Annotated in this window: 42 protein-coding genes and 1 pseudogene (2 of these 43 cut by a window edge); 27 read left to right on the plus strand and 16 right to left on the minus strand. The window is 44.0% G+C overall.

Going from position 1 to position 57,671, the window contains the following annotated elements:
- The 16 genes from N2K84_RS06545 to N2K84_RS06620 form a co-directional block, all read left to right on the plus strand.
- On the plus strand, positions 1 to 1,274 hold the 3' portion of the coding sequence (locus N2K84_RS06545; RefSeq protein ID WP_282590985.1) for a RagB/SusD family nutrient uptake outer membrane protein. 508 nt of this gene lie to the left of the window's left edge; only the last 1,274 of its 1,782 coding nucleotides appear in the window; the start codon falls outside the window, past its left edge; its stop codon occupies positions 1,272 to 1,274.
- Between the two features lie 82 nt (positions 1,275 to 1,356).
- Positions 1,357 to 2,973, plus strand: a complete 1,617-nt coding sequence (locus N2K84_RS06550) for a DUF4979 domain-containing protein (RefSeq protein ID WP_282590986.1) — start codon at positions 1,357 to 1,359, stop codon at positions 2,971 to 2,973.
- A 120-nt stretch (positions 2,974 to 3,093) separates the two neighbouring features.
- Entirely contained in the window at positions 3,094 to 4,365 is a 1,272-nt protein-coding gene (locus N2K84_RS06555) for an alginate lyase family protein (RefSeq protein ID WP_282590987.1), read from the plus strand.
- Positions 4,366 to 4,526: 161 nt separating this feature from the next.
- The gene (locus tag N2K84_RS06560; RefSeq protein ID WP_282590988.1) at positions 4,527 to 6,413 is read left to right on the plus strand and encodes a glycoside hydrolase family 97 protein; all 1,887 of its coding nucleotides are present in this window, start codon (positions 4,527 to 4,529) and stop codon (positions 6,411 to 6,413) included.
- Between the two features lie 282 nt (positions 6,414 to 6,695).
- Positions 6,696 to 7,760 carry a glycoside hydrolase family 88 protein gene (locus N2K84_RS06565; RefSeq protein WP_282590989.1) on the plus strand — a complete coding sequence of 355 codons (1,065 nt, stop codon included), beginning with the start codon at positions 6,696 to 6,698 and terminating at the stop codon, positions 7,758 to 7,760.
- A gap of 23 nt (positions 7,761 to 7,783) precedes the next feature.
- Positions 7,784 to 8,869, plus strand: a complete 1,086-nt coding sequence (locus N2K84_RS06570) for a serine hydrolase domain-containing protein (protein ID WP_282590990.1) — start codon at positions 7,784 to 7,786, stop codon at positions 8,867 to 8,869.
- A gap of 36 nt (positions 8,870 to 8,905) precedes the next feature.
- Entirely contained in the window at positions 8,906 to 10,318 is a 1,413-nt protein-coding gene (locus N2K84_RS06575; RefSeq protein WP_282590991.1) for an L-fucose/L-arabinose isomerase family protein, read from the plus strand.
- Between the two features lie 45 nt (positions 10,319 to 10,363).
- A complete protein-coding gene (locus N2K84_RS06580) occupies positions 10,364 to 14,335 on the plus strand; it encodes a glycosyl hydrolase (protein WP_282590992.1) in 3,972 nt (1,323 codons plus the stop codon).
- Positions 14,336 to 14,339: 4 nt separating this feature from the next.
- The gene (locus tag N2K84_RS06585; RefSeq protein WP_282590993.1) at positions 14,340 to 16,010 is read left to right on the plus strand and encodes a glycoside hydrolase family 43 protein; all 1,671 of its coding nucleotides are present in this window, start codon (positions 14,340 to 14,342) and stop codon (positions 16,008 to 16,010) included.
- Positions 16,011 to 16,074: 64 nt separating this feature from the next.
- Positions 16,075 to 18,036, plus strand: coding sequence for a glycoside hydrolase family 127 protein (locus N2K84_RS06590; RefSeq protein WP_282590994.1), 1,962 nt, complete (start codon positions 16,075 to 16,077; stop codon positions 18,034 to 18,036).
- 55 nt (positions 18,037 to 18,091) lie between these two features.
- Positions 18,092 to 19,486 carry a glycosyl hydrolase family 28 protein gene (locus N2K84_RS06595; RefSeq protein ID WP_282590995.1) on the plus strand — a complete coding sequence of 465 codons (1,395 nt, stop codon included), beginning with the start codon at positions 18,092 to 18,094 and terminating at the stop codon, positions 19,484 to 19,486.
- The gene (locus N2K84_RS06600; protein ID WP_282590996.1) at positions 19,483 to 21,102 is read left to right on the plus strand and encodes a hypothetical protein; all 1,620 of its coding nucleotides are present in this window, start codon (positions 19,483 to 19,485) and stop codon (positions 21,100 to 21,102) included. The genes N2K84_RS06595 and N2K84_RS06600 overlap by 4 nt, the downstream gene beginning before the upstream one ends.
- 15 nt (positions 21,103 to 21,117) lie before the next feature.
- A complete protein-coding gene (locus tag N2K84_RS06605; RefSeq protein ID WP_282590997.1) occupies positions 21,118 to 22,575 on the plus strand; it encodes a hypothetical protein in 1,458 nt (485 codons plus the stop codon).
- Positions 22,576 to 22,642: 67 nt separating this feature from the next.
- On the plus strand, positions 22,643 to 24,940 hold the full coding sequence (locus N2K84_RS06610) for a heparinase II/III domain-containing protein (protein ID WP_282590998.1): 2,298 nt from the start codon (positions 22,643 to 22,645) through the stop codon (positions 24,938 to 24,940).
- Positions 24,941 to 26,893, plus strand: coding sequence for a glycoside hydrolase family 97 protein (locus N2K84_RS06615; RefSeq protein ID WP_282590999.1), 1,953 nt, complete (start codon positions 24,941 to 24,943; stop codon positions 26,891 to 26,893).
- A 27-nt stretch (positions 26,894 to 26,920) separates the two neighbouring features.
- On the plus strand, positions 26,921 to 27,721 hold the full coding sequence (locus tag N2K84_RS06620; protein ID WP_282591000.1) for a gluconate 5-dehydrogenase: 801 nt from the start codon (positions 26,921 to 26,923) through the stop codon (positions 27,719 to 27,721).
- A gap of 539 nt (positions 27,722 to 28,260) precedes the next feature.
- On the opposite strand, the gene N2K84_RS06625 is transcribed toward N2K84_RS06620, so the two are convergent.
- Positions 28,261 to 29,211 (minus strand): LysR family transcriptional regulator, encoded by a 951-nt coding sequence (locus N2K84_RS06625; protein ID WP_282591001.1) that lies wholly within the window; start codon positions 29,209 to 29,211, stop codon positions 28,261 to 28,263.
- 108 nt (positions 29,212 to 29,319) lie between these two features.
- On the opposite strand from N2K84_RS06625, the gene N2K84_RS06630 reads away from it, so the two are divergent.
- Positions 29,320 to 29,784 (plus strand): Dps family protein, encoded by a 465-nt coding sequence (locus N2K84_RS06630; protein ID WP_282591002.1) that lies wholly within the window; start codon positions 29,320 to 29,322, stop codon positions 29,782 to 29,784.
- 79 nt (positions 29,785 to 29,863) lie between these two features.
- On the opposite strand, the gene lpdA is transcribed toward N2K84_RS06630, so the two are convergent.
- From lpdA to N2K84_RS06650, 4 genes are all read right to left on the minus strand, one after another.
- On the minus strand, positions 29,864 to 31,255 hold the full coding sequence (lpdA, locus tag N2K84_RS06635; protein ID WP_282591003.1) for a dihydrolipoyl dehydrogenase: 1,392 nt from the start codon (positions 31,253 to 31,255) through the stop codon (positions 29,864 to 29,866).
- Between the two features lie 161 nt (positions 31,256 to 31,416).
- Complete coding sequence (locus N2K84_RS06640) at positions 31,417 to 32,517, minus strand: TlpA disulfide reductase family protein (RefSeq protein WP_282591004.1); 1,101 nt, start codon at positions 32,515 to 32,517, stop codon at positions 31,417 to 31,419.
- The gene (gene meaB / locus N2K84_RS06645) at positions 32,514 to 33,644 is read right to left on the minus strand and encodes a methylmalonyl Co-A mutase-associated GTPase MeaB (protein ID WP_282591005.1); all 1,131 of its coding nucleotides are present in this window, start codon (positions 33,642 to 33,644) and stop codon (positions 32,514 to 32,516) included. Before meaB ends, N2K84_RS06640 begins: the two co-directional genes overlap by 4 nt.
- Before the next feature lie 98 nt (positions 33,645 to 33,742).
- The gene (locus N2K84_RS06650; protein WP_282591006.1) at positions 33,743 to 34,834 is read right to left on the minus strand and encodes a DUF1573 domain-containing protein; all 1,092 of its coding nucleotides are present in this window, start codon (positions 34,832 to 34,834) and stop codon (positions 33,743 to 33,745) included.
- Positions 34,835 to 35,129: 295 nt separating this feature from the next.
- Here N2K84_RS06650 and N2K84_RS06655 point away from each other — a divergent pair, with 295 nt between their 5' ends.
- Entirely contained in the window at positions 35,130 to 36,497 is a 1,368-nt protein-coding gene (locus tag N2K84_RS06655; RefSeq protein WP_282591007.1) for a sensor histidine kinase, read from the plus strand.
- Positions 36,498 to 36,507: 10 nt separating this feature from the next.
- Positions 36,508 to 37,218 (plus strand): response regulator transcription factor, encoded by a 711-nt coding sequence (locus N2K84_RS06660; protein WP_282591008.1) that lies wholly within the window; start codon positions 36,508 to 36,510, stop codon positions 37,216 to 37,218.
- Between the two features lie 13 nt (positions 37,219 to 37,231).
- Here the strand turns inward: N2K84_RS06660 and N2K84_RS06665 are convergent, their stop codons facing one another.
- The 9 genes and pseudogenes from N2K84_RS06665 to N2K84_RS06705 all read right to left on the minus strand — a co-directional run bounded on the left by N2K84_RS06665 (position 37,232) and on the right by N2K84_RS06705 (position 49,043).
- Complete coding sequence (locus N2K84_RS06665; RefSeq protein ID WP_282591009.1) at positions 37,232 to 39,826, minus strand: DEAD/DEAH box helicase family protein; 2,595 nt, start codon at positions 39,824 to 39,826, stop codon at positions 37,232 to 37,234.
- A 3-nt stretch (positions 39,827 to 39,829) separates the two neighbouring features.
- Positions 39,830 to 40,450, minus strand: a complete 621-nt coding sequence (locus tag N2K84_RS06670) for a hypothetical protein (RefSeq protein ID WP_282591010.1) — start codon at positions 40,448 to 40,450, stop codon at positions 39,830 to 39,832.
- The gene (locus N2K84_RS06675) at positions 40,437 to 43,433 is read right to left on the minus strand and encodes an HsdM family class I SAM-dependent methyltransferase (protein WP_282591011.1); all 2,997 of its coding nucleotides are present in this window, start codon (positions 43,431 to 43,433) and stop codon (positions 40,437 to 40,439) included. Before N2K84_RS06675 ends, N2K84_RS06670 begins: the two co-directional genes overlap by 14 nt.
- A gap of 2 nt (positions 43,434 to 43,435) precedes the next feature.
- Positions 43,436 to 45,130, minus strand: a complete 1,695-nt coding sequence (locus N2K84_RS06680) for a site-specific DNA-methyltransferase (protein ID WP_282591012.1) — start codon at positions 45,128 to 45,130, stop codon at positions 43,436 to 43,438.
- A gap of 108 nt (positions 45,131 to 45,238) precedes the next feature.
- Positions 45,239 to 45,454: pseudogene (locus N2K84_RS20525) on the minus strand (site-specific DNA-methyltransferase); the annotation flags it as partial.
- Between the two features lie 98 nt (positions 45,455 to 45,552).
- Positions 45,553 to 45,963, minus strand: coding sequence for a hypothetical protein (locus N2K84_RS06690; RefSeq protein ID WP_282591014.1), 411 nt, complete (start codon positions 45,961 to 45,963; stop codon positions 45,553 to 45,555).
- Entirely contained in the window at positions 45,960 to 46,547 is a 588-nt protein-coding gene (locus tag N2K84_RS06695; protein ID WP_282591015.1) for a hypothetical protein, read from the minus strand. The genes N2K84_RS06690 and N2K84_RS06695 overlap by 4 nt, the downstream gene beginning before the upstream one ends.
- A 258-nt stretch (positions 46,548 to 46,805) precedes the next feature.
- Entirely contained in the window at positions 46,806 to 47,549 is a 744-nt protein-coding gene (locus N2K84_RS06700) for a hypothetical protein (RefSeq protein ID WP_282591016.1), read from the minus strand.
- A gap of 456 nt (positions 47,550 to 48,005) precedes the next feature.
- A complete protein-coding gene (locus N2K84_RS06705; RefSeq protein ID WP_282591017.1) occupies positions 48,006 to 49,043 on the minus strand; it encodes an ATP-dependent 6-phosphofructokinase in 1,038 nt (345 codons plus the stop codon).
- Positions 49,044 to 49,375: 332 nt separating this feature from the next.
- On the opposite strand from N2K84_RS06705, the gene N2K84_RS06710 reads away from it, so the two are divergent.
- From N2K84_RS06710 to N2K84_RS06745, 8 genes are all read left to right on the plus strand, one after another.
- On the plus strand, positions 49,376 to 50,170 hold the full coding sequence (locus N2K84_RS06710; RefSeq protein WP_282591018.1) for a 3-keto-disaccharide hydrolase: 795 nt from the start codon (positions 49,376 to 49,378) through the stop codon (positions 50,168 to 50,170).
- A gap of 149 nt (positions 50,171 to 50,319) precedes the next feature.
- Entirely contained in the window at positions 50,320 to 50,691 is a 372-nt protein-coding gene (locus N2K84_RS06715) for a response regulator (protein ID WP_282591019.1), read from the plus strand.
- A gap of 121 nt (positions 50,692 to 50,812) precedes the next feature.
- Entirely contained in the window at positions 50,813 to 51,238 is a 426-nt protein-coding gene (locus N2K84_RS06720) for a deoxycytidylate deaminase (RefSeq protein ID WP_282591020.1), read from the plus strand.
- Between the two features lie 20 nt (positions 51,239 to 51,258).
- Positions 51,259 to 52,890, plus strand: a complete 1,632-nt coding sequence (locus N2K84_RS06725; RefSeq protein ID WP_282591021.1) for a S41 family peptidase — start codon at positions 51,259 to 51,261, stop codon at positions 52,888 to 52,890.
- Between the two features lie 39 nt (positions 52,891 to 52,929).
- Positions 52,930 to 53,415 carry an RNA polymerase sigma factor gene (locus N2K84_RS06730; protein WP_282591022.1) on the plus strand — a complete coding sequence of 162 codons (486 nt, stop codon included), beginning with the start codon at positions 52,930 to 52,932 and terminating at the stop codon, positions 53,413 to 53,415.
- Positions 53,412 to 54,452, plus strand: coding sequence for an anti-sigma factor (locus N2K84_RS06735; protein WP_282591023.1), 1,041 nt, complete (start codon positions 53,412 to 53,414; stop codon positions 54,450 to 54,452). The genes N2K84_RS06730 and N2K84_RS06735 overlap by 4 nt, the downstream gene beginning before the upstream one ends.
- A gap of 58 nt (positions 54,453 to 54,510) precedes the next feature.
- Positions 54,511 to 55,440 carry an outer membrane beta-barrel protein gene (locus N2K84_RS06740; protein WP_282591024.1) on the plus strand — a complete coding sequence of 310 codons (930 nt, stop codon included), beginning with the start codon at positions 54,511 to 54,513 and terminating at the stop codon, positions 55,438 to 55,440.
- 9 nt (positions 55,441 to 55,449) lie between these two features.
- Positions 55,450 to 55,647 carry a hypothetical protein gene (locus tag N2K84_RS06745; protein WP_282591025.1) on the plus strand — a complete coding sequence of 66 codons (198 nt, stop codon included), beginning with the start codon at positions 55,450 to 55,452 and terminating at the stop codon, positions 55,645 to 55,647.
- A gap of 54 nt (positions 55,648 to 55,701) precedes the next feature.
- On the opposite strand, the gene N2K84_RS06750 is transcribed toward N2K84_RS06745, so the two are convergent.
- A complete protein-coding gene (locus N2K84_RS06750) occupies positions 55,702 to 56,994 on the minus strand; it encodes a TolC family protein (RefSeq protein WP_282591026.1) in 1,293 nt (430 codons plus the stop codon).
- Positions 56,981 to 57,671: the 3' end of an efflux RND transporter permease subunit gene (locus N2K84_RS06755; RefSeq protein ID WP_282591027.1), read on the minus strand. The gene runs 2,534 nt beyond the window's last position; only the last 691 of its 3,225 coding nucleotides appear in the window; its start codon lies beyond the right edge, outside the window; it ends in the stop codon at positions 56,981 to 56,983. The genes N2K84_RS06750 and N2K84_RS06755 overlap by 14 nt, the downstream gene beginning before the upstream one ends.

The following is a 57,671-nucleotide window of genomic DNA, read 5'->3' on the forward strand; positions in this document are numbered from 1 at the left end:
ATGAAGTATTTGCTCAGATAATGGCAGATCTTGACGATGCGATTGCCGGTTTGCCGGTAGAGCAAAACATTGCTGCTGCCGATAAAGGGCACATCAGTAAATGGGCGGCTGAAGCATTTAAAGCAAAAGCTTTATTGTTTGAAGCTACCTGGGAAAAGAATGTTGGTACAACAACTGATGGCGATGGGATCGCTAATGGCGCCGGTTCAACTAAGCCGGACGGATATCCTACTGTGAGCGAGATGTTTACATTGGCTAAAAATTTAGCGAAAGATGTAATGGATAATGGTGGCTATGAATTATGGAACTACAATAGCCAGTTGAACAATTTAAGCAACCTGTATTTATTTGATTTGGAAGACGAAGGTTCAAACCCGGCCGGATTAGATAAATCAACCAATAAAGAGTATATCCTTTACACCATGTTTGACTATTCACTTTACCAGGGAAATGTGAATGTGAGCCATACGGTAAATTCACGTTTAGCCCCTACCCGTAAATTTATGGACATGATTTTGTGTAAAGATGGTCTTCCTGTCGATCAATCACCATTATTTCAGGGTTACACCAAAGCGTCGGATGAATTTAAAAACAGGGATTATCGGTTGACGGCATATTTTGCAGACAACAATACCTGGGATACTCCAGCTGACGGTTCCATGAAGTTAATGGGTCCTGGTTCAGACAGTGGCGCAGGTTATGCTTGCCGCAAATTCCGTTCTTACAATTATGGTACTTATCGGGCCGCAAATACTGAATCGTTTGATTACCCGATTATCCGTTTGGCTGAAGTATACCTGATTTATGCCGAAACTTTATTGGAATTGAATGGCGGCTTATCCGACGCTGAACTAAATGAGTCGATCAATAAAATAAGAACACGTGCCGGATTGCCTGCATTAACAAATGCATTTGTTGCGAATAACGGATTGGATATGAGAGAAGAAGTTCTTCGTGAACGTGCCGTGGAGTTATATGCAGAGAACAGTCGTTTCCTCGATCTGAAAAGATGGGGAATTGCTGAGGAGGAACTGAATAAAGACATTTGTGGAAATGTAATTGAAGGAACCGATTATGAAACTAATTCAACATTGTATTCTCCATCTGCATATCCCTACGGTGAGATCACCGTTTCAACAGGGGTTGGCGATCGTCGGGTGCTGTTATTGGATCCGTCAAGTAATAGGAACTTCCAACGCAAACATTATCTCTATCCGCTTCCATTGGAGGAAATTAACTTGAATAGCAATTTGATTCAAAATCCAGGCTATTAACCAATTATCTCATTAACACAGCTTGTCGTCTCTAAATTGTTGAAAACGATCGGGGGACGATAACTCAAAAATATAGTAGAATATGAAACGGATATTTAAATACTTACTCATCATCACTGCCTTAGTTGCCGGCGGATTGGTTTATACGGCTTGTAGTGATATGGAAAAGGAATACGAAGGTTCCTTGGTCGAATACCCAGATATTACAATTGACGACTTTACACCAAAGTCAGGTCGGCCAGGTCAGGCTGTTACAATTACCGGGACCAATTTTGGTGAGTTTTCTGATGCAGCCAAGATCTATTTCAATGGTGTTATGGCAGCCGAATTTGTGAGCTATACTGATAATCAAATGGTAGTTCGGGTTCCCAACGACGCGGGTACGGGAATTATTTCCGTGAGTGTTTGGACACATACTCATGATTTTGCGGAAGATTTTACGTTCGTGCCAGGCGCCAAAATTAACGGTATAACACCAGAAGAAGGCGCTGTTGGATCACAGGTTACGATTACCGGTGAAAGCTTTGGAACCGATGCAAGTGCTGTAACAATCCTTTTTGGAGGAGGTGTTGAAGCACAAATCGTTTCCATTACAGATAATGAAATCGTCGTGACGGTGCCGGAAGGTGGTATTCGAGGAGCTGTAACGATGGAAGTCGGGCCACAAATTCTGACAGGGCCAATTTTTTCATACCCCTTTGTTGGTTTAAATTACCAGTTCAATGGCGCTGATAGCGAAGGTTGGCTTTCTACACACAATTCAACTTCTGTTGTTTCAGGAGGAGCAATGAATGTGACATTCGATCCGAACCAGTTCTCGGGAACCAGCAAACGTCGTGCTGATTTTCAATTGGCAGGTGGAGTGGAACTTCACGCCGGACTATTTCCAATTATTGCTATTAAATTGAATAAACCAGCAAATGGTAATTTTATACTTGATACGAATTTGGGGAGATACAAAAATGGGTCAAACAACTGGGACGGCATCCTTCAAGGGGATATCTACTATTATGATATCCGAAATACGTTTGGTTCAGGAGCGACACTTTCTCAAACTGAACCTACAACGTTAACTACTTTCCAATGGAAAATAGCAGATATCACCAGCCCGGAAACCGGATATTCAGTTGATTGGGTACAATCATTCGAAAGTTTGGATGCCTTAAATGAATATGTAGCTCTGCCTGAAGGAAAATATGTGTTTGAATTTGACGATCCAAATACGTTCGACTGGACAGCCAGTCACAACTCGACAGTCGTAATTGAAGGTGGAAAATTGAAAGTTTCCTTTGACCCGGCTCAGTTCGAAGGAACTAACAAAAGAAGGGCTGACCTGTACAATGTAATTTTAGGGAAATTCCCTTATCCTGATGGGGCTGCAAAAGAATCCTGGATCTGTACACCGGAATACCCAATTATGGCTTTCAAAATAACATTCAAAGAGTCCGGACTGGCAAAACCTGAGGCTGGTAATATGAAACTGGATCCTTATACCGGAAGTAATAACTCCTATAAGACTGATTTCATGTCACAAAATGTTATTTATTATGACGTATCCGACAAGTATACAGCTAGAACCGAATTGAATGTTTGGCAATTAAAGATTGCTGATATTACTTCTGCCGAAACCGGCTATGAAGTGGATTGGATCAGGACGTTCAAAACGACAGCTGAATTGCAGGCTTTCCTCGGATTATAAGTTGAGAATATTTAGACAGTCGTGCCGGTTGACCCCGGCATGATTGTCTTATAATGAGAAAAATGAAACAATAGGCAAGGGCAAGGGTGCCCCGGGAAAACAGAAATAAAAGACTGTAGCATGGAAAAGAAACTAAAAAATATTATCCTGATCGCCATTATGCTGGCAGGAGGTATCCTCACATTGTATAGTTGTGGAAAAGGTGGCGATAACGATATCGTACCGGATGACAATGAAAATCCGCCGGTGGAAGAGGAGTTCCCAATCGATGAAAATAAAACCTTTGTGCATCCGGGGCTTTTGCTTTCGCAAAGCGATTTTACCCGGATCAAAGCAAAAGTTGATGCCGGGGCTGAACCATGGATTTCAGGGTGGAATAAATTGACGGGCAATTCTCATGCAAGCTTAAATTATAGCCCAAATCCCGTTGTCAAATTAATTCGTGGAGGAAACTCAACAGAAGAACCGGAAGCGGACAATTACAGCCGTGCCATGAACGACGTGGCAGCCGCTTATCAGTTGGCTATTCGCTGGAAAATAACCGGTGATGTTGCCTATGCCAATAAATCGATTCAGATCCTGAATGCCTGGGCATCAACCTGTACTTCAATTAGCGGAAACTCAAATAAAGCGTTGGGTGCCGGCATTTACGGATACCAGTTTGCTAACGCAGCCGAAATTATGCGCACCTACGATGGATGGTCATCTGCCGATTTTGGAGTATTCAAACAATGGATGTTGGATGTCTTCTACCCGGTAAACAAGGCTTTTATCGATACCCATTGGGGAACTTGTATTTCGCATTACTGGGCGAACTGGGATTTATGTAATCTGGCCAGTTTAATGAGTATAGGCGTGTTAACCGACAGAGCTGACATTTATAATTACGCCATCAAGTATCTGATCGAAGGTGAAGGAAACGGCCATTTGAAAAAGGCTGTGTATTATATCCACCCGGACGGGTTGGGGCAATTGCAGGAGAGTGGTCGTGACCAAGGACATGCTTTATTGTGCATCGGATTTCTGGGAGATATTTGCGAAATGGCCTGGAAACAAGGAGATGATCTTTACGGATACGACGATTCACGGGTGCTTAAAGGTGCTGAGTACGCAGCCCGTTATAACTTTAATTTAGGGAGTGTTAGTTTTGAACCTTATAATAACTGCGATAACGTTAACCACACCGTTATAAGTGAAACAGCCAGAGGAAATGCGCGGCCAATATGGGAGGTCATTTATAATCACTATGTGAAGCGGCAAAAAATGACAGCGCCCAATGTAACATTGGTGGCCAACATTCACCGTCCTGAAGGTGGCGGTGGCGATTATGGCCCCAATAGCGGAGGTTTTGATTCATTGGGCTTCGGAACACTTTTGTTTACCCGGGAATAGCAATATTGAAAAGTTAGCCTTTTCCAGAAAAGGCGTTTCCCCCTTTCAGGAAACGAATAGAATGTAGTCCTGGCATTTTTTGCTCAGGTTAGAATTTTATGTCCTTGTATGAATAGATGTCTGATGTTTTAAGTTGTTTGTAATCAGTAAAATAATCAAGAATGAGATTTTGTATTTATTGCACAGGTGTATTGGTAGTAGCATTGCTTTTAAGTATGACTTGTATGGCAGAGGTAAAAGAAAACGTTAATTCTCCAAATGGGGATTTGCAATTGATTTTTTATACTGAATCAGCTAACAGCTTAAAGGCTTTTTATTCGCTTAATTATAAAGGTCAGGTTGTTGTTCAAAAGTCTGAGTTTGACATTGTTCTCGACAACCACCTCTCCGAGCTGGCGATGGCCATAAAGCCGGATGACAATTACCATTTTATCAACGATATGAAATTCGTTTCCCGAAATGATACTTCGGTTAATACCAGTTGGAACAATGCTTTTGGCGAACGCAGCACAGTTGTCGACCATTACAATCAATCTTCATTCTTGTTTGAAAAGCGAAGTAAACCGGGCTACCAATTGCAAATCGATATCCGGGTTTATAATGAAGGGGTAGCCATTCGATATCATTTTCCGCTCAATCCGAAAGGGCTCTATTATCGGGTAATGAAGGAGAATACGGAATTTGTTTTGCCCGAAGGAACCAAAGCCTGGTATCATCGTTGGGCACAGGCACCATACGAATTGCTGCCACTCGAAAATTGGGTAGATGAGTCGGAGCGGCCATTAACCTGCGTATTACCCAACGGGCTTTATGCTTCTATCGGCGAAGCCGGATTGGTGGATTATGCCCGCATGAAACTAAAATTAAAGGATGGTGAGCCTGGCACGCTGGTGTCATCCCTCTACGAATCAGTTGACCAAATTACCCCATTCAGTACGCCCTGGCGTTTTATTTTGGTGGCCGAAACACCCGGGCAATTGTTGGAAAACAATGATATGATCCTGAATCTGAATGCTCCTTGTGAAATTGAGAATGCAGACTGGATCAAGCCCGGAACAATCATGCGCGAAATTGCGCAAAGCAACGAAAATTCGAAAGCGCAAATTGATTTCTCCGCCGAAAATGGCGTTGATTATTTACTGTACGACTGGAAGTGGTATGGCCCCGCTTTCGATTTTGCATCGGACGCATCTACCGTTTCCATTGATCTGGATTTGCAAAAATGGATCGAATACGGGAAAGAACGTGGCGTTGGCATTTGGGTGTACGTGAACCAGCAAGCCCTGCTGACACAGATGCGCGAGATTTTCCCGATTTATAAAAAATGGGGAATCAAAGGCGTGAAGTTTGGTTTTGTACAGGTTGGTTCGCATCGCTGGACACAATGGCTCCACGAAGCGATTCAACTGGCAGCAGACAATGAATTGATGGTGAATATCCATGATGAGTTTCGCACTACCGGTGAGAACCGAACCTGGCCCAATATTATGACCGTTGAAGGCATTCGCGGGAATGAAGAATTCCCGGATGCGACTCACAATACCATTTTGCCTTTTACCCGCTTTGTTGGAGGCATCGGCGATTACACCGTCTGTTATATGGACAAACGCCTGAAAACAACCCATGCCCATCAGCTGGCATTGGGAGTTGTGTACTTCAGCCCGTTACAAACCATTTACTGGTACGATAAACCTGAAATGCTGGATGGTGTTGCCGAGACTGAATACTTTAAAAATCTACCTACGGTTTGGGATGAAACCAAAGTGCTTGCCGGAGAAATTGGCCAATATGCTGTTGTCGCTCGTCGTAGTGGCGACGAATGGTTTGTTGGTGCAATTACGAACAACCAGGGAAGAGAACTTCCCCTTAGTTTCGATTTTTTGCCCCAGGGGAAAAAATATACTGCTCAGATTTATACGGATGATGCCAGTCTGAACACCAAAACGAATGTGAAATTGAGTACAATGACAGTTTCAAGTAAATCCAATATAAGCGCAAATTTAATTGATTCCGGAGGGATGGCCATTCGGCTGATACCTCAAGATTAGTTTTAGTAGTAGAGAGCTTGATTGTGCCCGGATTCGTTCCGGGTGCATTCATTCTTAATAAACAGAAGGAGATAGTCGAATGAGAATTGTCAGGCAATAATCACCTTAAAAGAAATACAAGAGAATAAAAATAAACTAGAAAAAACCATGAAACGATCAATCTATTTAATGACGATAATGTTTTCATTGGCGGTTTTTACGTCATGCACCACAGAAACAAAAAAAGGGAGTTTTTCAGTCGATAAAATGCTGGAGTATTCGGTGCAGAAAGTTGAGACAACAATGAAAAGCTTAACCCAAGTCGATAGTTTGCCGCGTAATATTCTTCAAGGCCAGACTGATTGGAATATAGTTGGCATTCACGACTGGTGCAGCGGTTTTTGGCCCGGCATTCTGTGGTATGCCTATGAAGCATCAGGCGATACCACTATTTTGAGTCAGGCACAAAAATTTACCGACCCGTTGCGTGGCGTGCTGGATGTTCCTGTTGATAATCACGACTTAGGATTTATGCTGTATTGCAGCTTTGGTAACGGATACCGTTTGACAGGGGATTCAGCCTATCACGATTTTCTGCTGGAGGCAGCCGACTCGCTGGCAACGCTTTTCAATCCCAAAGTGGGCACTATTTTGTCGTGGCCCGCGATGCGTGAGAAAATGGGCTGGCCACACAGCACCATCATCGATAACATGATAAACCTGGAACTCTTGTTTTGGGCCGCTAAAAACGGGGGAAGTCACGATTTGTACGATATGGCCGTTAAACATGCCAAAACTTGTATGACCACGCTGGTTCGCCCGGATTATTCGATTTACCATGTTGCTGTTTTTGATACGGTTGACGGACACTTTATAAAAGGGGTAACCCACCAGGGATATAGTGATGGCTCCATGTGGGCACGCGGCCAGGGATGGGGAATTTACGGCTACACCATGTGCTTCCGCGAAACCGGGAAAGATGAGTTTTTGACGATGGCCGAAAAACTGGCTGATAAATTACTGGAACGCCTTCCGGAAGATGGAATGCCCTATTGGGATTTCGATGATCCGGCTATCCCCAACTCGCCGAAAGATGCATCGGCAGCCGCTGTTGCAGCATCAGGCATGCTCGAGCTTTCAACCTATATGAAAGACGAAAACCTGAAAGCAAAATATAAAGATGCTGCTGTGGCTCTGTTGGCGAAGTTGTCTTCGAATGAGTATTTGAGTGGAGATAAAAACCAGGCGTTTCTGTTACATTCTACCGGACACTATCCAAACGGTTCAGAGATTGATGCTTCAATTATTTATGCCGATTACTATTATCTCGAGGCATTAATGCGCCTGAAAAAAATGGATGAACAATAATATAACCTAAACCAGCCAGCATCATGTCCCGGTTACTATTTTCAGCTATTCTTGCTTTATTTTGTTTGTCGTGTCAACCGAAAAAACTTACTGATCGGGGAATTAATTACGATTTTTCGGAAGTGCATCTCCTGGTTCAAAGTTGGGTTGACAGTGGCTATTACGATGGAGCAGGGCTGATTATAGCCCGGGAAAATGATGTAATACTGGATACTTGTTTTGGCAGTTACACACCCGAAACACAAGCTTATATCGCTTCTTCCGGAAAATGGCTGGCCGCTGCCACCATTGCCGCCGTGGTTGACGAAGACAAACTTTCGTGGGATGATCCGGTGAATAAATGGTTACCTGAATTTACCGATGTTAAGGGAACCGCCACACTTCGCCAATTACTTTCACACACTTCGGGTTATACCGATTATCAACCAGAGGGAGTGCCAAAAGATGATTACCAGACATTAACAGAATCGGTTGCCCATATTGTCAATCTTCCTGCAGATACCATCCCGGGAACTGAATTTTATTATGGCGGACTGGCCATGCAGGTGGCCGGTCGTATGGCCGAACTGGCAACCGGGAAGGACTGGGAAACACTTTTTCAGGAAAAAATTGCTCAGCCATTGGGGATGAAGAATACCCATTTCACACCTGTCGATTCGTGTGAAGGGCATAGTCCAATGCTCGGAGGTGGCGCTCGCTCAACTTTGCACGATTATGCCAGCTTTCTGAATATGATATATAATGATGGTGTTTTTGATGACAGACAAATCCTATCAAGAGAAGCCATCCGCGAAATGCAAGCCGATCAGGTTCGTGGGGCTCAAATTGTAAGCCCCAAATATGTAGAAAGGGTTCGGGCCGCTCATCATAACGGTGTTTACGGTTTGGGCGAATGGCGCGAAGAACTCGATTCGTTGGGGAACGCCGTGCTGATAAGCAGTCCAAGTTGGGCCGGAGCCTATCCTTGGATTGATAAAACCACCGGGACATATGGTTTTTTCATTACTCATGTGAATGTTGAGAAAGCGAATCAGGATGTTTTTTCGGCTTTCTATAGCAGTCCGGTTTTGATGGAAATGGTACATGATATTTATAAGAGCGTTGAGTAAGTCAGTTGAAACAATAACAATGTTAAAAGAACTAAAATGAAAAAAATCGCACTGCTTGGAATCGGTCTGGATACCTACTGGGAACAGTTTGACGGATTAAAAGAACGATTAATCGGTTATCAAAAGGAGATCAAAACGAAAATGGAGGGTCTCGGTGCAATGATTGTCGATGCCGGGTTGGTGGATACTCCTGAAAAATCCGTTCAAGTTGGTAATTATTTAAACAGTCAAAATGTTGATCTTGTTTTTCTTTACGTTTCAACCTACGCATTGTCTTCTACAGTGTTACCGGTAGCTCAACGTATTAAAGCACCCTTTATAATCTTGAATTTGCAACCGGTTGCGGCGATCGATTACGAGGCCTTCAATGCATTGGGTGATCGGGGAAAAATGACTGGTGAGTGGTTGGCTTACTGTCAGGCTTGCTCTGTTCCCGAAATAGCTGGCGTTTTTAATCGGGCTGGTATAAAATACGCCATAGTAACCGGATACCTACATGATGATATGGCCTGGCAAAATATTGCCGACTGGATTGAGGTCGCAAATGTTGCGGAAATAATGCGTAACAACAGACTCGGTGTTTTAGGACATTATTATAACGGCATGCTGGATGTATATACCGACTTAACTCAACAGTCTGCTGTATCTGGAACACACTTTGAATTGATTGAAATGTGTGAACTTGACAAATATCGGAAAGAGGTAAATCAGGTAGAGGTCAGATTGAAAATCGAAGAATTTGACAATGCTTTTGATGTATCAGAACAATGTGAGCAAATTGAAATTGAAAGGGCTGCAAAAACCTCTGTTGCATTGGACAAATTGGTTGAGGCACATAAACTTGGTGCAATGGCTTATTATTATGAGGGAGAAGCAGGTAATGATTACGAAGATATTGTAACCTCTGTAATTGCAGGAAATACCTTGCTTACCGGGAAAAATATTCCGGTAGCCGGCGAATGTGAAGTTAAGAATGCACAGGCCATGAAAATTATGGATGCCTTTGGGGCAGGAGGATCTTTCTCTGAATTCTATGCAATGGATTTCAACGATGATATTGTCATGCTTGGACATGACGGACCTGCGCATTTTAAAATAGCTGAAGGTAAAGTAGGCCTTGTTCCCTTGCCAATTTATCATGGAAAGCCTGGTAAGGGTCTTTCAATTCAAATGAAAGTAAAAAACGGACCTGTTACGTTATTGTCCGTAGTTCATGGTACCGATGGTATCTTCCTTCTTGTTGCTGAAGGCGAATCTGTTGCTGGACCCACACTGCAAATCGGGAACACCAACAGCCGTTATCGCTTTTCAATTGGAGCTCGTAAATTTATGGATGAATGGTCAATGAAAGGGCCTGCACATCACTGCGCCATTGGTGTGGGACACATTTCTCATAAAATTGAAAAATTAGCTATGCTATTGAATATTCCTTCTGTAAGAATCTGTTAATCAATTTTCGGCAGGAGTATTTGGAATTGTTATTTAGAATTGAATATGAAACGCAGAAACTTCCTAAAACAAATCGGAGTCGGAGCAGCCGGAATTATGCTGGTTCCATCATTTGTAAAATGTAATTCACCAACTGAAGATTTGAATTTCAATTGGGGTGAGATGGAGCGGCTGTTTATGAATCCACCTGACTCAGCGGAACCCTGGGTATTTTGGCAATGGATGAACGGCAACATTACCAAAGAAGGAATAACGCTCGATTTGGAAGCCATGAAACGCATGGGGATCGGAGGTGCACTTTGTTTCAATAATGCCGTTGGAATTCCTGCCGGTCCGGTAGATTATGCAAGTAGCACCTGGTTTGAAATGACCGAATATGCTGTCGGGGAAGCAGCTCGATTGGGGATTGAGATGATGATCCACAATTCTCCCGGGTATTCAGGAACAGGAGGGCCATGGATTACTCCGGAAATGAGCATGCAGCAATTGGTCTGGACTGAAACACAGGTGAAGGGTCAACAAAGTATTAGCGTTCACTTACCGCAACCACATGCCCGCATGAACTGGTATCGCGATGCGTTTGTATTGGCCTATCCATCACTCCCGGTTGAAAATGGGTTGATGAAGGATCGCCTTTCTAAAATACTTGTCAATGGAAAGGAAATTGATAAAGCTGTTTTGTTGGATGGTAATGCCGAAAGTAAAATCAGGCTGGAACAGGATGGCAGCGATAAATCAAGTCTGCTTTTAGTCTTTAATGAGGCCTTCGAAGCCCGTTCAATTACGATTTTGAGAAAAGCCGAAATTCCGCATGACCTGTTTGACGGGCCTCGTGATCACCCGCCCCGGTTTGAGCTGGAGGTTTCTGATGATGGACGGACTTTCAGGAATGTAGCATCTTTTAGTACACCCCAACTGCGTGAAATGGATACCCCTGCCATGCAGAATTTTGAGGCGGTTTCGGCTCAATATTATCGGGTGGTGACTTCTGATCCAACCTGGATTTCCAATATTGAACTTCATTCAGGACCTCGTTTAGCGGGTTGGCCGGGAAAAGCGAACTGGACCCATGGGAGCGATGGTGGAAATAAACCGAATATCAGTTCGGAGTTAATCATTGATCCGGAAAAAGTTGTCGATCTGACCTCCAAGTTGGATCAGGATGGACAATTGGAGTGGGAAGCTCCGGTTAAGGGCAACTGGACCATTCTTCGTATCGGCCATACGACGACAGGCGAAGAACCGGCAGCCCATCCGGATGCAGGGAAAGGCCTGGAGATCGACAAATTCAGCAGGGAAGCTCTGGATTTTCATATAGAGCATTTCAATAGCAAATTGGTGACTTTGCTCAAACCCTACATTGGCAAGAACTTTTTGGGCTTTACAACCGACAGTTGGGAAGCCGGTAAACAAAACTGGACGATGCAATTGCCGGCAGAGTTTAAGCAACGTACGCATTACGACATCAGGCCATGGGTATTAGCCATGACTGGTCGTATTGTTGCCGGTGTGGAACAGACGGAGCGTTTTTTCTGGGATTTAAACAAGGTTCAAGCTGATCTTCTCGCTGAAAACTATTACGGACACTGGAGTGAATGGTGTCACCGTCAGGGGTTGCAATACCATGCCGAACCTTATGGCGACGGGAATCTGGACAGTATGAAAATTGGTCAGTTTCTGGATGTACCTATGTCTGAATTCTGGACCCGAAATATTTATGGTAGCCCGATGACTTCCAAACAAGCGGCCTCAATTGGTAATGTTTACGGAAAGCCAGTCGTTGCAGCTGAATCATTTACCGGTATGCCCGCTACCTCAAAATGGACTGATTACCCCTATTCATTGAAAGCGGAAGGTGATTGGTTTTACACATTAGGCGTGAACCGACTGGTATTTCATGTTTTTGTTCATCAACCCTATACCACCGGATTACCGGGAATGACGATGGGACCGTTCGGAACCCATTTCGACCGAAATAACACCTGGACAGAGCAGGCTTTTGGGTGGATTAATCATCTGCGTCGTTCACAGTTTCTGCTTCAACAAGGGTTAACAGTTGCAGACATCTGCTATTTTCAGGGCGACAATCCGCATTCAGGTGTGCCGGATATTTACCCGTTAATGCCGAAGGGTATTCGGGGCGATGTCGTTGGACGTGATGCTTTATTTAATCGGTTCTCCATTCAAAACGGAAAAATTGTTTTGCCCGATGGAATGACATACAGCTTGTGCATGATGGAAAAATTGGATGCAATTCTTCCGGATACGGTTAAGCGTCTAAAAGAACTTGTCGATAAAGGAATGACTTTGGTCGTTCAAAATAAACCACAGAAATCTCCCGGAATGAATGGATCAGATGAAGATATTCAAAGCCAGGTTGATGAACTATTCGGCGATTTGGATGGTCATTTCGTAAAACGGCGCAGCTTTGGGAAAGGAAGTGTCTATTGGAATGTTCCGTTGTCGGATGTGCTAAAGGAACTTCCGGTTGAATCTGACTTTCTGTACACTTCGCAAAATCAAGATGCCACAATTCATTATCTGCACAAAAAAATTGGTGGTGCAGAAGTTTATTTTGTCTCAAACCATAAACGGAGAAAAGAAAAGATTCATGTTTCGTTACGCGTAAATGGTCTTCAGCCTGAAATTTGGAACAGTGAAAGCGGCGAAACATATGTTGCTCCAATGTTTGAGACAAAAAGTGGTCGATTGGAAATGCCGCTCGAATTGGATCCTGCCGGTTCTGTGTTTATTATTTTGAAGGATAAGCAGCAATCAGGAGTAATTACTCAAATTACAAAAGATGGCACTATTCTTTTGGAAAATAAAGCTTACGCTAAACCCGACCCCGCAAAATACAAATTGGTACAAGATGATTTTTCAGTTGCATTGTGGATAAAACCGGATACTTATGCTCATGGCGGGCGAAGCATGTTGTTTCATTCAGCCAATGGCGAAGAAATTTTTGGTGAAGGTCATGCCATCTGTGGCTTGGGTGCCGGACAGAATGGTGTTTTTGTTTACGAACAAGCAAGCAATCGCGCCAATCAGATTCTGACTTTCGACGAGCCTCTTGAAGGCTGGACACACTTGGTTCTGAACTACCGGAACGGAACCCCCGAATTGTATGTAAACGGTGAAAAAGCAGCTATTGGAAAGAAATCACCATTTCATATTCATCCGGGCTTGGAGGCTCCTGCTGAGGAGAGCCAATTCATAAGTTATTTCGAGGGTAACTATACAAAACCACAGTTGGAGGCATCGGTATTGTCGGAAAGTGACATTAAAATGCAATACCGGAAAGGTTTGCCGGATTTAGATTTATTATCTCCGGTTTGGCTGAATAATCCCGGTAGCGGACAACTCAACGCTGCCTTTCTGGAGAACGGAAACTATGAACTTTACCAGCAATCCGGAGAAAAAGTAATGTTACCGATTAAAAACTGCCTGGAAGTGGATTTAACAAACTCGTGGCAAGTGTCTTTCCCGGAAGACACAGGGGCTCCATCTCAAATAAAACTGGACAGCCTGAAATCATTGATTAAACATGAAGACTTTGGTGTCCGGCATTTTTCAGGAACCTGTACATATCAGAAAAAACTGATGCTGGATAGTGTGCTGTTTTCGGAAGGTCGCAGATTTTTTCTTGATTTGGGGCGGGTTGAAGTTATTGCCCGTGTATTTCTTAATGGCAGGGAAGTCAGCCTTCTTTGGAAAGAGCCATTTGTTGCAGATATAACAGATTTTGTAAATGAAGGGGAAAATGAACTGCAGGTTGAAATAACTAATCTGTGGGCTAATCGCTTGATTGGAGACGAACACTTACCCGTAGAAAATGAATACAGCAAAGACCGTTTCATTTTTAAGCTACCAGATTGGTATGTTAACAACCAGCCCAAACCAGGCAAGCGGATAACATTCAGTGTTTGGCACAATCTTGAAAAAGAAGACCCGTTATTGGAGTCCGGTTTGCTAGGGCCTGTGAAATTAATTTGTGCTGAAGAAAAATCAATTTAAACTGATGAGAACTACAAAAATAACTATACCGCTCTTGTGTCTGGCTTGGTTAACATCTTGTCAGGCGGACAAGTCAAAGGAGTTAAAAACAAAATCACAGGAATTAGAGGTGAAGTCTGTATCTAAAGTATATGTTTCAGACAATGGCGACGGAACTTATACCAACCCAATTTTACAGGCTGATTACTCCGATCCGGATGTAATTCGCGTGGGCGATGACTTTTACATGACAGCATCAAGTTTTAACAGCTCACCTGGCCTGCCAATACTCCATTCCAAAGATTTGGTGAACTGGCAGATCGTGAATTATGCGTTGCCGGTTCTTCCTGAGGAAGTTTACGACAGTCCTCAATATAGTAAAGGGGTTTGGGCTCCATGTATTCGGTATTACAATAATGAATTTTATATATTCTGGGGCGATCCCGATTTTGGTATTTATCGTGTAAAAACCAACGATCCTTTCGAAGAATGGGAAAAGCCTGTTTTAGTGAAAGCAGGTAAAGGAATGATTGATCCAAGCCCACTTTGGGACGACGACGGTAATGCTTATCTGGTAACAGCCTGGGCGGGATCGCGTGCAGGGGTTAACAGCATTCTAACCGTTTGGCGTATGTCGCCCGATGCAACTGAATTACTGGACAACGGGCGGAATATTTATTCGGGACACGATTACAACCATACCATTGAAGGTCCGAAGATATACAAGAAAGACGCTTGTTACTACATTATGGCTCCTGCTGGCGGTGTCGAAAACGGATGGCAGCTGGCGCTTCGTTCGCAAAGCATTTACGGTCCATACGAAGAAAAAATTGTAATGGCTCAAGGTTCAACCGACATAAACGGGCCGCATCAGGGAGCTTATATTGAAACGCAATCGGGTGAGCCTTGGTTTGTTCATTTCCAGGATCGGGGAGTTTACGGCCGCATTCTTCACCTAAACCCTGTAAATTGGTTTGATGGCTGGCCGGTGATGGGCGAGGATCAGGACCGTGACGGGTGCGGCGACCCTGTTCGAACCCATCAAAAACCGGATGTTGGTCGCGAATGGCCGATAGCCAGCCCGGCTGAATCAGATGAATTTGACGGAGAAAAACCGGGTTTGCAATGGAGCTGGAATGCCAACGAAAAAGTTAACTGGAGCGTGTCTATGCCGCAGAAAGGTTTTTTGCGTTTGCTGGCAGTACCAAAACCAACTGGTGAAGCTTCGTTATGGAACGTTCCCAATATTTTGACTCAGCACTTACCTGCCGAGAATTTCACCGCGACAACCAAGGTCAGTCTGAATATTGAATGGGATATTTGGCAAAGTAAACAAGCAGGGTTAATGATGCTTGGCAACAACTATTCCTATTTGGCAATCCGAAAAGATGCTGACAGTTTTTACGTGGAACAGATTCAAAATGAGGGAGCAAACTTAGGAGGGTTCGAAAAGAGCATTGCGAAACGACGAATTGGCTCGAATACTGTTTTCTTGCGGGTGAAAGTTGAAGGTCCCGATGGACTTTGCCATTTTTCATTCAGCGAAGATGGTGAAAACTTCAGACCGATTGGTGAGGATTTCTATGCCACAAGGGTTTTGTGGAGCAGCGCCAAGTTGGGGATTTTCAGCACTTCTGAACCCGGCTTTCGAATTGGCGGATGTGCCGATTTTGATTGGTTTCGAATAACTAAATAATTAGAAAAATGAACAAGTCATGGCTTCTCTTTAAGTGAAACCCTGACTCAAAAAAAGCAAAATAATGAAACAACTTATGAAGCTATTAGTCATCTTAATGATTTGCTCCCTCCCTTTTGGAGAGGGTTGGGGTGGGGTTGCCTTTGCTCAATCACATTACCCCGGGCAACACGAGGATAAACTTACGATTAAAGAATCAGCACCGATAAAAGCTTATGCTTTCGAGATGAGCGATATTATACTTTTACCCTCCCGGTTCACCGAAAACATGGAGCGCGAAAGTCACTGGATCATGTCATTGGGTGTTGATCGTCTGTTACACAGTTTCCGAACCAATGCGGGTGTTTATGCCGGTTTGGAGGGAGGCTATGATTCAGTGGAAAAACTCGGAGGTTGGGAGTCGCTCGACTGCGAACTGCGCGGACATACTACAGGGCATATTCTCTCTGGGTTGGCCATGTTGTATGCAACTACCGGCGAAGAACAATATAAACTGAAAGCCGATAGCCTGGTTGCCGGATTAGCAGAAGTGCAGCAAGCCTTGGGTGAAGAAGGATACTTGAGTGCTTTCCCCGAAAACCTGATTAACCGCAATATTGCAGGCAAACGTGTTTGGGCGCCTTGGTATACCCTGCATAAGATTTATTCAGGATTAATTGACCAGTACCTGTATTGCGACAATCAGCAAGCGCTTGATGTGGTGAAAAAAATGGCAGATTGGGCTTACAATAAACTTTCAAAAGTAAGTCCAGAGGAGCGCAAAATAATGATCCGCAATGAATTTGGAGGGATGAATGATGCATTCTATTCGCTCTACCAGATTACAGGAAACGAAAACTACAAATGGTTGGCCGAGTTTTTCTATCATGAAGATGTTTTGGATCCGCTACAAGCAGGAGAAGACAATTTAGAAAAGATGCACGCGAATACGTTTATTCCTAAGCTGATCGGCTTGACACGGGCTTACGAAATTGGTGAGGGCAAGCAAAATAAGGAGGTAGCTCAGTTTTTCTGGAATACAGTCGTGGATCATCATTCGTTTTGTACAGGAAGCAATAGCGATAAAGAGAAGTTTTTCAAACCCGATCATCAGTCACACCACCTGACAGGATACACCGGCGAGTCTTGCAATGTGTACAACATGCTAAAGTTGACCCGTCATTTATTCTGCCTGAGCACCAATGTTAAAGAGGCAGATTACTACGAAAGAGCTTTGTACAATCATATATTGGGGCAACAAGATCCACAAAGCGGGATGGTTGCGTATTTTCTTCCGATGTTACCGGGAGCACACAAGGTCTATAGCACACCCGACAGTTCGTTTTGGTGTTGCGTGGGTACTGGTTTCGAGAGCCATGCAAAATATGGAGAGGCTATCTATTATCATAATGGCAATGAGCTATTTGTCAACTTGTTTGTTCCGTCTGAATTAAACTGGGAGGAACAGAATATTCAAATAACTCAGGAAACACAATTTCCACAAAATGGAAAAAGCGGCTTGACTATTTCAACGAGCGAATCTAAAAAAATGAAATTGAAGTTGCGCTACCCCTCATGGGCAACTGCCGGAGCGGTGGTAAAAGTAAATGGGAAAAAGATTCAGGTGAAAGAAAAGCCGGGTAGTTATATTACGCTTGACCGCACCTGGGAAAACGGCGATCACGTAGAATTTGACTATCCGATGGAACTGAAGGTGAACCCGTCCGACAATCCGGAGGTGGTATCAATTTCGTATGGACCAATTGTTTTGGCTGCCGAAATGGGAACTGAAGGTATGAAACCATCGGCTCCTATCTCGAATCCTGAAATGCACAACGACTATTATACCTACGATTTTCGCGTACCTGCTGGCCTGACAAACGATTTGGCAATAAAGGGCAAGTCTGTTGAGCAGTGGTTGAAGCCTGTTGACGGAAAGCCGTTGACTTTTATCACGGATGAATCGATTACCGGAAAGAATTACACGTTCGTTCCGTTGTACAATTTGCATCGTGAGCGGTATGTGGTATACTGGAATCTGAAATAGGAGTTCTTTTCACGGGATGAATTCAAGTCACCCGTGAATAAAAAATACAAACAAAATGAGACACATAATTTGGATCCTTTTTATTGCAATTTCTTCGATGCTTCATGCTCAGGAATTAGTTATTTACGATGTCCCGGGAGGACTAAAATATTCGGCCCACAATGATGATTTTACTGTTCAGGTTCGGCAGGCGGGTGGCGATTGGCAGGATCTGTTTGAATACAATGTTCAGGTCGATTTGGATAATGTCCAGAATGCCTCAATGGTATCTTTCGATTTCTCCGGGAAGGTGGAAATACAGGTTCGAAAAAACAACGGGACGGTAAATTCAGTGCAAATCCGCCCGCTTTCGCTGGGCATTGTTCCGGCGGTTAACGGACAGGTCATTTCATTCAGTCTTAGCGAGTCCAATAAACTTTCGCTTGAGGTGAATGGCGATAAGTTGCACAACCTGCACCTGTTTGCCAATCCAATCCTGAAAGATAAGCCGAATCCCGATGATCCGAATGTGATTTACTTTGGACCCGGAATTCACCAACCCAAAGACTTGCCCGGCGATGTTTTCCATATCCCTTCAGGAAAAACGGTTTATATCGATGGTGGCGCAGTCATTAAAGCCAAGCTTCTGGTCGATCATGCCCATGATGTGAAAATCATCGGTCATGGTATTATCTGGCAACCTGAACGCGGGGTAGAAATCCGTCATTCAAAAAATGTGACAGTAGATGGGCCAATTTTTGTCAATCCCAGTCATTATACCATTTATGGCGGTCAAACCATAGGATTGACGGTTCGCAATATCAAATCGTTTAGTTGCAAAGGCTGGAGCGATGGTATCGATTTAATGTCCTGCTCCGATGTGGTTATTGACGACGTGTTTATGCGAAATTCTGACGACTGTATCGCTATTTACGGTCACCGCTGGGATTTTTACGGAAGTGCCCGGAACTATGAAATTAAAAATTCAACACTTTGGGCCGACATTGCCCATCCAACCAATATTGGTTTGCATGGATACGCCGAAGCCGGTGGCGATACTATCGAAAATATTACCTTCAGCAATATCGATATTTTGGAACACGATGAAGACGATCGTAACTACCAAGGCTGTATGGCGATCACTTGCAGCGACAACAACCTGGTTCGAAATATCACCTACGAAAACATTCGCATTGAAGATTTACAGGAAGGACAGTTATTCAATTTCCGGGTCGTTTACAACGAAAAATACAGCGGGGCTCCCGGACGCGGAATTGAAAATGTGCTACTGAAGAATATTAAATACAACGGAAACTTCGCCAATAAATCAGAGATAAAGGGTTTTGAAGATGAACGAGCTGTGAAAAAGATTCTGATTGATGGACTAACGATTAATGGGAATTCGGTTAAAAAGATAGCTGATGCGAATATACAGGTTGGCGGTTTTATTAATGAATTAAAAGTGAAATGAAAATTATCTGTCTGCTTATATCCTATCTCCTTGTGGGATCACTATCGTCAGCAAACGCTGCAATTTATCAATGGTCTGTTCCGCTTACCGGTTTTATTTCGCCGGAGACGAACGAAAGTCCTACTGCTTTCCTTTGGATTCCTGAAAATTGCACCCAGGTTCGCGCGGTTGTTTTTGGACAGCATAATATGTGTGAAGAACCAATTTTCGATCATGACGTTTTCCGGAAAACAATGGCCGAATTAGGGTTCGCCATTGTGTGGATGTCACCTGGAATTGATCAGCAATGGGATGTAGAAAATGGTTGTCAGGTAGTATTTGATAAAATGATGGACGATTTGGCCGACGTTAGTGGCTATTCTGAATTAAAGCAAGCACCGGTTGTTCCGCTGGGACATTCCGCCATGGCTACGTTCCCCTGGAATTTTGGAGCCTGGAACCCTGATCGAACACTGGCAATTATTTCCTATCACGGCGATGCCCCCCGCACCAACCTCACAGGTTACGGCCGGGAGAATTTGGAATGGGGACGGACCCGAAATATCGATGGGATTCCGGGCCTGATGGTTGAAGGCGAATACGAATGGTGGGAAGCCCGGGTAAATCCGGCACTGGCTTTTCGGATGATGTATCCAGAAAGTTGTATTTCATTTTTATGCGATGCCGGTCATGGCCATTTTGATGTGTCGGATGAAGTGGTGGATTATCTTTGTCTATTCCTGAAAAAAGCAGCGCAATACCGCTTGCCGGAGGAACAGCCGCTTGATTCTCCTTTTCATCTAAATAAACTTAACCCGCAAAATGGTTGGATGGCCGAGAGGTGGAATCCCGACCAGAAGAGGCGGGCAAAAGCTGCTCCGTTTTCGAGCTACAACGGCGACCCGCATGATGCCTTTTGGTATTTCGATAAGGAAATAGCCGAAGCGACAGAAGCGTATTACGCCCGCGAGCGGGGAAAGAAAGAACAGTATATCGGATTCTTACAAAATGGGAAATTATTGTCGTTTAATGAAAATCTCCATGCGCGTACAGTTGGTTCTTTCGATCCGGAAGCAGACGGTCTGACCTTTCATTTGAAAGCAGCTTTTACCGATACGCTAAGAAGTCGTTTGTCAGATGTCCACGCTGAAGGAACACCAGTCATCGACCGTATTTGCGGCCCGGTTGAGAAGGTAAGCGACAGCATATTTACGGTTCGGTTTTACCGAATGGGACTAAATAACATGAAGCGTACCGGCGACATCTGGCTATTGGCTCATCACCCTGGCGACAATAAATATAAGAGCACGGTTCAGCAGTTCAATTTGCGTATTCCGCTTAGACTGGAAGACGGTGATGAGCAAACCATTTCGTTTAGTGAGATACCCGACCAAGAAGAGGGAGTGAAGGAGGTCTTCCTGACGGCTAGCTCCAGTTCTGGTCTGCCGGTTCATTTCTATGTGAAAGAAGGACCTGCCGAAGTAGAAAACGAGAGGTTGGTATTCACTAAAATTCCAACGAGAGCAAAATTCCCGGTAAAAGTGACCGTTGTGGCCTGGCAGTATGGAAATACAAAAGACCCTAAAGTAAAGACAGCTATTCCGGTTGAAAGAAGCTTTTTAATTGGTAATCATTGAAAAAACGGATGAGTAATGCAACGAAAAAATAGCGTAAATCTGATGAATATATTCAAAAATTATAAATTAATGATGACCACCTGTTTGGTGGTTTTTAGTGGTATTTCAGTAACGGCTAAATCAAAGATCGTTGCAATAGACTCCATTGAAGCGTTGGTCCAGGTTGCTGCTGAGGATGGGCAACAGGTTCGCATGAAATCGGGCGTTTATGCACTTAGCGACTATCTGAACGAGGAACGAATTGCTAAACTATTGGCTGAGCTTCCTCCTCAGACAGAAACACAGCGCCGGCCACCTCGTTGGTTCCTGAGGTTTAGCGGCAATAATAATACTTTCGACTTTACCGGAGTTACCATCGAAATTGATACCGAATTGTACAGCCAATTGCCTTATGGTTATATGCGGTGTATTTTTATCGATGGAGATGGCAATACATTAAAAGGTTTAACCATTAAAAACACCGGGCCGGAAGACAAAGGCAGCAATGGTAACATACTTTCGGTTTTTGGCAATAATACCTTGCTTGAGGATGTAAAACTATACGTGCGAGGATCTACTTATGGCTACGGCGACCTGTTCGGAAAAGGAGGGCCGGTGTTAACCCACCTGCAAAAGCAAAGCGGCATTATGGTTGCCGGACAAAACAATACCCTAAGGCGATGCAAGGTTTTTAGCCGGGCGTTTGGTCATTGTTTTTACATTCAAACCCAAGGGCATGATACGCGTGATATCCTGTTGGAAGATTGCTATGCCGAAGGAGCGATGCGCAGCACGAACAGTATCCTGGCAGAAACCGGCGGACTCGCTGAAGAATTGAATTATCGAAGCGTTTACCTAAACCGGGACGGACGCTACATGATAAGCCCGGGTTATACTAAATCACTAAGTGAGGATGGTTTTCGTACTTATGGAGGAGTTGGTAAAGTAACCCTTCGCAATTGCACTGCAAAAAATACCCGGGCAGGATTTGAAATTGGAGGAACGAATGATTCTGAAAATCGAACACTACTTCAAGGTTGTCAGGCCATAGGCACTGAACGTGCTTTTTTATTGGGGTCAAATGTACTTGTGCGCGATTGCAGAGGCGATATTCAATACGGGCCACTGCTTTACCTACGCGAAAACACTGTTGGTTCAGACGTTGAACTGGAGCTTATACCCGGAATGCCCAATTCATTGGTGCATACCATTGCCTCCATTGCCGGGAAGAATCACCGAATTCGACTTTACAATAATGCTTCTCAAGTATCGACACCAGCACTTCCTATCATGCTGGGATTTGGTATGCCAGCCCACGGTGAAATGAGTTCGCCAATCGTTCCCATGGAAACAGAAGGTGTAGAGTTGATTAACCAATTGGTAAACCAAACTGTAATTGTAAGTGATGAAGCTAAAAATGTAAAGGTTGTTTCTTCAGCACCGGTTTTACAAGATAGCGAATCGAAAAAGATGAGTGGACGGGGAAAATGGTAGGGTTGTTTTGCTCGAAACGGCATGTTTAAAAAGAGGAAAAACAGAAACCAATAAAAGATATTCAATTATGAAGAAGCTAATCGTGTTGCTATTATTCAGTTTTATGAGCTGTGCCTTAATTGCGCAAAAACGGGCTTATTTACTCCATACCGATGCCAATATTGATCGGTTGAAAAAGCTGATTGAAAAAAATGAAGAAGTCAGAGATGCATGGAATCAACAAAAAGAAGCAGCAGATGAGATGCTGGAACGGGATCGTCTCGGAGCAGCCGATTGCCCGGTGTTGGGCTTGGTATACCGGATGACCCGGGAAGACAAATATGCTGAAGCGATTAAAAAAATCCTGCTGGATCAGGTTAATAAAACGACATGGGAAGGAAGTGAGTTATTAAGCCGTACACCAAGCTGGCAAGGTGGTTTGGGCGTAGCTCACAACTCGTTTTTCCTGTCCATTGGCTTTGATTGTATTTACAATTACTTGTCTGCGTCAGAGCGAAAGGAAGTTGCAGAAGGCCTGGCTCGTTTTGGAGTTCAACCGCAGATGCACGACTGGTTAAATGCAGAAACAAACATTCACACCTTCGATACCATGGGGCATAACTGGTGGAGTGCCTGTGTTTATATTGCCGGTTTTACTTCGTTGGCCATCCGTAACGAAGTGCCGGAAGCAGATAGTTGGCTAAAAGAAATTGAAGCTACGGCTCCCGAATGGTTTAATTATGCCGGAGATCTTCTTCAAAATAAAATACCGACTTTCGACCGGAATGGCGGTTTTTGGGAGGGTATCAATTACGCGAACTTTGGTGTTTCGCAATATTTGATCTTCCGCTTGGCGCTGGGAAATGTCATGCCTAAATTCAAACAAAGTGATATTCCGATCCTGGATAAGGTGACCGACTTCTTTATCTCTACAACTTATTACGTGGAAAACGGCAAGCCGATGTCGGTAAATTTTGGCGATGGTCACTTCGATCGAAACGGAAATGCCTGCGCGGTCCTTCTTTGGAATCTGGGCTACCACAAAAACCGATATGCCTGGTACATCAACCAGGTTGCACATGGCAACGATAAAGAAGGGCTCCAATTGGGGACTCCGAATGGATTGATTCTCTATCCTGAACTACCAAAACTCGCTGACGACTATAAACCCGACTTGGGTAATTCATTCATCTATCCCGATATGGGATGGGCTACATTACGTAATTCGTGGGATGAAAATGCCACGATGCTGGCGGTGAAATCAGGCCTAACCTGGAACCACGCCCACGCCGATGCAGGTTCGTACATTTTATTTCACAACGGCAAAAATTTGATTATCGACTCCGGAAACTCATCCTACGGAAACCCGCTTTATACCGAGTATTATTGCCAAAGTGAAGCCCACAATGTGGTATTATTTAATGGTGAAGGTGAAAGCCGAAAATCACCGTATTTTGGTTCGGTAACTCATGCATCGATTCATAATTTGGTCGATGGAGACAAATTTAAATACGTGTTGGCTAATGCAACAGGTCCGTATTCGAATATCCTCAATCGCAACTACCGAAGTTTTTTATGGGTAGGCGATGTGATTTTGGTAATTGATGATTTATTGGCCCGGGAACCCGGTAAGTTTGAGTGGCTGCTGCATTATAATGGCGAATCGAAACGACGAGGACTGGATTTATCTGTGAAGCAAGATAATGCCGAAGTGCTGGTTCGTCCACTGTATCCGGAAACCTTTCCGGATGGTGGTCTTCCACACGATTTTCCGGAAAAAATGACCATAGAAGAGCGACTGGGTTACGAGGATCATCACCCCGAAAATAGAGTGCCGTACTGGTCAATCAGTCATTTTCAGGATACCGAACGAACCAAGTTTATTACGGCCATCATTCTTAAAACCGACGAAAATAAAGAGGAGCTTCCTCTAATTGAACGTTTTGAAGGAAAAGATTTCCTGGGTGTTCGGATTACTCAGAACGGTGAAACGACAGAGGTTTATTTCAATTTAATGGCCGACGGTCGAATCAAGCATCGAAATAGCATTATTGACATGAATGGGTGGGAAACGGATGCGTACCTGACAGCAATGACTTTTAAAGAGGGAGCGGATCTTAACAATGCGGACAATATCCGTGACTTATTTATGACTCATGGAAGTTATCTGCGACGCGACGGGCAGGTGCTGATTCATGCGTTGTCAAAATATACAACTGAAATTGAAAATTTCGGTCAGTCACCTGAAATGATTTTTCAAGGCCAAAGCGGCGTCTATTTGAGTGTCTATAACAAGAACTCTGGTAAGTCGATCCTGATGAATGACAGTAGGGTGGACGGAGATTATGATTCAAAACTGAAACTAACAAAAATAAAAATCGACTAGATGAGAAAGTTACTAATCGCGTTGACATTAGCCCTCACCATTGTGGGGCAAATAAGTATACAAGTCCAAGCTCAATCAGTAGTCGCAAAAAACGAGATAAAATCGCCAGACGGTAAACTTCAATTCAAATTTTACCAAAAGGAAATTGGTGAAAATAGAACCCAGATGTGCTACTCTGTAAGCTTCGATGGCAAACCGGTTATTCTTGAGTCGGAGTTGGGTATACTTATCGAAAACCAGCTATTTGAATCGGCTTTGGGAATTGAAAACGACCAGGCTCAATTGTGGTGCGAAAACCTTGAATTGAAGTCGGTTGATCAATCAGTAAAAGACACGACCTGGACGCCGGTGTATGGTGAACGGAGTGTCGTGCACGATTCCTACAAGGAAATGGTGCTGCACTTTGCCAAGTATGAGGAGCCGGGCCAAATGGAAGAAGGCCATGGTGGGACCAGCTATGACAAGCGTCGTAGTTATCAAATGGATCTGGTAGTTCGTGCCTACGATGAAGGCATTGCATTCCGGTATCATTTCCCTGAAACATCCAATGGATTGTTCCTGCACATTACAGGAGAACAAACCAGCTATACATTCCCGGAAGGGACAATGGCTTGGTACGAACGCTGGGCACAAGGCCCTTACAGCTACTTGCCTTTAAAAGATTGGCCAGATGAGTGTGAACGCCCGTTGACATTGGAGTTGAAAAATGGGTTAAGCGTTGCTTTGCTTGAAGCACAAATGGTTGATTACAGCCGTGGAAAGTTCAAGCTGGATGATAAAAAAGCCAATACGATTGATTTGAAGATGTATGATAAAGTGGATGTGATCAGTCCGTACTCGACGCCCTGGAGGGTAATTATGGTAGCCGACACTCCAGGAGAGTTACTCGAAAACAATGATCTTGTGTTGAATCTGAACACTCCCAATCAGATTCAGAATACATCTTGGATAAAGCCAGGGAAGGTAATTCGTTCCAACCTGACGACAAAGGAAGCCAAAGAATGTATCGATTTTGCAGCTGAACGCAATTTGCAATACGTGCATTTGGATGCCGGATGGTATGGCTCGGAGATGAAAGTGGCTTCAGATGCAACCAAAGTATCGTCAACCCGCGACTTGGATATCCAAGAGGTGGTGAATTACGGAGCCAGCAGAGGAATAGGCATTTTTGTGTACATTAACCAACGGGCGCTGACAGATAAGTTGGATGAAGTTTTTGCACAATGTCGCAAATGGGGAATTAGAGGGGTTAAATTTGGTTTTGTACAAATTGGTTCCAATCATTGGTCAGTTTGGTTGCACAATGCAATTAAAAAGGCTGCCGAATACCACCTCCTGGTTGATATTCACGATGAATACCGCCCAACCGGATTCAGTCGTACTTATCCAAACCTGATGACACAGGAAGGTATCCGCGGTAACGAAGAAATGCCGGATGCAACCCACAATACAACATTGCCTTTTACCCGTTATCTTGCAGGCGCAGGTGATTATACCATTTGTTATTATAACAATCGCATCAAAACAACTCATGCCCATCAGCTGGCGCTATCGGTTGTGTATTACAGTCCGTTGCAATTCCTGTACTGGTACGATAAACCGTCACTTTACCAGGGTGAAAAGGAAATCGCCTTTTTCGATGCGGTAAAAACGGTATGGGATGATACCAAAGTGCTGAATGGCGAAGTAGGGAAGTACATTGCGATGGCTCGTCGTTCGGGAGATCAATGGTTCTTGGGGGCAATCACCAATAACGATGCCCGCACAGTTAAAATCCCATTTACATTTCTCGAAGCAGGCAAAAAATATACGGCCACGATCTATTATGATGATGATAAATTGAAAAGTAGCACAAACGTCAATATTAAAACACAAGAGGTAGACAGTTCCAATACGTTAAGCTTCGATTTGAAGGCCAGTGGAGGTGTGGCCATCCATTTTAAAAAAGAGTAACTTCAGCAGATTCATTATCAAAACAAAATGATAGGTAGTTTATTTGATCTTTCTGGAAAAGTAGCTTTGGTAACCGGTGGTGGACATGGCATCGGCATGGCTTTCGCCAAACAACTCGCCGGAGCTGGCGCAAAAGTTTGTGTTAACGGAACTTCCGCGGGAAAACTGGAAAAATCAAAGGCTGAATTTGCTGAAGCAGGCTTTGATGTGTTCACCGTTGCGTTCGATGTTTCGGATGAACAGAGTGTGGATGAAGGGATCTCCCGAATTGAGCGAGAGTTGGGGCCTGTAGATATATTGGTGAATAATGCCGGAATAATTAAGCGGACTCCGATTCTTGATTTGTCGGTTGCCGATTTCAAGCAGGTTATCGATATCGATTTGGTAGGTCCTTTGTTGGTGTCAAAACGTGTGGCGCCTGGAATGATAGCAAAGCGTTCCGGAAAAATCATCAACATCTGTTCGTTGATGAGTATCTATGGTCGTTCTTCTGTTTCGGCTTACGCATCAGCTAAAGGTGGTTTGAAGCTACTGACGGCAAATATGACATGCGAATGGGCCAAGTACAACGTGCAGATTAACGGCATTGGGCCTGGTTACATTGCTACAGACCAAACTGCACCAATCCGGGAGGGTGGGCATCCGTTTAACGATTTGGTGATGGCTCGTACGCCGGCTGGTCGTTGGGGGGAGCCGGAGGATATCGGTTATGCAGCTTTGTTTCTTGCCTCGAAAGCCAGCGATTTTGTGAACGGACACTTGCTGTTTGTAGATGGCGGCATTACAGCAAACTTTGGTTATGCGGCAGGCGAGAATGAATTGGAATAGATTTATTGGTTTTTCCGCTCTAACCAGTAGCAGTCCTGCATATCGTCTACCTCCTAAAGAACACAATATAATCTCGTGCGAATGCTTCATTGCCAGCTTAGAAAAGATAAGTTCGGGTCGAAATCTACCAAAAGACTACGGCATATCCCTGCAAGCCTGCACACCAGCATTATATTCCGTTTCCTTTTGGCTCCTTTCACCCTCAAAAACTTTCGGGGTGTCTAAGCGTTCAATAAAGCTCTCTTCTGCTAAAACCTTAGGTGTTTTTCATTTATATATTTAAATCTGGATTGTCCTACCGTCTCCTAATGACAAAGAAACAGAGGAATCAAGAATTAAGAATGAGATATTTATTATAATTGTGAGCGCTAAGGATGAGCATTCATAGTGTAGTAGAGTATGTTTATTTGTACCATATTTGGCTCAATATTTCCTAAGTCTTTGATTAATAGTGGTCGTTATTTTTGAAGAAGTAAAATAGAATAGCCACAATAAGTAATAAAAGCCCTGATCGGATTTTCTGGTCAGGGCTTTTCATTTTACCCGATTTTTAGTTTCGTGTCGAGTGGCTTTATCACCGGCTTTTGTTTCATACGTGTTGGGATGTTTTCGGAAATCACTTCCAATAAAAGTTGAGCAATCCTTTTCAAACCGGTCGACTTCAGATAGGCCGCGCTGATCTCCCGGATCGGAGTAGGTTCTCCAATCTCTTTAACCATATCTTCATAAACTTCCGGAATGTTAATAGTAGCCAGCTCCGGCAGAAAAGTCATACCACCCTGGTTTTCAACAATCCGTTTTATCGACTCGATAGAGTAGGAAATGTACCGGAAGGAAAGCTCAGTTTCTTTCCGATCGGGGATCTGGCAGATTGAGTTTACCTGGTTTTGGAAACAGTTGCCTTCGCGTAAATACCAAAGCTCCTCGGTTTGCAGTTGGTCCTGGCTGATTTTCTCCTCCGCAAAAAGTGAATGGCGATCGGAAACGTACAGGTAGAAACGCTCATAAAACAAGGGTACAAAACCAATGTTTTTAGCGATCACCGGGGTTGACAAAATGCCAAGATCCAGCTCATTAAATGTGAGTCGCGTAATTATATCTTCGGTATTCACCTCGGTGATTTCCAAAAACAGCCGCGGATATTTCTCGTTCAGCGCATCAATAAAAAGGGGCACCAAGTATGGAGACAGGGTGGGAATGATGCCTACGCGCAGTTTTCCTTCCGCTTGTTCGTCCATGTCAAGCCCCAATTGGTTCAGGTCGTCAACCAGTTGCACAATCGTCAAGGCTTTTTCGTAGAATAATTCCCCTTCAGACGTGAGCGACAGCGGCTTTCTGGTCCGGTCAATTAGTTGATAACTGTACTCTTCTTCCAGCTTTTGAATTTGCAGGCTTAGTGCCGGCTGACTGATATGCAGCTGCGCTGCCGCACGGGAAAAGCTTCGGTGGCGCACCAGTTCAATGAAATAGGTCAATTGGTTGATATTCATGTTTTATAATTATTACTTATGGACACATAAAGTTAATAAATAACAGCTATGGTATTTTTGAAATAAGAAATAAAACAAATGTAAAGTCAAACAATAAATTTTAGCGATATGAAAACAGTAGAAAAAAGCAACATGAAAAATGAAGTGTTAGTGAATGGTTTAAATGAATTTTTAGCCGACATCCAAGTCTTTTATCAGAATTTACGGGGATTCCACTGGAATGTAAAAGGCAGTCTGTTTTTTGTTCTTCACGCCAAATTTGAAGAGTATTATAACGAAACCTCCGAACTGGCTGACGAGGTTGCTGAACGAATTTTAATGATTGGTGGCGAGCCGCTTCATGCTTTTTCAGACTACCTGAAGGTAGCAAGCTTGCCTGAAGTGAAGAACGTTTCGGATGGAAGGAAAGCTGTTGGAGTTGTAATTGAACAGTCTGCTATCTTGCTGGAAAAAATGCACAAATTACAATCGCTGGCTGCCGACCACAACGATGAAGCTACCAACGCCCTGTTTAGCGACATGATTGGCGAAACCGAAAAACGCCTTTGGATGTTGAGAACATTCTTAAGCTAAGGGGAAAATAACAAAATCAACAAAGGCTGTCCCGGGTTTTAGCCCATCGGACAGCCTTTTCTGTTCTTAGTTTTTTAAGTTATAAATGAATCACCTCATCGTAAGCAGCAGCAGCAGCCTCCATGATAGCCTCGCTCATGGTGGGGTGCGGATGAATGGATTTGATCAATTCATGCCCGGTGATCTCCAATCGTTTGGCCACAACCAGCTCGGCGATCATTTCGGTAACATTGCCTCCAATCATGTGGGCGCCCAGTAATTCACCGTATTTGGCGTCAAAAATCAATTTCACAAACCCATCTTTCTGACCGGCCGCGCTTGCTTTTCCGCTGGCAGAGTAGGGGAATTTGCCTACTTTAATTTCGTATCCGGCCTCTTTTGCCTGTTTCTCCGTCATCCCAACCGACGAAACTTCGGGCGATGTGTACGTACAGCCCGGAATGTTGCCATAGTCAACCGGGTGCGGATTCAGTCCGGCAATTTTTTCAACACAGGTGATCGCCTCGGCTGATGCCACGTGGGCCAGTGCCGGTCCGTGGACAATATCACCAATCGCATAAACTCCTTCCACGTTGGTGCGGTAATAATCGTCAACCTTTATTTTGCCTTTGTCAACTGTAATGCCCACTTCCTCCAAGCCAATATTTTCAATATTAGCGGCAATTCCAATGGCCGAGAGCACAATTTCGGCTTCCACTTTTTCTTCGCCCTTTTTTGTTTTGATGGTTACTTTACACAAGTCGCCCGAGGTGTCAACTGATTCGACAGATGAGTCAACCATTACCTTCATTTTCATTTTTTTGAAGGAGCGTTCCAATGTTTTCGAAACCTCTTCATCCTCATTAGGAACGACGTTGGGCAGAAACTCAACTAACGTGACATCGGTTCCTATGGATTGGTAGAAGTATGCAAACTCGCTGCCAATGGCGCCTGAACCAACCACCACCATTGACTTGGGTTGCTTGGGAAGGTTCATGGCCTGGCGGTAACCGATAATATTTTTGCCGTCCTGTTTCAGGTTTGGCAGCTCGCGGGAGCGTGCACCGGTCGCCAAAATGATGTGTTTGGCCGTATAACTGTTTTTTTTGCCGTCCTCGCCGGTAACTTCCACCGATCCTTTTCCGGTAAGCTTGCCAAATCCGCTGATGACCTCAATTTTATTCTTCTTGAAAAGAAACTGGATGCCTTTGCTCATTCCCTCGGCTACTCCTCGGCTACGGCCGATCATGGCCCCGAAATCGGGTTTTACCTCGCCGGAAATGGATACGCCGTAATCGGCTGCATGCTTGGCATACTCATATGCCTGGGCACTTTTCAGCAATGATTTGGTTGGGATGCAACCCCAGTTGAGGCAAATGCCACCGAGACTTTCTTTTTCAACAACGCCAACTTTCATTCCCAATTGGGCGGCCCGGATGGCAGCAACATAACCGCCGGGACCACTCCCTATAACTAATACATCGTAATTCATAATCTTTTGATCTTTATTTTTTATGCGATTTAAAACAAAACAGTTCAGCTTTTAAAAAGTTTTGTAAAAATGCCGGGTGGTTGCCGAATAAAAGTGTGTGCAATTCAACGGAAAGTTGTGCCATAAAAAAGGCCGGTGTTTAGCCGGCCTCATTCTGGATGTTATTCAGGCATCAATTCTTTCAACTTTTCTTCCAGGGCTGCACCCCGTAAGTTTTTGGCAATGATTTTTCCTTCTTTGTCGAGCAAAACCGAATGGGGAATGGAGTTTACCCCGTAAAGTTGTGCCACTTCGTTTTGCCAGTATTTCAGGTCCGAAACGTGGTGCCAGGTCAGCTGATCTTCAGCAATACCTTTCAGCCAGGCATCTTTGTCGCGGTCGAGCGAAACGCCAAGAATATCGAAGCCTTTGTCCTTATAACTGTTGTAGGCAGCCACAATGTTTGGGTTTTCCTGGCGGCAGGGGCCACACCACGAAGCCCAGAAGTCCACAAGCACATATTTCCCGCGCAGTGATGACAAGGTCAACGGGTTTCCTTCGGGATCATTCATGGTAAAATCGGGTGCTTCGGTGCCGATGGCTGTTTTTGCCTGCAAATCAAGAATTTCCTGAAGTTGTTTCATGTAAACCGATTCGCTTAGGTTAGGCGAAAAATTGTCGGTCAGCGATTTCAGTTCGGTATATTCCAGTTGGTTGGCCAATTGGGTGAGGGTAATGAAAGGAGCTACCACCGACTGGCTGTTTTCGCGTACGAAATTTTTGGCAAAAACCATCATGTTGTCCGAGGCAGCGTCCACGTCAATACGTACCCGGTCCATTTCCTGCTGGTTGCCGCTGGCTGCTGCCTGGGCATATTCCTGCTGGTATTGCTGCATCTTTTGGTTCATGACGTTCAGCTCGTCCAGGTAGCTGTTAAAAACATCGGTAGCCGGAGACCCGGTTACTTTTGTGGCACGCAGGCTGTCGATGTAGGCCTCTACTTTAATTTTTGCATTTTCGAGGAAGAACTGTGCAAAGTAGTCGCGGTCGTTCAGTCGCAGGTAATTCAGTTCGGCCGGGCCGGCTTCGCCTTCGAAGGTGAAGTTGCCTTTTTCCAGTTTGGCGGTATCAACCACCACAGCCTGGCCGGCTTCAGCTTTTACCAAGAATACCTGACCCGAATCCAGTCCGGCGATGTTTCCGGAAATCCGGTATTTCGAGGAATTACTCTGGCATGCTGCCAGGAAAATCATCACAACAAACAGCAAGGGTAAATTTTTCATTCTTTTTCTTTTTGAGATTGATAATATGCGTCTAATAATTGTTTCGCAGCGACAAATGAGCTCGTTTCTTCTTTCAGTACCTGTTGTTCAAAATCAGGCAGCAGTTGTCTGATTTCCGGGTTTTGGTAAAAGCTCGTTTTTAATTGTTCGTTTATGGTTTCGTACATCCAGAATTTTGCTTGTTCATTTCGTTTATACTGAAAATAGCCATTCTCATTTGCCAAACGAAGGTATTCATGGATGGTTTCCCAAATCTGGCTAATCCCTGTTTTTTTCACTGCCGAGCAGGTCAGTACTTTTGGCGACCAGCCCGAATCGGTTGGCGGAAACAGGTGCAGGGCGTTCATGTATTGGACGCGGGCTATTTCGGCGCGGTCGATGTTGTCGCCATCAGCTTTGTTGATGGTTATGGCATCGGCCATCTCCATAATGCCACGTTTGATTCCCTGAAGTTCGTCACCGGCGCCGGCCAGCATCAGCAGCAGAAAAAAATCGACCATTGAATGAACCACCGTTTCGCTCTGTCCAACGCCCACGGTTTCTATAAAAATGATGTCGAAGCCGGCTGCTTCACACAGAATAATAGTTTCGCGTGTTTTGCGGGCCACCCCGCCCAGCGAACCTGCCGAAGGCGACGGGCGGATGTAGGCATTCGGGTCGGAGGATAATTCTTCCATGCGCGTTTTATCACCCAGGATACTGCCTTTTGAGCGTTCGCTGCTGGGGTCGATGGCCAGCACGGCCAGTTTGTGCCCCTGCGAAGTAATGTGTTTCCCCATTGATTCGATGAAGGTGCTCTTGCCCACGCCAGGAACGCCTGTAATGCCGATGCGAATCGATTTGCCGCTGTACGGTAAACATTTTAAGATAATCTCCTGCGCAACTTGCTGGTGCTCTTTTTTAGAACTTTCAATTAGCGTAACGGCCTGACTCAGCACAGTAATGTTGCCCTCGCGGATCCCTTTCACGTAATGGTCGGCCTGGTGAGCGGTTTTTCGCTTGTTTTTCAGAAAACGTTTTATGGAATCTTCACAGAACGATTCGGGCTGCTCGATGCCGCTGTTCACGGTCAAACCCTTGTATTGTCCTTCGTTCTCAATATGTTTATGGTTTTTGTCAACAATCATTCTGAAAATTTTAACGAAGGTAAAATTTCATGCACGATAAAAAAATAAGCCGCTTCAAAAAAATTGAAACGGCTGGCATATCATTTTACCAAAATAAATTATCCGGCTGCCTGTACATTGGTTGACACGCGCAGGATGCTGGTTGGTTTTTTGGGGTCGTTGGTGATTACGGTAATCGCTTTGTTCTGGCGGCCGCGTTTTCCTTTGGAGTTGAACACCACTTTCAGCGGAACGGTTTCGTTGGCAGCAATCACTTTCTTCTCGGGGGTGACAGCTGTGCAGCCACACGATGTTTTCACGTTGCGGATAATCAGGTCGCGTTTGCCCGAGTTTTTTATGGTGAACACGCATTCAACCTGGTCGCCTTCTTTGATGTCGCCGAAATCGTGGGTTTCCTCATTAAACGAAACCACAGGGGCGCTGGCCAGTTCTTCGGGCGACAGAGCAGAAAAGTCTTCCTCTACAGTTGCCGAAACTCCGATAGAATTACGGTAGTCGGTTTTGCCATCCACGTTCAGGTAAACGCGGTGCATCACAAAACCATACGTTTCAATCTTGCGGGCATCGTAGGTTACCAAAATATTTCCCTTTTCATGTGGTTTCAAGGTCGAAGGAACGACTTTTACCGCCAGGTGGCTTGGTGGGGTTTTGAAGTCGAGGCTTACGGTTTGCTCCGAGTCGTTTATAATTTCCAGGCTGTCGGTCAAAACTTCGTTTTCATTGATTTTCACAAAGGCAATGTGGTTTGATTTTGCCCGCACCGGGCCAATTTCCCTTGGATAAAGTTCAGCAACGGTTTTTTGCCGGGGGTCAACATTCCCTTTAATGCGGAGAATCGTGCGCGGAACTTCGCCGTTTGAGGATACGGTAATTGTTTTGTTGAACGGCCCTGGTCGGTTTTGCGGATTATAGCTCACTTTTATGAAGCCTTTTTCGCCCGGCGCAATAGGTTTACGGGTCCATTCGGGCGTGGTACAGCCGCATGATGCCTGTACATTGTTCAAAATCAACGGCGTGGAACCGTTGTTCACAAAGTTGAAGTTGGATGATTGGGAGCCGGCTTCTTCTTTGAATGATCCAAAGTCATGTTCCACTTTATCGAAAACAATTTTAGCTTGCGCCGATTGTGCGCCAACATGTCCTGAGATCAATAGTGTCGCCAGAGCCAAAAGAATAATTCTAAATTTCATATCTGTTTATTTTACAGGTGAAGACGTTTTATGTATTGGCCATTCCAATCGGGTTTCCGGGGATTGATATCTCCAATGAACCTTAAAAAAAGATGCTACCTGGTTGATGGCTTTAAAAACGGTTTCACAAAGATAATATTCTTACCAAAAGAGTTAAAGCCTCATACAAAACTAAAAAAGCCGCTTGGATCGCCATGTTAATTGCAATAAACATTTGTTAATGGTTTGTTAACATCGCAGAATCTTTGAAAAAATGACTAGTTTCGTGGGTATCAAGCCAGAACAGAGAGTTGATATGGGAAGGAACACGATTCGGTTTATTATTATTTTGGCCACTTTTTCGGTGCTGGGTATCCTGCTGATCCAATTTTTCTTTTTTAAGAATACGGTGGACCTGAATGAAAAAAAATTTCATGATTCGGCCACACAGGCCCTGAAAAATGTTGCCGGAAATTTAATTGAATACAATACCAAAATCAGGGGAACGGCTGCCAGTCACGATCATGTGGTTGCCGTTGATCAAATCTCGAATAATTACTACGTGGTGAACGTGGACGATGAGATCAATCCGGGGTTGCTGGAGCATTTTCTGATTAAAGAGTTCCGGAAATACAATATTGAGCTGGACTTTGAGTATGCCATTTATGATTGTGAAAATAGCCAAATGGCCTATGGTATTGCTGTTTTGGAAGAAGACGACAGTCTGAAAAGGAAAAACCTCCATACCGAGCAAAGTTCAGGCTGTGCTACCGATGAAGAGATTTTTGAAAACCATTATCAGTTGAGATCGTCAAAAAAAACAGGATGCGATCTGCCCACTTGCGAAAAGTACACTTACTATTTTGGCGTTTATTTCCCCAACCGCTCTCGTTTTTATAGTAGTCAGGTGCAGGCCTGGTTGGTGGTCAACGGCTTTTTGGTGATAGTAATCCTGTTTTTTGGATACACGCTGTATGTAATTATCAATCAGAGGCGTTTGAGCGAGATCCAAAAAAACTTCATCAACAACCTGACCCATGAATTTAAAACGCCGATTGCATCGATTGATCTGTCAGCAAAAGTATTGTCCGACCCTAAAATAATCCAGCACCCGAGGCGACTGGAAGAGTATTCGCGGATTATTGGCGAGCAAACCCAACGGCTTTCGGCCCAGGTTGAGAAAGTGTTGCAGATGGCAACCATCGAAAAGAAGAGAATTCAGCTTCAATCCAAGGAAATTAACCTGGCTGAATTCATCCGGCAGAGTATTGCCGAATTTAAAACGAGTCAAAACGGGAATGAATATGAGATTGAATTGGATATACCCAACGTGGAGATGGTTGTTAAAGCCGATCCTTTGCATTTTTCGAATGTCATTTTCAATATTCTGGACAATGCCTTCAAATATTGCGATGAAGTGCCTCACGTTCGGATACGTCTGGAGCAGATTAAGAAACACATTCACGTTCACTTTGCCGACAATGGGATTGGCATTGCCAAAGAATACCGTAAAAAAATATTTGGACGTTTTTTTCGCATCCCCACAGGTGATATTCACAACGTGAAAGGCTTTGGATTGGGCCTCGATTACGTCAAAAAAATAACCGAACGCCATGGCTGGAAAATTGAAGTAGCTGATAATTCACCAAAAGGCAGTATTTTTACCATCACGATACCCGTCTAACAATTTAACTATGGATTTTACCGGGAAAAGAATTCTTCTGGTTGAAGATGATAAAACGCTGAATTTCATTATCCGTGATAATCTTGAAGAGGCTGGCTATAGTGTCACCGCTACCGAGGATGGAGAGAAAGCACTGGTTGCTTTCGATGGAGATGAGTTTGATCTCTGTTTGTTTGATGTGATGTTGCCCCGCCTGGACGGTTTTTCGTTGGCCAAAAAGGTGCGGGAGAAAAATCAACAGATTCCGATTCTTTTTCTCACGGCCAAGTCGTTAACCGAGGACAAAATCAGTGGCTTCGCACTCGGTGGCGACGATTATATCACCAAACCGTTCAGTATGGAAGAGTTGCTAATGCGCATCCGGGTGTTTTTGCGCCGAAGTCAACCCCAGCCCGCTGAAACGGAAGAAATTTCAAGCTGCAAAGTTGGTCACTTCGACTTCTTTTTTGATAACCTGACCTTGCAGGACAAAAGTGAAAAACGTACCCTCACTTACAAAGAAGCTGAGTTGCTTAAGTACTTCTGCGAAAATTCCAACACAGTATTAAGTCGATCGGAAATTCTGAAAAATGTATGGGGGTCAGATGATTATTACTTGGGTCGAAGTCTGGATGTATTTATTTCGCGCTTACGAAAATACCTGAAAAGCGACCCTAATATCAAAATTATCAACCTGCACGGCATTGGATTTCGTTTTAATGCCCCAATTGAAAGGAAGTAATTCTCTCTTAAGATTAGCTATTAATCACCTCGACTAATTTGTCTTTAAACTGCCTTTCCCGTCCAGTTTTATTGTAGAAAGGCATACCAATAATCCGCATTTTATCGGTTCGGATTAGTTCTATTGTTTCGTTTTCTATTTCTGCAAAGAATTCCTCTTTCCAGTCATCAGTTGGGATTAGATGAGTTCCCTTGGGCTCAATGAATAACTGATAAACCAGATTTTCTCCGCTGGTTTTGTCTTTCATGAAAAGCACATAATCCGGCTCAGTGGCTTTACCATCACTGAAGCGGAAGATTTTGAAGAACCGTTCGTTGCGGATTAAATAAATCTCCGAAAAACGTTTCTCAAGTTCTTCCATTTGTGAATCCAGGAATTTTACCAATAGCTTTTCTTCGGACGAACCAAAATTCTCTTTGTAGGCATGCCAATCCCTTGTTTTAAGGTCGATGTAATATTTTTCATCGATGTCTGTACGCATGGTCGGTTTTCCGGTTTCTTTGTCTGATCCTTCCCCAATGGCGAAGTACATCTTTTTGTCCCGGAACACTTTTCGAACCGGTTCGCGTTTGAAATGCCTGGTTCCCCGGTAATCACCAAATGTCAAATGGATTTCCTCTGCAATTGAGTTTAATACCGATAAGCAGATATCCAGTTTATTTTTGGGAGTGAGGTTTTTGATATCTTTTTCAAGCCCTGTTACGTTGACCTCTATTGCAGCCAGCTTCTTGTTTATAAAATCCTCAACAGATTTTACAGATGGGAAGATACTTTTCAGATTGTCAAACCGGTAAAAGGGATTCCTGCACATCGCTTTCTTCAAAAAGATCGCGTCCCATAATATGGGTTGATATGTTTGTGTTTTCCGGTCAACCTGGGTTGTTTCCTGCTCATCAAAAATTGCAGATTCCGCTGAAGCCATTGTTCGTAGCTTGTAATCGTGGACTTTACGGATTGCAGGCTCTTTATAGTCCAGGTTGATGTGGGAAACATTTTCAACTTTCTGGTTGAGGTAAACAAAGCCGGTTTGATAAAATTTAGTGGCTTTGAATTCATCTTTGAGTTGCAGATAAACTTCCCGCTTTTCTTCCGGAACGATCCCAATCTCTTTCAAAGCAGTATTCAATTCCTGAATGTACCGGGGATTGTGTGAGCAATGGTAGTGCAGTTCTTCGCAGACCCGCATTTCATTTTCAAGGTCCGCATCAAATTTACGTTTATCCGGTTCTTGTTCGTCAAACGTTTTAAAGGGGCAATACCTGGCTCCCCGGCCTATCAATTGGGCTTCCTGAACAGTCGTTTTTCCTGGCTTACCGGTTTTGGTGTTTAAATCGCGGGTTTCATATAACCGGACAATATCAAACAGGTTGAGTACATCCCAGCCTTCGTTTAATTTATCAACTGCAAATACAACCCTGTACTCGTTGTCTTTTGCTTCCAGGGTATTGATGATGATTTGTTTCTCGTCCGAATCATTTTTCGAGTTGACGGAGATAATCTTATCCTCAGCAAAATCGTCTTTTAATTCATCAATCAAGTTAATGTGGGATATCCTGGATTGGCTAAAAAAACGAAAAGCAGATTGTAGCGTTTCGTTGTTGGCGAGACTCTGAAGTTTTGCAATATCGTCTTCCTGAAGGTTGTGAATCTTTTCAGTAAAGATTTTTTCCATCTCTGCCGATTCAGCCGTGGTTTTTGATTTCATCATCACCACCGGCTTGATCAGTAATCCGTTCCTGGAAAATATTTTCTTTTTATACTGGCTAATAATAATGGCTTCCAATGCCCGGTCGATGGGGTCAAGATCGGACTGCATGGTTTTCACCTCTTTGGAATAGCCATCTTCCCGGTATTTTGCCAGGGCATAATCGAATAACAATTTCGAATTGTATTTGGCGGCAACAGCCGGATGGCCCAGCTCAAGTGTTGCCGTAAATTCAAGCATGATGTTTTCCGTGTTCGATTCAAAAATCCGCGTTACCGTATTTTCCCACGACCGTTCTACTTCCTCTTCAGCTCCCGTCAGTTTCTTTTTTGTCAGCGAATTGACATGGTGTGCCTCGTCTGAAATAAGAACGATCTTTTTTCCTGCAAAATCATCAAAAGTGACGCTATTTTCCCGTGGGGTATTTAACCGGGAATGCAAACCTTGAATAGTCGAAAAATGAATGTTGATATCATCCTCGTTAACACTTTCAAAATTGGCAACTTCGCGAATAGTAACAGGCCTGTTGTTGATGTTGACCTTCTCGGCAAAAAGATATTTCAGGGAAGCCGGATTTAAAAAGTTTTCCTTGGTTTTTCGGATGATGGTATCCGTATTCACAAAGAAAATGAAATTACGGTAACCCATTTGGTAAAGTTGCACAATGGCTCCCGCCATAATTAGCGTTTTGCCGCTGCCCGTTGCCATGTGAAACAACAACTGGCTTGGCTTACGCCGGTGCTTGTATTGGTTCAGGTAATAGTTTAACCGGGCAAATGCCTCAACCTGGTATGGGCGGACAGTGTATCGCAAATTGCGTTTGATGGTTTCCGGTAAAACAAGTTCAAAAACTTCCTCCTCTACCAGAATCCCGAATTTCTTGTCTAAACGTTCCTCGGCCATAGCTTAGTTGATATAAAATTCAAGGAAAATATGTCGTAAACTCATCGGTGCATTCCCTGAAATATGCGTAGATAGATAGCTTGACTCAAATCCTCTGATAAAATTTGTTTTTATTAATCCTTCGGAAGCCCTTTTGCGTTTCCGCAACAAACTGTTGATCGCAGTTGCACATTCATCAGCGGTACCCTGGATGACATAACCCGCCAAACATCCATCCGGGTACCTCTTGTTCCGGAAATTCTCAATACCCGTGTCAATGTAACGGGCTTTTAAATGAGAGTCATTGCTTTTTAAGTTTTTTGCTTCAATTGTAAACTCGAAAGGAGATTCGTTTTGCCAAATATACTTTTCAAAACGGATATCAGGACGGGGCGCCACACTGGCATGCTCAATTCCGCTATAATGATTTTCCGTATAATAAGGCTGTTGTGGCGATACAAACCACTGCCCCTTTACCTTAAGTTGATTAAGGTATCCGCAAAGGTGGGCTGTGAACTGGTCTTCATCCCATCCTATTTTATAGACGTTATCAGATACTGCCAATTGATAGGCATCCACAAACAGGGTCATACATCGAAGGCAAAGATTGTCTTTGATCTCCTGGCGAAACTTATTGATCAGCATATTCAGCAGCAGATAATTCGTTAATAATGGATTGGGCGTCTTCTATGGCCTGCGATCGTGTCCAGAAACGCTTTTGGTTAGGTTTGGCAATAAAAATGGAATCGTCGGTAACGAACCGTACCTGCTTCCTGACATAAATGTTTTCGGCATATCTCGTCCAGGTATATTTTTCTATTTCCTTCAAATCTTTTTGAAATTCGGCGTCAGCATCAACCAAGCGGGGCGATGCGACTTTCTCTTTGGCTACAATTTCTAAAACTACGATACAAAGAGGCGTGTAGGGCGAAACGCTATAAACCCTCGCGTTTACCTTCAGTTCGCCAACCATAAGAAAATCGTTTATCTCATTACAGAGCATTTCGGCATAACTTAAGGTTTCCGGAGTTTCAGATGCTATAGGTCGAAGGGCAATAGAATTTTCTTTGTCATAAAACAAGCTGATTGAATATTTTACAAAGTCCTCAATCATTGCTATTTCTTTCTGCTGTAAATTATAAGAGGAATAGATTTCCTCATCGTAGCGGGCTACATTAAATGTTTCAGGTTTATTGTCAAAATCCAGTTCATCAAGGATAAAATTTGTCTTCTGAAAATCCAGTTCATTTTGCTTTTTAATGAATTCATCTGAAACCGGAAAGGTCTTATATTCGGTTGACAAATAAAGCTGATCCCTCTCGATTCCCCAGCAACCGGATATCAGAAAGAAATAGTAGTTTGACAATTTTGAATTAAACAGGATAGTCAGATTTTTTAGTAGATTATTATTTTCGCTATTCAAACAAAAAATGCCTGATTTGAAAAAAACAGTTTTATCAAAATATGATACGCATATTTTACGCTTCATAATGTTTTGAGGAATGCCAATATACGGAGGTGAAAATATGGTGGTATCTATTTTTCTAAATTCGGCGTCAATATTCTTGACGTAACGGTTTGATGTATAGTAATGCTGAATTTTTTTTGTTTCAAGAAATAACCCGTTTATTCTTATCCTTTCCTTTCCCTTTTCAGCAGCATGTAGCCCTGCTTTAATCGAAATAAGATTATCTTTCTCCAATTCCTGTATTGAAAGATTATTTTGTGTTAGCTTATTTATCAGAAAATAGTCAGGCAAATTACCCCATTGCGCTATTTTCCAGATTTTGCTTTCCGGGTTTTCACATTCCTCGCGCGGAAGATATTTGATATCTGTTGTATCGATGATTACTCCTTCAACTACACTATTCCGGATAAATGTTTTCGGCGCCCAATACTCAATTGTTCTAGACCTTTTTTCAGGTTGACTTGGTCTAAAAATGGCTATGCTGACCGGAACTTTTGCAGTGGAAAACAGACTGCCTCCAAAATCTTTTGTTGCATTACGGAAAATGGCGAGATTAAAAATCTTCTCCACATAATTATTACAAAACAACCATTTCCTGAACGCTACCAAACCAGTATTGGGGTATGTAAGTAGTTGAGTGTTGAACAATAGGGCTACTTTCCCATTTCTTGCAAGGCTCGCCGATTTATGAATGAAAGGAATAACAAATTGTTGCGCGAATTTATGTCGATTACAATATCCCTTAATATTTTCCTTTAATCCATCTGTTCCAAATGGCGGATTCCCGATAACCAAATCGTAGCTTATATTCTCAAATTTACCGCCTTCTGCAATGGTATCTGCCCGGAATAGGTTGCTCCCTTTTTTATCATCCTGGTTGGGCGATTCCTCGTCGTAAATCAGGTACGGAAACTGTTTGTCGTTATCCAGCCAAATATCGCGGGGGTCCAGAAAATCGAGCATAGACAAGTATAAACTAAACGCCGCCACCTTAATTGATTTTTTGTCCAACTCGACCCCGAAAATATGATCGGTCAGCAGGTCGGAAAGTACTTTAAAATCGGGTTCCCGATTGGTTGACTTTTTCCATCGGTTTACCAACCGTTTGTACGCCATTGCCAGGAAAATGCCCGATCCGCAGGCAGGGTCCAGTATCTTCTTGTCAAAGTCTGTTTCATGATCGGGCAATACATTATTCAGGACCAATTCAACCAATGCCGGCGGGGTATAATAAGCCCCGGCATTGCGTTTCCCTTCCGGGTTGAATTCACCTAAAAAATTCTCGTAAATCTCGCTGAGCATTTCAATCCGGATCAAACTGAAGTTAAACAGCCTCCAACCATCAAATAATTTTGACTGGTCTAAATTGATATCCCCATCAATCAAACAGTTTTTTAAATACTTCAGGTGGACCGGCGATACGATGTCCTTTTCACAATCAACCAACGGAAATGCATTTCCGTTGAAATTGCTGCTGATTTTGCCGAATAGTTGATACGTTTTTTCGTGGTCGTTTAATATTTTCAGAAAGTCATGTTCGCCAACCTCATCCCATATACTTTGTGGTATTGCCCCTCGGTCTTGTAAATACATGATAAAGATGGAGCGCATGAGCAGGCTGTGAATGACTTCTTCGTTTTTAATCTCATCATTCAACTTTTTTGCAAGGCCGATCAAACTGTCAACCAGGAAAGAATCAACCTTGGTCTGAAGTTTAATTTTCTTTGCATACCCTTCTTCGCTTGTCCAGACTGCCCCGCAATCGATGCCCGCAGCCGAAAACACGTGTTTTATTTGCTCCAGCTTTTTTTTGTCGTCAATCGTGCAGCTTTCAACAAGCTTTTCATTCAGCATCGGCTCCAGTTCGTTATCGTCTTTGTGAGGCCTCGGCTTATCGTTGCAGTTGTATATCCTGATTTCGGCAGGCGATACAACGTACAGAAACACAACTGTGCTGTTGTTCCAGATTTGTTTTTGAAGTTTGGCAATTTCCTTTAAAACCGGGATTTCAAAATTTTCTACTTCCTTAATGAAAACGGCAGGCAGTTTACCGGAATAATGCACCCCGGTAATACCTTCTATTTTACCGGCAATGTCTTCTGGTAATTGTTCCGTCAGGTTTCTAAACTCAAGTTCCTGTATAAAAAAGTTGTTTCCCATAGCTAAAAAGTTTTACCATAAAACAGGTCATTTAGTTTCTGGTCTTCCTGGCTAATGCCATAAGTTTCGTCCTTCATTTCGGAGTAGTTCACATACAACTGGTTTTTGTCCAGTATTTCCAGTAAAAATTTCTTTTGGTCGTCCAAGGGCAAGGTTTTATACGCGGCAATACGCTCATCAAAGGTTTGTTTGTCGAACTGGTAGCTTAAAAAAGCCTTTTCTTTCATTTGTTCCCAAATAGCCAGCAACTCCTCTTTGCTTGTGGCCGCTAAAATCCGATCGGCAAAGGTTTGGTTGTATTTGGCCAGCTCGCAATAGATGAACGAGCCACCACCTTGCCAGTTAACAGCTTTTGAAATTCCACCCTTATCAAATTCTAATTTACAATATTCACTTGGGGAATCACTTGCAAATTCTAATTCATGTTGATAAACTTCATTTGCACCAATCGGTACTTTTTGTCCAATAACCTTTTTTAATCTTTCTACCGAAACTGTATTAATATAATCCATTTGTTCAATGCCGATATATCGTCGTTTCATTTTATGAGCAACAGCTTGCGTGGTGGCGCTTCCCATAAAGAAATCTAGTATTACGTCTCCCTCATTTGTACTATATTCAATAATTCGCTGCAGGAGCAATTCGTTTTTTGGGTATGAAAAAATTTTCTCTCCAAATAGGTCAACCATCTCATCAGTGCCTTTTTTATTTGGAGCATTTTTTAAAAGGTCGTCCATCATTTTGTTAAGAAAATCAGTAGAAACGTAAGCTTTATCAAAATCGTCGCCATTCTTCTCAATTTCTTCTGATTTAAATACCCTCATGGCTGGTTGCTCAATTTTTAGAAAATCATAATCTCCGGGAAATACAATTTTGCCTTTTGATAAAAAATCTAATACACTATCTTTTGTGACAGACCAACATCTATTTGGATTAACCGGATATTCATCCCCATTCTTAGGGTTAATTAAGGTAAAATCTGAATTTGGCCTTTCATCTATTGTTCTTTGGGTCGTTAAATCAGATAACCGCCATTCATCATCTGGGAAGTCATCCGATTTATAATACTTTCTAGTAATTGATCTTTGAAAAAGTTTATCTGTTTTCGGTGCTTTTTTTGTATAAACTAGCATCCAGTCATAATCTTGAGACATCTTAAATGGTACATCACTTTTCCCGTTTCTGGTTTTTCTTGGGATGGTTGCTATAAAATATTCCCTACCAAATATTTCGTCGCATAATATTTTTAAATAATGAAGTTCTTGGTCACCAATGTGGATGAAAATAATCCCATTGCTTTTCATTAACTCTTTAGCAACTACTAATCTGTTTTTTATGAAAGTCAACCATGTTGAATGATTAAAAGTATCGTTATACCTAAATTCGTCGCTTTCTGTATTGTATGGCGGGTCAATATAAATCAGCTTAACTTTTCCGGCATAGCGTTTTTTTAGCGAGGCCAGGGCCAACAGGTTGTTCCCTTTGATGATGAGGTTGTCGGTATCGGTAAACTCGGTTACCGGGTGTTCGCCATGCTGGTCGTATTTTTTCCAGTTGGTAAATACTTTGGGGTCGAGCAGGCGGTCAATTTCATCGGGGGCCAGGGTCTCGTTCCAAAATATCTCGTTCCGTTTTTGGTCTTCCTTGGTTTGCCCGCCTTCCAAAACACAATCCTTGTGCGGCCAGGCCAGTACCACGTCGTTTTTGGCACTGATGTAATTATCGGTTGTTCCGTCGTTAATGGTCAGGCCAATTTTGTTTTTAAACGTCGTGTAGCTGTCGGGCAAAAACGATTTGTTGTTTACAAACCGCTGGAACTTGATTTTGTCGAACACCAACACGCCTTCCACTTCAGTGAAAAAGTGCCTTTTCAGGGTTTCATGCTGCAACAACAAGCGGATGAGTTTGGGGTCAACCTGAAGGGCGAGTTCAACGATTTTGTTTTTATTAAGCTGGCCGTCAATGACCAGGGCATCTTCTTGTTTCAGCAGTTCAGTCAGTTCGTTTTGGAGGTTCTGCATGGATTTCGGTTCTTATGAAAAATGACCGACAAAGTAACACTTTTCCGGCTAAACCTGTAAAGAAATAGGCAGTATTTATGCAGTTCTTATGTTTTCAATCAACTTCTGTCCGGGTTTATCTTTTTCATCTTGCTGACATACTTGAAGAAAATATTTACCGTATTTATCGTCAACAGGAAAATAAAAAAGCAAACCACCATAAAAGTAGCGATCAAAGTATCATAGCTCAGTTTTTGAAATCCATGTTCAATTAATAAGTCATAACAAATTACCATTTGATTTAGGAATTCTGGTAAAAAAACCAGTGATATCACGATTGTACCAATCATTAGGGGAATTAGCCTGGTATTCCTTGTTTCTTTGGCTTTGGCATAATTTCGTTTGTCATCAACAGGATGTGTCGAGGGTTTAATCAGCAGGACTTCGTTAATTGAAGGGTAGAAGAATCCGTACAGGGCAGTTAATATTGCCAAAAGAATACTGGAGGCCGATAATAAATCATTCATCATGGTTCTTCATTATTTTCTGGTTCAATGTCGATTTCAAAATAGGCACACAACCTTTGATAAGACGATTCCTTTATAATGTAAGTCGATATGGTTCCTCTTTCTTTTTCGATTATAGGTAAACTTGTATCCATGTTTCCAAGTATCCGGTTCAATTCATCTTTAAAGTATTGATTCTGAATGGAAAGTTTATAATCTTCATCACCTTCTTCCTTTGTAATATTTAACACCTGTTCTTTTAGGGATTCCTTGATCGTTTCCCGTAAATCATATTGATATTTTGACATGATGGACCGAATATAGGCCCTGGCTTCTGTGGCAGTTATTTGGAACAGGTCGCATATTCGTTGTTCTTCAGGTATTTTACTGTCAAAATAAAATTTAATCAGATTGAAAAGTCGGTATTCAATGATATCTCGTCCACGTGTAAATATTTTTTGTCCGATAATCATTTTCCTATTCTCTTCAAAAGAAGAACGCGCAATCTTACTTAGCTGATCCTCAAGATCAGTGTCATTGCAATGGAGTACAGTCTTTAGCAATTCTTGTTCAGAATCTTCGATGTCGATATTGAATTTAATTTCCATAAGAATGTTTTTAGATGAGACTATGATATTTTAAAATTAAAGAATAAATGCGCACTGTTGCATTCTTAACCGCTCCTGTTAAATATTTCCCCGTCCTGTTGCTGAGCGGGGCTTTTCAGGTAACTGTGGGAGTTGTCCTGTAGGTTGGGCGCCCGGCATTGTAGGAGGTGTACCCCGCCCTGTTTAACAGGAACGGGTTACTCTCTTACAGGGCGGTCAGCCGGCTAACAGGAAGGATGCCGCCCTAACAGGATGCTGTTATTCAACGACTTCGTCGGGTTGTTCGCTTTTCTGCCGGTTTACCTTTTTCCAGTATTGGCTCACATAGCCCTTGTAGCGTTGCGGATCGCGCCAGAAAATATACTTACCGGCTTCGCGGATTTCATCCACCAGCTCTTTCAAGTGGGTGTATGCTTTGTCGCGCATGATCTTGGATTCGCTTTGGTCGGCTTTGTCGCCGTTGGCCATCGCCAGCAGGTCGGCCATCTGGTCGGCCGTGTTGGCGGCTTGTTCCAACTTCGCCAAATCGTAACCAATATTGTTCAGGGGCTCCGGGTTTTCGCGGCCCAGAACGGAGAGGTCGTTCAGGTCCTGGATCATGTCGGCATGTCCGTCGCCCTCGGCAATGGCCGAAACACGGCCAAGGACAGCCTCGTCCTTCCGGTAGGCGTAGCGGTAAGTATGCAACAGCTCATCGCGCAGGCCGTAAGCAAGGGGCGACTGGATTCCCCAATTGCGCTGCGCTTCCTGCTGCGAGAAACGTTCTTTGAACCAGATGGACTGGGCTTCGCGGCAAGCCCCGGCCCGAACGGGCAAATCGTTCAGTTTGTCGGCGCTGATGCCAACAACCGACAGTTTTTCCTGATCATCCAGCGCCCAGTGGTAAAGGTTTTCGGCTTCCTGTAAATACACATCCACCGGGATTCCGGGGGTTGAAACGTTTTCAACGGGGATGGCCTGTAGCTCATCCTTTTTGGCATTGTAATCGTCAGTGTTTGCCATAAATTAATCATTTAAAGTTATTTATTAAGAGAGAAACTCCATTATCAACTAATTATTGAAGGGAATCATTTCTGACGCCTACCTGCCGTCACCATCCACCATCTCATTTCATCCCCGGGGCTTGGGGTGGAACTGACATGATTAAAATTAGGGCATTCGACCTATATGATCAAACTATTTTTTATGATGCTGAAAAACATTCGTTCAGAAACCAGTTGCAAAAGCTGCTTTTTTAAAACGGATAGAAATCGGCTGTGTTCCAGAACACACTTCCAGTGGGGTTACCTTTGTATTGGCTTTCGGATAAATGTGCTTTGTCGCTTTTTTTGGAATTGAGTTTTCGATCAATGGAGTAATTGGGAGAGTGTCATTGAAACCTACATGTAAATGAAAAAGCTGTCCCTCAGGCAAACCAGGCGTTGAGAAACAGCTTTCTTCGTGAAATGGATCATTCCGTTACAAATACTCGTCTCCAAATGAGACACCCATTTTCCGCGCTTTCAGGATTAATGGGTGATTTTTTTCAACCAGGCGGAGCCGGTCGCTGATTTCGGACAGCGGAACCGTTGTCAGTTCATTGTTTCGCATGGCCACCATGGTGCCAAAGTTTCCTTCGGCAATACACTGGGCGGCGTAAGCGCCATATCGGGTCGCCAGAATCCGGTCCATCGGGCTGGGGCTTCCCCCGCGCTGAACATAGCCCAACACGGTTTCGCGGGTTTCAATGCCCGTGTAAGTTTGGATGGCTTCGGCCAGATAGCTGGCCGCCGAAACGTTTTTGGGATGATCGACACCTTCGGCCACAACTACAATAGAATATGGTTTTTTGCTTTCGTAACGATCTTCAATTTTTTTACATACAGAGCGGATGTTGTATTCCAGTTCGGGAAGCAGGATAATGTCGCCACCCCCCGCCATTCCGGCATACAAGGCAATCCAACCGGCATGGTGCCCCATTACTTCAATAATCATCACCCGCTGGTGGGAGTTTGCCGTTGTGTGAAGCCTGTCAATGGCTTCGGTGGCAATCATGAGCGCCGAGTCGAACCCGAAAGTGACATCTGTTCCCCAAACATCGTTGTCAATTGTTTTTGGGATTCCGACTACGTTCAGCCCTTCTTCTCGCAGGCGGTCGGCTGTTTTCATCGTTCCGTTTCCTCCGATACACACTAAAGCATCCAATCCCAGTTCCTGATAATTTTGCTTGATCAGTTCCGGTTTCTCATTGTCCCCTTCCTTTACAAATTTGTAGGGTTTCTCACGCGATGTGCCCAATATGGTCCCACCTAATGTCAGGATACCGGACAAGCTCGATTCCTTCAGCTCCACGTATTCTTTTTCGATCAGGCCGGAATATCCGGCAGTAAAGCCAATGATTTCCATGCCGTATTCAACGATGGCTGTTTTGCCAACGCCTCTGATCGCTGCGTTTAGTCCGGGGCAGTCGCCTCCGGCCGTCAATATTCCAATTCGCTTTGGTTTTTCAGCACTCATAATCTTTATTTTTGAGAAATTTGCGGACTTACGGTCCAACTAATTATCTTCCGAAAATAATAAACAATTCTTGTTTTTTTATACTTTTGACCAAATTCAGAAACAACAACCAACGAATAACCTAAACTCATGAGACAGTTGTCCCGCTTGTATTTCTTTGGCTCCAGCCTCCTCGGATTTCAGATGTTAAATTTTTTCTCCGGACGTTTGTCATCATGCCAGTTATATGTATCCCGTGGAATTTTGTTCTGTCGGGAAGAAGATTTTTTATTAAATTCGTGAAAAGTTGGATTTTCCGACATATAATTTCGATAACCTAAAATTAATTACCAATGAGAAAAGTTTTTTCGCTCCTATTAACCGGAATTTTATTTGCTGCCGTTGCTTGTAACAGCGGACAAAAAAAAGCTGAAACTGCCACTGATGAGAAAGCTGCTGCTGTGGAAGAAGTTGCTGCTGACAATACGCTGACTGCTGCTGAAAAAGAAGCTGGCTGGGTATTGTTGTTTGATGGCGCTACGACCAATGGATGGCGTGGTGTAAACAAAGATGTTGTGCCACTGGCCTGGGAAGCTGTTGACGGTACACTGCATTGTAAAGCATCGGGTAAGGGTGAAGCTGGCGCAGATGACGGTGGGGACATCCTTTATGACAAAAAGTTCAAAAACTTCCACCTGAAAATGGACTGGAAAATTTCTGAAGGGGGCAACTCCGGCATTTTCTACCTGGGTGTAGAAGTTCCTGAATGGCCAATTTACAAAACGGCTCCCGAAATGCAGGTGCTCGATAACGAGCGTCACCCGGACGCCATGCTGGGCAAAGACGGTAACCGCCAGGCAGGTTCATTGTACGACCTGATTCCGGCCAAACCGCAAAATGCCAAGCCGGTAGGCGAATGGAACAGCATCGAGATTATTTGCTACAAAGGCACGGTTGTGCATAAGCAAAATGGCGAAACCGTTGTCGAATATCATTTGTGGACAGATGATTGGAACACGATGGTGGCTGACAGCAAATTTCCCGGCCTGAATGAAAACTGGGCAAATGTAGCCGAAGAAGGCGTTATTGCCGTACAGGACCATGGCGATGCCGTTTGGTTCAAAAATATCAAAATCAGAGAATTGTAAAACGCACTTCGTTATAGTAACAGGAAGGGTTGCGGTTGCAACCCTTTTTTGTTTTACAAAATTCACAAAAATAATTCTCAGGGTGGCATTTATGTAAAACTTTCAATATCTTTGGTTGGCAAACGCAATTAACAGGAAATCGAATAACCATGAGTGACAACCCAAAAATCCTGATCGCAGAGGATGTTGAGTCGAATTATTTATACCTAAATGCGGTACTAAGCAAAATCAATGCACAAATATACTGGGCCAAAAACGGACAGGAAGCCGTAGATATCTTTCGGCAGGAAAATAATATTGATTTGATTTTGATGGATCTGCAAATGCCTGAGATGAACGGTTATGAAGCTACCCGGCTGATTAAGGGAGAATATCCCGAAATTCCGATCATTGCCCAAACTGCCTTCGCGATGTCCGACGACCGGGAAAAGGCTTTGGACGCCGGCTGCGATGATTATCTGGCCAAACCCATCAAGTCAAAAGACCTGCTCAACATTGTTGAGAAATATCTGCACGGTTAAAAATCGATCATCATAAAATCTAAAACGTTCATTTCTTGACTGAAGTGAGCGTTTTTTGTGTCAGCCTATGGCTATTTAGCGCGATCATTTATTACATTTGGGGGCAAAGAAAAAGAAGCTAATGGAAAACAAACAATATTTGCTGGATCAACGCTATTTGAAAATGGCTGCCATCTGGGCACAAAATTCCTACTGTAAGCGTCGGCAGGTGGGCGCCATCATTGTTAAGGACAAAATGATTATTTCTGATGGCTACAATGGAACGCCGTCCGGTTTTGAAAATATTTGCGAGGACGAAAACTACAAAACGAAGCCGTACGTTCTTCATGCCGAGGCGAATGCAATTACGAAAGTTGCCAAATCAAACAACAGTAGCGACGGAGCAACATTGTATGTCACCTCATCGCCTTGTCTTGAATGTTCCAAACTGATTATTCAGGCCGGGATCAAACGGGTGGTTTTTACTGACAACTATCGTCTGGAAGATGGCATCGACCTGCTTCGACGGGCCGATATTGAAGTGGTGCAGGTTGAAATTGACGCATAAATCAACAGAAAGCAGAAAACATGAACAAACGAATATCTATTTATTTACCCATATTAATTGCTGTGTCGGTAATTATCGGCATCTTTTTGGGTAACCACCTGGGTAAAACCCCACAGACGGGATTTCAGAATTTTGCAGCTTCGAAACCCAACAAGCTGAGCACTATCGTTGACCTGATCGCCAACGCCTACGTGGATTCCGTATCGACAGAAAAGCTGGTGGAGGAGGCCATTCCTACGCTGCTGGAGAACCTCGATCCGCACACGACCTACATTCCGGCCCGCGACATGCAGGGCGTTACCGAGGAAATGCAGGGAAACTTTGGCGGAATCGGAGTTCAATTCTCTGTTCACAATGATACCGTTCAGGTGATTGATGTGGTGTCGGGCGGCCCTTCCAATAAATTGGGCATATTGCCCGGCGACCGCATTGTGATGGTCAACGACTCGCTGATTGCCGGTGTGGGCGTTAAAAACGAAACAGTACTAAGTCTGCTTCGCGGCCAAAAAGGTACTAAAGTGAATGTGGGCATCAAGCGAAAAGGCATCAGCGATTTGATCAGTTATGAAATTACCCGCGGCGATATCCCTATCATCAGTGTCGATGTCAGTTACCTGATTGACGAGAAAACCGGCTTTGTAAAAGTCAGCCGGTTTGCCGAGAAAACCTACCGCGAGTTCATGGACGCACTGGAGAAACTGGATCGGGCAGGAGCACAAAAAATAATCGTTGACTTGCGTGGAAATCCCGGGGGATACCTGATGGCAGTTGTGCAAATGGTGAACGAATTTTTAGATGAAGGCGAACTGATTGTTTATACCGAAGGGCACGCTCAAGCCCGGAAAACCTACACCGCCACCAGCAAGGGCAAATGGTTGGGAAAAAATGTATTTGTGTTGTTGGATGAATATTCCGCGTCGGCCAGCGAAATTTTTGCCGGTGCCATCCAGGACAATGACCGGGGCGTTATCATTGGACGGCGCTCTTTCGGAAAAGGTTTGGTGCAGGAACAGATTCCTTTTAACGATGGCTCGGCGCTACGACTGACTGTGGCGCGTTACTACACCCCCAGCGGACGAAGTATCCAAAAACCATACGAGGACGGAACCGATCAGTATTACCATGATATCATGAACCGCGCGGTGCATGGAGAGTTTCAGGTGGCCGACAGCATTCAGTTTGCCGATTCGCTGAAGTTCGAAACCAAAAGCGGACGCGTGGTTTATGGCGGCGGCGGCATCATGCCCGATTATTTCGTGCCGGTTGATACGACTGGCTTCTCCGGGTACTATTCCAAAATAATGCAAAAGGCGCTGGTTTATCATTTTGCTTTTGAGTATAGCGATAAATACCGCAACGAATTGAAAAAACTGAAGACTGCCGGTGAGTTTATTACTTACCTTTCCGGGCAACATATTCTGAACCGTTTCGAAGATTTTGCGGAAGCTAAAGGTGTGCCCAAAGACCCGGCAGGGCTGAAGCTTTCCGGCGAAATTATTGAAAACCAGCTAATGGCTTACATTGCCCGCAACCTGATTGGCGAAGAAGGTTTCTTTCCGATTATTCAGCGGATAGACAAAACATTGTTGAAGGCCATTGAGATTTCTCAATCACAGGATTCGATCGGGAAGATTTTAGCTGTAACAAAATAGACCCTCAACCGTCATACCGGGTGGAAAGACGTATGCCCCATGACCGTTGAAGAGTACAATACAGCTGTAAATCTATACGCAGACGGAGTTTTTCGATTTGTGCTGAAAAACTTGCGTGACGAAGAGAAATCGCGCGATGTGGTCCAGGACAGCTTTGAGAAGCTTTGGTTGAATCATAACCGCCTTGCTGCTGAAAAAGCAAAACCGTATCTGTACACAACAGCCTATCACCGGTTGATCGACCTCATCCGGAAGGATAGCAGGCTGCGTTTAATTGACGGTCATCATCCAGTGGAAGATGTTCATTTTGAGCAGTATTCTGATTTGGGTGAAGTGCTTGACCGCGCCGTTAAACTTTTGCCCGACGACCAACGAATGGCGCTGATGTTGCGCGATTACGAAGGTTATTCCTACAAGGAAATAGGCGAAATTACAGGCCTCAACGAAACTCAGGTGAAGGTGTATATCTACCGCGCCCGGGTGTTCTTGAAAAATTATATTGGAAAAATTGATGTATTGGTATGAAAATCAGTCGGTCAAACTACGAAATTTACTTTCTCGATTACCTGGACGGTACCTTGCCGGCCAATCGGGTAGATGAGTTTTTGGACTTTCTGAAAAATAACCCTGATCTGGCTGATGAGCTGAAGGGCGTATCGAATATCAATTTGTATCCAGGCGATCAGGTGTTTTTTTGCAAGAAAAATGAGTTGCTGAAAGATCCAAGGATTGAATCGGCTGATTTCGACTATCGTACCGTGGCTTACCTGGAAGGTGACCTGGAGCCGCCCGAACAGCAACGCTTGCTGGAAGAAGTGGCAGACGATCCCGCCAAACAAAAATCCTTCGATTTAATGATGCGTCTCCGTTTGCAGGTTGACGAAACCACTCGTTTCCCGGATAAGAAAAGCCTGATGCGGTCCAACCGGAAAAAAATCTTGCTCATTTGGGCCGGAAGTGCGGCTGCTATCCTGCTGCTGATTTTGTCCATTCGCGTGTTTTTGCCCAACAGTCTGCTGGCGCCAACTGCCCATCAGCAAGTTGCAGTCGTTGAAATGCCGGTTGAAACTGATTCCCCGAAATCCCCAACGGTAGAGGAGGAAGTGAAATCGGAAACACAGGAGGACCTGGCAAAGCTGGAAGATGTGGTGCTGCATGAAAAAAAGTCAGTACCCGTTGAACAGAAACAGGGCGAGTTTCTCGCTGAGAATAAATTGGCTGCCAACGATCGCGAAACAGCTCCCGAACTGCTGGCCCCGCTGGACGCCCGCCTCCGGATGACTGAAAATACAAGCGCTATTACCAAGTTGGAAATAGAACAAAAACCGAAACCGGAAATTGAAGCACTGAGCCTGGATGAATACCTGGCCCACAAACTGATTCAGGCGCCAAAAGGTGAAAGTTTCACGTTTTCGAACCTGGCCAAGGCAGGGATTCAGGCCGCCGAAAATATCAGCAACAACCGACTTTCGGTTGAAACCAACACGCAAGGGCGAATTTCAGAAATCAGCTTTCAAAGCCGTTTGATTGCATTTTCCATTCCTGTCCGAAAAAATAGATAGCACCTGTAACTTTCTCTGGCAATTGCCCGTCATAGGTCAGAATTTAACTTAAAAAGCTATGAAACGATTACTTTTCCTTTCCCTGATCCTGCTGATTGTTGTGGCCATGCAGGCGCAGGATACAACCGATGTGAAGGTGTTGACCAAAAAACTGGTTGAAGTTACCGAAGATGCTGAACACAGCGAGGTTAGTTTATTGAACGACCGGATCAATATCCGCGATAATTACCACGGCGATACAACTAACATCCGGGTTGGCCGTCGGAACATCGAAATTGTGGAAGGCGACCACAAAACCTATGTGAATATTCGCCGGGAGGATCGCTGGGGTGATGATTCGGAATGGCGCGACCACAAGCGCAAACGCTTTAACGGACATTGGTCGGGGCTGGAGTTGGGCGTGAATGGGTTGGCCAAGGCCGATTACGGCTTGTACGGAGCCGGGGCTGATGAATTTATGGAGCTCGACCAGCCCAAGTCGTTGGAAGTCAACCTGAACTTCATAGAGTATAATATTAGCCTGAAAGATGAACGTGTTGGCCTGGTAACCGGCATGGGTTTTTCGATGAATAACTATCGCTTCGACAATCAACTTACGATTGATAAAGCCGAGGACGGACTGGTCCGGCCTTTCCCAGTAGCGGAAGATAATTTTGAAAAATCAAAGTTGGTAGTTTCCTACCTGACGGTTCCGTTGATGCTCGAATTTCAGGTTCCGGTGAACGGGAAGTCCAATCAGCTTTTTATTTCCGGGGGAATGGTAGGGGGGATCAACTTGGGATCGCACACCAAGATCAAGGCCGATAACTCAAAAACCAAAGACCGCGGAAGTTTCAATATCAACCCGTTTAAATATGCCGCGGTTGCGCGGGTTGGATTGAAGGACATTTCGTTGTACGCCACTTACAGTCTTGCGCCACTGTTCAAAGACGATAAAGGGCCTGAGCTTTTCCCTTTCAGTATTGGTATTAGCCTCATCAACTTCTAACGCATTCATTTGCAAGGCATAACGAAAAGTATATCCAATTATCCGTTGATTGAAAAGACACTTCAGCAAATACTGTCAGATTACCTGTCGGGAACTCCGGTAGATGAAAACACTGAAATTCGTCATCCGGGACAGCAAGTATTGAGAACAAAAGAGGAAAGCCTGTTGCTGGGAAAAGATATGTCAGTTATGAAAGACAGGCAATGAAAAGCGGCCGCTGCTTTTGATAGGCTACAGCCGTTTTTTAATTTGCTTTTTGTGTTATTGCTCGTATTGCTGAATGATGCTCCCGGTCATCCGCAACAAGCTGGTATGTGTATCGATAAAGCTGTAAATGGCTTCCAATTCCCGAAGTGCCGCGTTTAAATAAAGGTTTTGCACATCACGGAAGTTGAACGAATTGATTGCGCCACTTTCGAATTTTTCCCGGCTGATTTGCAGGTTTAGGTTGGCTGTGGCCAGGTTTTCGGCGGCCACGTTCAGCAGTTCTTTGCGAACCAGGTAAAATTCAAAAATATTGGCTAGCTGGTTGTCCAGTTCATGTTTCATCTGCTCCAGTTGCACATCGCCCATGCTTTGTTCAATTTCGGCAATTTGTTTGGCACGTTTCCGGTTTCCGCCACTAAACAAGTTGAAGCTCAACGTGAGGTTCCCGTAGAGATTGGCTGAATTGCCCCAGCTGACACCACGTGTTTCATAATCGGTACCTAACCGTGAGCCGGTAATGCCACCGGCAAACGCCAGCGACGGATAAAAATCGCTTTTGGCCAGGGCAACCGCATTCTTCAGCAAGTTTTGGTTGATGTATTGATTTTTGAGGCTTTTGTTGTTGGCCATCATTTGTTCGGAGAGTTTGGCCAGGGAATAGTCAACAGGGATGGCCGAAAACTCACTGGTGAACTGATAGTCCGGATTATTGGTCACTGCAAGCAGGTAGTTAAGATTGCGCAAGGCGTTTTTATGGGCGACCTCCTGCGTCAAAAAAGCCGATTTGTCTGCCAGAAACGCATTTTGTGCCTGTAGCACATCATACGTAACGGCAGTGCCAAAATCCTTTTTTGCCACTGCCCGGTTGTACAAATCCTCCGACAGGTTCATTACTCCCCGGTAAACTTCCAGCTTTTCCTTTTCGAGCAAAACGGCATAATAAGCAAGCACTACTGATTGAATGGTTCCTTCAATCATGATGCCTGTGTTTTGCCGGGAGAGTTCTTCCAGTTCATCCAGTTTTTGTTTATTGATGCGTACGGCAAACCCGTCAAACAGGGTCCAGCTCACGTTGGCTGAACCCAGGTATTGATTCTGGACATAATCTTCTGTCTGGTTTTCGTTGATGTTGTTTCGCGACTCAAGGGATAAGTTTACGTAAGGGTAGCGTCCAACCGTTCCCCAACTGTTTCTGATTGCTGCAATTTGTTCGTCCTGCCGGGTAAGTTGCAGGTCGTAATTATTGTCCAGGGCAATCCGGATGGCATCTGTCAAACTGAGCGCTTGTTGCCCAAATCCGGAGCATGTAATGAAAAGGATTGCCAATAGCAGGCTATAGCGTATCATAGTATCTGTCTTTTTTGTCAGCGTTAATTTCTTCGGGAGTTTTTTCATCGTATCGTCTCTGCGCATTGATGTAGGCAATTTCGACTTCCTCGGGCTTGAAGGCACGGCCATGCCACCATTGGCGGAGGAGGCGGCGGACATCATTCAGCACGACAATTAATGCCGGGAAAAACAACAGGATGAACAAAGTGCCGAATGCCACCCCGTACACCAACGAAATGGCCATCGGGATAAGGAATTGCGCCTGAAAGCTCCGTTCGAGTACAATGGGAAACAAGCCGGCCGACGTGGTGAGCGTGGTTAGAATAATTGGGCGCAAGCGTGATTTCCCGGCTTGAAGGACGGCTTCTTTTACTTTAAAGCCTTCCTCGATCAGCAGGTTAAACTTCGATAGGAAAACCACCGAATCGTTGATGACAACCCCCGATAGCGCGACAATTCCCCACAAACTCAACATAGAAACGGGTTTTCCGTGGATGCCGTGGCCCCAAATGGCGCCAAGGATGGAAATGGGAATCATCACCAGGATGATCAGCGGTTGCTCAAACGAGCGGAAGTTGATCATCAGGATGAAGACAATGGCCAGGAATGCCAGTGGAAAATACAGCATCATATCCTTCATGTTGCGCTGTCCCTCGCGTTGCTGCCCCTGGTATTCCACCTGGATTCCGGGGTAA

It is taken from the genome of Gaoshiqia sediminis, assembly GCF_025907915.1.
GTDB lineage: Bacteria > Bacteroidota > Bacteroidia > Bacteroidales > Prolixibacteraceae > Gaoshiqia > Gaoshiqia sediminis.

Coding starts and splice junctions, on each gene's coding strand:
- N2K84_RS06690 (WP_282591014.1), bottom strand. CDS start 45,963: ATGATGAATGATTTATTATCGGCCTCCAGTATTCTTTTGGCAATATTA.
- N2K84_RS06630 (WP_282591002.1), top strand. CDS start 29,320: ATGAAAACAGTAGAAAAAAGCAACATGAAAAATGAAGTGTTAGTGAAT.
- N2K84_RS06615 (WP_282590999.1), top strand. CDS start 24,941: ATGAGAAAGTTACTAATCGCGTTGACATTAGCCCTCACCATTGTGGGG.
- N2K84_RS06705 (WP_282591017.1), bottom strand. CDS start 49,043: ATGAGTGCTGAAAAACCAAAGCGAATTGGAATATTGACGGCCGGAGGC.
- N2K84_RS06700 (WP_282591016.1), bottom strand. CDS start 47,549: ATGGCAAACACTGACGATTACAATGCCAAAAAGGATGAGCTACAGGCC.
- N2K84_RS06600 (WP_282590996.1), top strand. CDS start 19,483: ATGAAAATTATCTGTCTGCTTATATCCTATCTCCTTGTGGGATCACTA.
- N2K84_RS06655 (WP_282591007.1), top strand. CDS start 35,130: ATGGGAAGGAACACGATTCGGTTTATTATTATTTTGGCCACTTTTTCG.
- N2K84_RS06625 (WP_282591001.1), bottom strand. CDS start 29,211: ATGAATATCAACCAATTGACCTATTTCATTGAACTGGTGCGCCACCGA.
- N2K84_RS06620 (WP_282591000.1), top strand. CDS start 26,921: ATGATAGGTAGTTTATTTGATCTTTCTGGAAAAGTAGCTTTGGTAACC.
- N2K84_RS06590 (WP_282590994.1), top strand. CDS start 16,075: ATGAAACAACTTATGAAGCTATTAGTCATCTTAATGATTTGCTCCCTC.
- N2K84_RS06550 (WP_282590986.1), top strand. CDS start 1,357: ATGAAACGGATATTTAAATACTTACTCATCATCACTGCCTTAGTTGCC.
- N2K84_RS06670 (WP_282591010.1), bottom strand. CDS start 40,450: ATGCTGATCAATAAGTTTCGCCAGGAGATCAAAGACAATCTTTGCCTT.
- N2K84_RS06740 (WP_282591024.1), top strand. CDS start 54,511: ATGAAACGATTACTTTTCCTTTCCCTGATCCTGCTGATTGTTGTGGCC.
- N2K84_RS06730 (WP_282591022.1), top strand. CDS start 52,930: ATGACCGTTGAAGAGTACAATACAGCTGTAAATCTATACGCAGACGGA.
- N2K84_RS06750 (WP_282591026.1), bottom strand. CDS start 56,994: ATGATACGCTATAGCCTGCTATTGGCAATCCTTTTCATTACATGCTCC.
- N2K84_RS06725 (WP_282591021.1), top strand. CDS start 51,259: ATGAACAAACGAATATCTATTTATTTACCCATATTAATTGCTGTGTCG.
- lpdA (WP_282591003.1), bottom strand. CDS start 31,255: ATGAATTACGATGTATTAGTTATAGGGAGTGGTCCCGGCGGTTATGTT.
- N2K84_RS06735 (WP_282591023.1), top strand. CDS start 53,412: ATGAAAATCAGTCGGTCAAACTACGAAATTTACTTTCTCGATTACCTG.
- N2K84_RS06720 (WP_282591020.1), top strand. CDS start 50,813: ATGGAAAACAAACAATATTTGCTGGATCAACGCTATTTGAAAATGGCT.
- N2K84_RS06595 (WP_282590995.1), top strand. CDS start 18,092: ATGAGACACATAATTTGGATCCTTTTTATTGCAATTTCTTCGATGCTT.
- N2K84_RS06665 (WP_282591009.1), bottom strand. CDS start 39,826: ATGGCCGAGGAACGTTTAGACAAGAAATTCGGGATTCTGGTAGAGGAG.
- N2K84_RS06675 (WP_282591011.1), bottom strand. CDS start 43,433: ATGGGAAACAACTTTTTTATACAGGAACTTGAGTTTAGAAACCTGACG.
- N2K84_RS06695 (WP_282591015.1), bottom strand. CDS start 46,547: ATGGAAATTAAATTCAATATCGACATCGAAGATTCTGAACAAGAATTG.
- N2K84_RS06650 (WP_282591006.1), bottom strand. CDS start 34,834: ATGAAATTTAGAATTATTCTTTTGGCTCTGGCGACACTATTGATCTCA.
- N2K84_RS06660 (WP_282591008.1), top strand. CDS start 36,508: ATGGATTTTACCGGGAAAAGAATTCTTCTGGTTGAAGATGATAAAACG.
- N2K84_RS06575 (WP_282590991.1), top strand. CDS start 8,906: ATGAAAAAAATCGCACTGCTTGGAATCGGTCTGGATACCTACTGGGAA.
- N2K84_RS06605 (WP_282590997.1), top strand. CDS start 21,118: ATGCAACGAAAAAATAGCGTAAATCTGATGAATATATTCAAAAATTAT.
- N2K84_RS06610 (WP_282590998.1), top strand. CDS start 22,643: ATGAAGAAGCTAATCGTGTTGCTATTATTCAGTTTTATGAGCTGTGCC.
- N2K84_RS06640 (WP_282591004.1), bottom strand. CDS start 32,517: ATGAAAAATTTACCCTTGCTGTTTGTTGTGATGATTTTCCTGGCAGCA.
- N2K84_RS06560 (WP_282590988.1), top strand. CDS start 4,527: ATGAGATTTTGTATTTATTGCACAGGTGTATTGGTAGTAGCATTGCTT.
- N2K84_RS06565 (WP_282590989.1), top strand. CDS start 6,696: ATGAAAAGCTTAACCCAAGTCGATAGTTTGCCGCGTAATATTCTTCAA.
- N2K84_RS06580 (WP_282590992.1), top strand. CDS start 10,364: ATGAAACGCAGAAACTTCCTAAAACAAATCGGAGTCGGAGCAGCCGGA.
- N2K84_RS06555 (WP_282590987.1), top strand. CDS start 3,094: ATGGAAAAGAAACTAAAAAATATTATCCTGATCGCCATTATGCTGGCA.
- N2K84_RS06570 (WP_282590990.1), top strand. CDS start 7,784: ATGTCCCGGTTACTATTTTCAGCTATTCTTGCTTTATTTTGTTTGTCG.
- meaB (WP_282591005.1), bottom strand. CDS start 33,644: ATGATTGTTGACAAAAACCATAAACATATTGAGAACGAAGGACAATAC.
- N2K84_RS06585 (WP_282590993.1), top strand. CDS start 14,340: ATGAGAACTACAAAAATAACTATACCGCTCTTGTGTCTGGCTTGGTTA.
- N2K84_RS06715 (WP_282591019.1), top strand. CDS start 50,320: ATGAGTGACAACCCAAAAATCCTGATCGCAGAGGATGTTGAGTCGAAT.
- N2K84_RS06710 (WP_282591018.1), top strand. CDS start 49,376: ATGAGAAAAGTTTTTTCGCTCCTATTAACCGGAATTTTATTTGCTGCC.